A 56,649-nucleotide genomic window follows, 5' to 3' on the forward strand; every position below is an offset into this window, starting at 1 on the left:
GCGAATGCACCCTGCAAGCCTTGAAAGTCGCCCTGGAAAAGGCCGGCAGCTCGATGGACCGGGTGATGCACCTGACCATTTATCTGACCGACATGGCCGACCGCGCCGCCTTCAATGAAGTCTACAAACGCTTCTTCGCCAAGCCCTGGCCCGTGCGCGCGGCTGTTGGCGTCGCCGCCCTGGCGGTCGACGGCATGCGTGTGGAAGTCACCGCGATGGCCGCTCAAGCCTGAAGTGATGCCGGTCAGGCATTTCACGGCTACAATGCGCGCCTCAACCGTGACAAGCCTGACTAAAAAAACTATGTCCTTGCCCAAGCATCACCTGGAATTGCTCAGCCCTGCCCGCGATGTCGCCATCGCGCGCGAGGCTATCCTGCATGGCGCCGACGCCATCTACATTGGTGGCCCGAGCTTCGGCGCCCGCCATAACGCCTGCAACGAGGTGAGCGATATCGCTCAACTGGTGGAATTCGCCCGCCGTTACCACGCGCGCGTGTTCACCACCATCAACACCATCTTGCATGACAACGAACTCGAACCTGCGCGCAAGCTGATCCATCAGCTCTACGACGCCGGTGTCGACGCGTTGATCGTGCAGGACCTGGGCGTGATGGAGCTGGATATCCCGCCTATCGAGCTGCACGCCAGTACCCAGACCGACATCCGCACCCTGGGCCGCGCCAAGTTTCTCGACCAGGCCGGTTTCTCGCAGCTGGTATTGGCCCGTGAGCTGAACCTGCAGGAAATCCGCGCCATCGCCGACGAAACCGATGCCGCCATCGAGTTCTTCATCCACGGCGCCCTGTGCGTGGCGTTCTCCGGGCAGTGCAATATCTCCCACGCGCAGAATGGCCGCAGCGCCAACCGTGGCGATTGCTCCCAGGCCTGCCGCCTGCCGTACACCTTGAAAGATGACCAGGGCCGCGTCGTGGCCTTTGAAAAGCACCTGCTGTCGATGAAAGACAACAACCAGAGCGCCAACCTGCGCGCCCTGGTCGAGGCCGGCGTGCGCTCGTTCAAGATCGAAGGCCGCTACAAGGACATGGGCTATGTGAAGAACATCACCGCCTACTACCGCCAGCGCCTCGACGAGATTCTTGAAGACCGTCCGGACCTGGCCCGCGCCTCCAGCGGCCGTACCGCGCACTTCTTCCTGCCCGACCCGGAAAAAACCTTCCACCGGGGCAGCACCGATTACTTTGTCAGCGACCGCAAGATCGACATCGGCGCCTTCGACACCCCAACCTTCACCGGCCTGCCGGTGGGTGTGGTGGAAAAAGCCGGCAAGCGCGACCTGCAGGTGGTGACCCATGAGCCGCTGTCCAACGGCGACGGCCTCAATGTGCTGGTCAAGCGTGAAGTGGTGGGTTTTCGCGCGAACATCGCCGAGCCCAAGGGCGAGTTCGAGGAAGACGGTGAGAAGCGCTACCGTTATCGGGTCGAGCCGAACGAAATGCCGGCCGGCCTGCATCAACTGCGCCCGAACCATCCGCTGAACCGCAACCTGGACCACAACTGGCAGCAGGCCTTGCTCAAGACCTCGGCTGAACGCCGGATCGGCCTGTCATGGGTGGCGCGCCTGCGTGAAGAGCAATTGCACGTCACCGCGACCAGCGAAGAAGGCATCAGCGCCAGCGTCACCCTGCCCGGCCCGTTCGGTGTGGCCAACAAGCCGGAACAGGCGCTGGACACCCTGCGCGATCTGCTCGGCCAACTCGGGACCACCGAATACCACGCGACCAACATCGCGCTGGATGCACCGCAGGCATTCTTCATCCCCAACTCGCAGCTCAAGGCGTTGCGCCGCGAAGTGATCGAGGCCCTGACCGCTGCTCGCGTCGCGGCACACCCGCGCGGCGGGCGCAAGGCCGAAACCACGCCGCCGCCGGTGTACCCGGAAGCGCACCTGTCGTTCTTGGCCAACGTCTACAACCAGAAGGCCCGCGACTTCTATCATCGCCACGGCGTGAAGTTGATCGATGCCGCCTTCGAAGCCCATGAAGAAACCGGCGAAGTGCCGGTGATGATCACCAAGCACTGCCTGCGTTTCTCGTTCAACCTGTGCCCTAAACAGGCCAAGGGTGTGACGGGCGTGAAAACCAAGGTTGCGCCGATGCAACTGATCCATGGCGATGAAGTGCTGACCCTGAAGTTCGACTGCAAACCCTGCGAGATGCACGTGGTGGGCAAGATCAAGGGGCATATCCTCGGCCTGCCGCAACCGGGCAGTGGCGTGGCGCATTTCGACCCCGAAAACCTCATCTACCAGGGCACGCACTGACGCTGCGGGAGCGGGGCCACCACCAGCCCCGCTGCAACCCTGCCGCCGCCAGCAGAATCGCCGCCACACCCAACCATTGCAGCCAGCCGAGGCGATGCCCGAAGGCGATCCAGTCCACCAGGATCGCCGCAATCGGGTAGATGAACGACAACGCGCCGGTGATGGCCGTGGGCAATTTCTGGATCGCGCCGTACAGCAGCACATACATCAACCCGGTATGTACCACCCCGAGCGTGATCAAGGCCGACCAGGCGTTGGTCGATGCCGGCAGGCTGTTCCAGGGCACCAGCGGCGCCAGGAGTACCGCGCCGGTGGTGACCTGAATCAACGCCATCAAATGCGGCGGCACTTCTTTCAAGCGCTTGATAATCAGTGCGGCAATCGCATACAAAAAGGCCGCGCCCAAGGCCAGGGCGATCCCGGCGAGATAGTCGCCACCACCCGACGTTTGCTCGCCATGGGCCGTGACAATCGCCAGCATCCCCAGGAACGCCACGCTCAACCAGGCCAGCTTCTGCACGGTGATCTTTTCACCCAGAAACAGCGCCGCCAACAGCACCAACATGAACGGCTGCACGTTGTACACCGCCGTGCTGATAGCGATCGACGCGTGGGAATAGGACTCGAACAACAGCAACCAGTTACCGACGATGGCCACGCCGCTGAGCATCGCCAGGCCGAGTTTCGCCCAACTGAGCAGGTCGCGCCGCAGGTAGCCCAGCAGCGCGCACACCAGCAGCAGGGCCAGCCCGCCGATCACGCAGCGCCAGAACACCACTTCGATCACTGACACGCCCGACACCAATACAAACCAGCCGATGGTGCCGGAGATCAGCATGGCGGCGACCATTTCCCACGAACCGCGACGGATAGATGTGTCCACGATGGAGGCTCCTCAAATGAGGCTCAATTATGGCAATCTGCTTGGCAGCCGCTCCAGCGACTAAAAAAGGCAAAACCTCGTATTCACCTTTACTAATTAGGCGTACCCCATGATCGACACCATCGACCAGCAACTGATCGCCGCCTTGATGGACGACTCGCGGCTGTCCCTCAAGGCTTTGGCCGGCATCACCGGGTTGTCCTCGCCGAGTGTCGGCGAACGCCTGCGCCGCCTCGAGGAACGCGGCGTGCTCACCCACTACACCGTCGACATCGACCCCAGACACTTCGGTTACCTGCTGCAAGCCATCGTGCGTATCCGCCCGTTGCCGGGCAAATTGCAGGAGGTGGAACGCCAGATCCAGGCGATCCCCGAGTTCACCGAGTGCGACAAGGTCACCGGCGATGACTGCTTTATCGCACGCTTGCACGTGCGCACCATGGACCACCTCGACACCCTCCTCGACCGGCTGAACGCGTATGCCGAAACCAACACCGCGATCGTCAAGAAAACCCCGGTCAAGCGACGGCTGCCGCCGCTTGAGGATTAGTGACCAGGCGTCATCAACGCAGTGACCGGATCGCTATTCTGTCAACATTGGCCGATCTTTATGCTGGGCTCCACTCATTGGAACCACAGGTATAAAGCTCATGTACGTCATTACCGGAATCACAGGCAAAGTCGGCGGCGCCCTCGCGCATCACCTCATCAAAGCGGGCCAACCGGTACGCGCAGTGATGCGTGACGCGGGCAAGGCGACCTACTGGGCGGACCTGGGCTGCGAGATAGCATTGGCGCGAATGGAAGATGCCCAGGCCCTGACCGAGGCCTTCCGGGGCGCGACGGGGGTGTTCATCCTACCGCCTTCGGATTTCGACCCGCTGCCGGACTTCCCCGCAGCGCGCGCGGTGATTGCCGCCGTCAGCCAGGCACTCCAGGCAGCGGCCCCGAAGAAAGTGCTGTGCCTGTCCACCATCGGCGCCCAGGCCAGCGAACTCAACCTGCTGACCCAGCGCACCCTGATGGAACAGGCGCTGAGCGCCCTGGACCTGCCGGTGACCTTCCTGCGCCCGGCCTGGTTCATGGAGAATGCGCTTTACGATGTGATTGCCGCCCGGGAAACCGGCGTCATCCACAGCTTCCTGCAACCCCTGGAGAAGGCCGTGCCGATGATCGCCACCGCCGACATCGGCGCCCTGGCGGCACAGTTGCTGCAGCAGGACTGGGCTGGCCGCCGCGTGGTCGAACTGGAAGGCCAATGGGTCAGCCCCAACGACATCGCCCGCAGCCTGACGCAGATCCTCGGCCGTGACGTACGCGCCGAAGTGGTCGAGCGCGACACCTGGGAAGCATTGCTGCGCGCCCAAGGCGCACAAAACCCAACACCGCGCATGCGCATGGTCGATGGGTTCAACGAAGGCTGGATCTGCTTCGAGCACGATCAGGTGCTCAAGGGCAGCACCTCACTGGACAGTGTGCTGCGCAAGTTGGCTGGCTGAATAGGTTTGTTGTGGTTACAACACTTTATGTGGCTAGCAGGTTTGTTGGGGTGAGCAAACTCTATGTGGCATAGGCCTTTTGTGGTGAGCAGGCTCTTTGTGGTGAACAAACTCTCTGTAGCAACCAGGCTTGTTGTGGAGAGTGGGACCTACATGGTGAGCAGGCTCTCTGTGGTGAGCAGGCTTGCCCTGCGTTGGGCTGCGCAGCAGCCCCAATACAGTCACCACATATTTCCAGAAAGACTCAATCGTCTGGCCAAGGGGCCGCTTCGCGCCCCAACGCAGGGCAAGCCTGCTCACCACAAAGTTTTTGCTCACCACAAGGTTCTGCTGACCACAAAAGGCCTGCTCACCACATGAAACCTACCCACCACAGAAGGCCTGCTCATCCCAACAACCCTGTCTGTCACATGAAGCCTGCTCGTCACCTGAAATCAACTTGCTACAACAAGACCATTTGCCACGATGAAACAGGCCGACACGGATCTCCCCATGCGTACTCCACCTCCGCTGCTAACGTGAAAGTCTCTCATCCCTGCAAGGAGCAACGGATTGTTTCGTCAGCCGAATTCTCACCTTTTACGCCGGGGCCGATACTCGGAAACCGGGCGCGCTTACCTGGTCACCGCCGTGGTCCATCCACGCTTCCCCTTGTTCAGCGACTTTCACCTGGGCCGATTGCTGGTCGCTGAACTCAAAAGAGCCCACGACAGCGGCATGGTCAATTCGTGGGCATGGGTGATCATGCCGGATCATTTCCATTGGTTGTTCGACCTCAACGACGCGACGCTGGCGGATGTCATGCGCCAGACCAAGTCACGCAGCACATTGAGCGTGAACCGGGCGCGGCGCAGCCGGGAAAGGTTCTGGCAGCGTGGCTACCACGACCGCGCGGTTCGGGTGGAGGAAGACCTTCGCAAGATGGCTCGCTACATCATTGCCAATCCACTGCGGGCGGGTCTGGTCGAGCGTGTTGGCGATTACCCGTTGTGGGATGCGGCTTGGCTGTGACCCTGGCCCCTGGGCAAAGAAAGTGTGTTGGGGGTGAACAGCTTTGTTGGGGGGAGCACTCTTTATGGGGGGAGCGGGCTTATGTGGCGAACAGCCCTTTTATGGGGTGAGCAGGCTTTATTTGGTGAACAGCCCTTTTATGCGGTGAACAGGTTTCCTGTGGTGAGCAGGATCTATGTGGTGAGCAGGCTTGCCCTGCGTTGGGCTGCGCAGCAGCCCCATAGGGTTATCCAGACACCCCGGGGCGCTTGGACCAGGGGCCGCTTCGCGCCCCAACGCAGGGCAAGCCTGCTCACCACAAGAAACCTGCAAGCTATAAAGCCTGCTCACCCCATCAATCCCGCCCCCCCCTCAGTCATGCAAACCCCTCGCCGCCGCAAGCAAGCCCTTAAACTTGGCATAGCGAGCCTGCAGCACCAGTTGCTGCGCCGGATCAGGTTGATACCGGGCCTTGACTGGCAGGCCCACCGCCAGCTGGGCGCCCTGCCCGATGGCCATGAACCCCAGCTTCGCCGCACCAATACAGGCGCTCAGCTCGCTGCCGTGCAGGGTGTAGATTTCCCGCTGGAGGATATTTGCCAGCAACTGCGCCCAATACACGCTGCGGGCGCCGCCGCCCACCAGGGCGCAGGACGTCACGTCGGCGCCGGTCGACTGCACCGCGCGCAACGCGTCGAGCAGGCCGAAACCGACGCCTTCCATCACCGCATACCCGAGCATCGCCGGGGTGCACTCATGGCCAAGGTTCATAAAACCACCGCGCAACAACGGATCGTTATGCGGGGTACGCTCGCCGGCGAGGTACGGCAGAAACAATGGCGTATCCAGCGTTACCGGTTGGCCGATCGGCAACTGCGCCTGCACCTGGTCCAGCAGTGTCTGTTCATCGGCCAGGCCCACCAGCCGCGTGACCCAGCGCAAACAACTGGCACCGGCGAGCATGGCGCCCATGGTGTACCAGCGGTTCGGCAGCGCGTGACAGAAGCTGTGCACCGCACTCGCCGGGTTGCCGGCGGCGTGGTCAGTGATCGCGACAATGGCCGCGCTGGTGCCGAGGGTGATGAAGCCATCCCCCGCATTGATCGCGCCGATACCGACGGCCGCCACCGGGTTGTCACCGCCACCGCCGGCAATCACCACGTCGGGCGCCAGGCCCAAGCCGGCGGCGACCAGACGACCACTCGGCGCGCCGCCTTCGATCAACCGCGGCATCTGCGCGGGCGTCAGGCCCGTGGCGCGCAGCATCGGCTCGAACCACTCACGCTTGGCCACCTCCAGCCACAGAGTGCCGGCGGCGTCTGACATCTCGCTGACGCGCTCGCCAGTCAGGCGCAAGCGCAGGTAGTCCTTGGGCGACAGCACACAATCAATCGCCTGGAACACCTCGGGTTCGTGCCGTTGCAGCCACAGCAATTTGGGTGCGGTGAGCCCGGCCATGGGCAAGCTGCCGGTGGCGTCGGCAAACGCCATGCCGAGGTGTTCGGCCTCGGCCACGGCGCGCGAGTCATCCCAGAGGATCGCCGGGTACAACACGCGGTCGTCATCCCCCAGCAACACGGCGCCATGCATCTGCCCCGACAGGCCGATACACGCCACGCGGGCATACGCTGGGTGGCGGCGCAATTGCTCCAGCACTTGCAGGCACGCCTGCCACCAGTCTTCAGGGGCTTGTTCGGACCAGCCACTGTGGCGCCGCGACACGCTCAAACGCACCCCGGCATGGGCCAGCACGGCGCCGCTTGCATCCATCAGGATGGCTTTGAGTTCCGAGGTGCCGAGGTCGATGCCGAGGGAAACAGGGGTGTTCATACGCGGGTATTCCAGTCAGAGACAGCCACATGAATTACGCAGTTGCAGGCTCGGCGCCAGGCGCACCGTTTCCGGTGGTGCCTGGGGTGAAGCCATGCGTTGCAGCAGCCGGTGCACCGCGCGCGCCCCCAGCTCCTGGACCGGCTGGGCGATCAGGGTCAGGCGCGGCACAAAAAAATCCGCCCAGTCAAAATCATCGAAGCCCACCAGGGCCATCTGCCCCGGCACCTCGACCTGCGCGTCACGCAGCGCGTGCATGGCGCCGAGGGTCATCAGGTTATTGCCGGCCATGATTGCGGTAGGCGGCACCGGCAAGGCCAGTAGTTGCGCAGTCGCCACGCGGGCCGGTTCACTGTTGGAGCCGCCGTTGACCAGCAGCTGCGGATCGAAATCCACACCCGCCGCCTGCAACGCCGCACGGTAGCCGGCGACGCGTTCATCGGTGGTCCCCAGGCCCGCCCGCCCGGCGATGAAGCCGATGCGCCGGTGCCCATGTTCGATCAAATGCGTGATCAGCGCCTGGGTGGACAACGTGTTCTCGACCCCGACCTGGTCAAACTGCGGGCTCATCATTCGGTCCACCAGCACGGTCGGCACCTCATTGGCCTGCAGGTAGTGGAGCGCCAACGAGCCGGTCGACGGGGCCAGCAAAATCCCGTCGACGCGCCGGTGATGCAGCGCCGTGACCACCCGCAGCTCCTGCTCCGGGTCATCATGGGTGTCGACGAACAGCATCATGTAGCCGTGCCGGGCACACTCGGTTTCAATCGCGTGCACGGTCTCGCTGAAGTAATGGTTGGACAGCGCCGAAATCGCCACGCCAATCGTGCTGGTACTCGAACGGGCCAGCGAGCGCGCCAGGGTGTTGGGGATATACCCCAGCTCCTGGATCGCACGCTGCACCGCCTGCACCGTTGCCGGGCTGACTTTGCGTGTGCCGTTCAATACGTGGGACACGGTCGACGACGACACCCCGGCCCTGCTTGCCACGTCATCCATGGTGACCACGACGCTGTTCCTCTCAATGAATCAATGTTTGCTCGACCAGCCGCTGTACGTGCCGACGTTGTCACGGGTGATCAGTTTTGGCGTGAGCAGGGTAACCGCTTCGGCCGGGGCTTTGTCGTTGAGCAGGTCATTGCCGACATTCACCGCCGTCTGCGCCATGGCCCATGGGTCCTGGCTGGCGGAGGCCTGGATCTGCGAGTCGGTCTTCAGCGCGTTCTCGATATCCGGCGCGCCGTCCACCGAGGTAATGATGATACCGCTGCGCTTGAGCTGCTTGGCCGCCAGATCGCTGCCGATGGCTTGCGGGTCGTTGATCGCGAACAGGCCGTCGATCTTCGGGAAGCGCGTCAGGTAACCCTGCATCGCGTTCAGCCCGCCTTCGCGTGAACCTTTGCCGTCCTGGTCGTCGGACAGCACCTTGATGTCCGGGGCCTTGGCCAGCGCGGCCTTGCAGCCTTTGACGCGGTCGGTCACGGCGGTCACTTGCGGGCCGTTCTGGATAATCACGTTGCCCTTGCCCGCGAGCTTGTCCACCAGGTATTGGCAGGCCAGTTTGCCGGCTTCGACGTTGTCGGTTTGCACCGTGGCGTTGACGCCCTTGGCGTCCACATCCACCGCCACCACGACGATGCCGGCATCCCGCGCTTTCTTGATCGCCGAGGCCATGGCCGACGGGTCGACGGCATTGATGAGGATCAGGTCGACCTTGGACGAGATGAAGTTGTCGATCTGCGAGAACTGCTTGCTCAAGTCATAGTCGGCCGACACCGAAGTGACCTTCACATTCGGGTTCAGCTCCTTGGCCCGGGCGCTGGCGCCATCGGCCAGGGTCACGAAATACGGGTTGCCCAGCGAGCCCATGCTGATGCCCAGGGCCTTGAGTTCGCGGGCTTCGACGGCTTGGGACATCAGCGCAGCCAAGGCCATGACGGGAAAGATGCGTTTAAGGTTCATGCGGGTCTCTCTTGTGATTGTTATGGGGGTGAACTCAGGTCCGTGCACCGGACTGGCGATAGCGATCCAGCGCGACCGCGCCGATGATCACGATGCCCTTGATGATGTATTGCCAGATATCCGACACCCCCAGCAGCACCAGGCCGTTGGTGAGGACCGCAATGATCAGCGCGCCGATCAAGGTGCCGCCGATAGTGCCGACGCCACCGGTAAAGCTGGTGCCACCGAGGATCACTGCGGCAATCGCGTCCAGCTCATAGGATTGTCCGAGTTGCAGGCCGTTGGCGGCGAACAGGCGCGAAGCACTCATCACCGCGCCCAGCCCGGCCAGCGCGCCGGACATGGCGTAGACGAACAGCAGCACTTTCCACACCTTGATCCCGGAAAGCCGTGCGGCTTCGGGGTTGCCGCCGACCGAATAGATCTGCACGCCCATCACCGTGCGGCGCAGGATGAACCACGACAGCGCCACCACCGCCACCGCAATGACCACCAGCCAGGGCACGCCGAGGATCGAGTCATTGCCGATAAACGCAAACGGCAGATCGGGGTTGAATACGGTCTTGTCGTCGGCCAACAACCGCGCCAGGCCGCGCATCGCGGTGAGCGCGCCGAGGGTGACGATAAACGGCGGCAGGCGCATGAAGGCGATCAAGCCACCGTTGACCAGGCCCAGCAACAGGCCAAAACCGATGCCCGCGGCGATCCCGAACATGCCGAACTGCGGCGACATCGACGCCTGCAGCGCCACCACGGCCGAGGCCGCGAGGATCGCGCCTACCGACAGGTCGATACCTGCGGTCAGAATCACAAACGTCATGCCCGCCGCCAACACCACGTTGACCGACGCCTGCTGGGTGATGATCGACAGGTTCTGCACGGTCAGGAAGTTCTCGCTGGCCAGGGCAAAGCCCACCAGCAGCAGGATCAGCACCGGCAGCATGCCCACCGTGCGCATCAGTTCGCGGGCGCGCTCGGCCTTGCCGGGTGTTGCAATCATTGAATCAGCCATGGGCAACCACCTGATCGCCACCGGTGGCGAGGTCAATAATACGTTCCTGGGAAATGACGTGGCCGGAGGCCCCGCCGACTTCGGCCACCAACTGGCCTTCGCGCATGATCAGCACGCGGTCGCAGGTGCCGATGATTTCCGGCAGCTCGCTGGAAATCACCACGATGCCCACGCCCGCTTGCGCGAGTTGGTTGATGATGCGGTAGATCTCGGACTTGGAGCCGATGTCCACGCCTCGGGTGGGCTCATCGAGAATCAGCACGTGCGGCTTGACCTCCAGCAGCCGCGCCAGCAAGACCTTCTGCTGGTTGCCGCCGGACAGCGCGCCGACATTGACCTTGCCCGATGCCACGCGAATCGACAGTGACTGGATCGCAGCCTTCGCGCGTTGCGCGGCGTGGCCACGGTCCAGCACGCCCCCGGCATGCGCGTCCGGCACGCAGGCGCAGACGTTGATGTTGTCGGCCACGCTCATGTCCAGAAACAGCCCCTGGGCCTTGCGGTCTTCGGTGAGGTAGACCACGCCGGCGCGAATCGCGTCCGCCGGGTTGCGCAACTGGGTGATGGTCTTGCCGACCACTTCGAGGGTGCCGGAGGTGCGCGGGTCGGCGGCGAAGATCAGCCGCGCCAGCTCGGTGCGCCCTGCCCCGACCAGCCCGGCGATGCCCAGCACTTCGCCGGCGTGCAGGTCGAAACTGCAATGGCGCACACGCTTGCCATCGGCCATGTCGCGTACGCGCATCACCACGTTGCCTGGGTTGTACGCCGCGTGCTCCTTCTTGTAGAAACCGGAGAGGTCGCGGCCGACCATCATCTTCACCAGGATTTCGGCCGACAGCGCATCGCGGGTCAGTTCGCCGATGTACTGGCCATCCCGCATTACCGAGACGCGGTCCGACAGCTCGTAGATTTCAGCCATGCGGTGGCTGATATAGATGATCGCCAGGCCCTGGCTGCGCAGTTGCTTGATCAGCGCGAACAACCGGTCGGTCTCGCGGGATGACAGTGGCGTGGTCGGTTCGTCCATCACCAGGATCCTGGCGTGGGCGTGCAGCGCGCGGGCGATTTCCACCAGCTGGCGCTCGGCAATCGACAGGCTGCTGACCGGGGTGGCCGGCGTGAACTCGGCGCCCAGGCGTTGCAACACTTCGCTGCAACCGGCCTGCATGCCCTTGCGGTCGATGGTCCAGCCACGCCGCAATTCGCGGCCCAGGTAGATGTTCTCGGCCACGCTCAGGTTCGGGCACAGGCTCAGTTCCTGATAGATCACGGCGATGCCGAGGGCTTTGGCGGTGGCGGGTGTGAAGGTGGCGACAGGCTGGCCGGCGATGCGGATTTCGCCGCCGGGGTCGGCCTGGTAAGCGCCGGAAAGGATTTTCATCAACGTCGATTTGCCGGCGCCGTTCTCCCCCATCAAGGCGTGGATTTCGCCGGGGTAGACTTTCAGGCCGACATTCTTGAGCACGCGCAGACCGTTGAAGGTCTTGCTGATGCCCTGCATCTCAAGCAAGGGTTCAAGGCTCATGAATGAGCTCCTGCGTTTATTATTTTTGTAGTCGAGTGCTGCCGACTCTATGTCAGATACATTTGCTTACGCAAGCGCTTGCGTCGGTCATTTATCGGCTGGTGAAACGTTTAATCATGGCGATCTGCCAGAAACGCCCTGCTCCGTGCAATTGAGGGTGAATGTTTCACGCGGGGTGGTTGTCGCGTCAGTCCGGGAAAGCCCGGCCTGATCGGCGCGATGGGAGGCTGCTTGATCGAGAGCGGCTAAGGGAGGGGTTTGGCTGAGGGAAAACGTGGGCTAGCCGGCTGCTGACAGTTGGTCGCGCAGGCAGTCGATCAAGCCTTGATGAGTGGCGCTCAAGCGTTCCACACCACTGACCAGCGCCAGTTCCGAGGGCGGCACTGGCGGTAGTTCGGTGCAGATGCGGTGAGTCGGCAGCACCGCGCTCCTGGGCAGGATGCTCAGGCCCAATCCCGAGGTTACGGCGGCTTGAATCCCGGTCAGGCTGTGGCTACCGAACGCCACGCGCCAGCTGCGCCGGGCCTTGTCCAGCGTACGAATGGCCCGCTGACGATAGATACAGCCCTGGGGGAACAATGCCAGGGGCAGCGTTTCGACCTGCAGGTCCTGGCCGTGTCCGCAGACCCACACCAAGGGCTCCGGCCAACTGGCGTGACACTCGCCGCTGCCGGCTTCGCGCTTGACCAGAGCGATGTCGATTTCTCCGTTCTCCAACTGACGGCGCAGATCGGTGCTCATGCCGCTGACTGTTTCCAGCCGCGCTTCCAGGCGCGCGCGCACAAAGCCGGAGAGCATCGAGGCCATGCGCGTGGCGTCGAAATCCTCCGGCACGCCCAGGCGCACCGGTACCAGGCGGGCCTCGGTGTTCAACGCATCGCGGGCTTCACGGGACAGGTTCAACAGGCGTCGCGCGTACTGGGTGAGCAATTCGCCGTGCTCGGTGGCACTGACCTGCTGGCCGGAGCGATCACGCACCAGCAACACCTGGCCGACGCTGTCTTCGAGCTTGCGAATCTGTTGGCTGACCGTGGATTGGGTGCGATGCACACGCTCGGCGGCGCGCGTGAAGCTGCCCTCGTCCACCACGCAGACCAAGGTATGCAGCAATTCGAGATCCAACATGCGGGCGCCCCTCATATCGACAATTCAACTGAGCTGGAGAGGTTAATTTAATTTCCCACTGACTGCCAGGTTTCCTAAGCTGACCCGGTCACTCACTCTTTTCGACAGGTGCCCCATGCCACTTGAACATTCCCCGCGCCCGCTCTGGCTGACCTTTGACTGCTACGGCACGCTGATCCAGTGGGACGAAGGCCTGCGCGCCGCCATTGAGCGCATCCTTGCGGAAAAAGGCGCGCATTCGGTCGACCCCGACACGCTGCTCAGCGTGTATGACCGCCACGAACATACCCTGGAACAAACCCCGCCGCATCGCAGCTTCCGCACCCTGGCGGGCTTGAGCCTGCAGCTGGCCTTCAAGGAACTGGGCCTGCCCGCCAATGACAGCGACAGCGCTTTGCTCACCGACAGCATCAGTGCCATGCCACCGTTCCCGGAAGTGCCGGGCACGCTCCAGCAGCTCAAGGCGCTGGGCTACAAGCTGTGTATCGTCTCCAACACGGACGACGATGTGATTGCCGGCAACGTCGCGCAACTGGGCGGCCACATCGACCGCGTCATCACCGCCCAACAGGCCGGCGCCTACAAGCCCAATCGGCGCTTGTTCGACTACGCGCACGAGCAGCTCGGCGTCAGCCTCGACCAAGTGGTGCATATCTGTGCCAGCCCGCACCTGGATCACGCCGCCGCACGGGACATCGGCTTTCGTTGTGTCTGGATCGACCGTGGCACCGGCCGCCAGTTGCTGGCCGACTACACGCCTGACGCCATCCTGCCGACCCTCGACGGCGTGCCCGGGCTGTTCAAGTCCCTGGGGTGGTGAGTCATGGCACATACCTTTACGCCCTCCTCCCTGGGCCCGCGCGCCGGGCGCTTGAACCTCGACAGCGTGGCTGCCATCGACGCGCGGGTGGAGTTGGCCGCGTGCCTGCAACTGGCGGCGCTGCACGGTATGGAGGAAGGTATCTGCAATCACTTTTCAGCGACGGTTCCGGGGCATGACGAGCTGTTCTTCGTCAACCCGTTCGGCTATGCCTTCGAAGAGATCACCGCGTCCCATCTGCTGGTGTGCGATTTCGCCGGCAATGTGATCGATGGCGAGGGCACGCCGGAAGCGACGGCCTTCTACATCCATGCGCAATTGCACCAGCAGCAGCCGCGCATCAAGGCCGCGTTCCACACGCACATGCCCAATGCCACTGCATTGTGCCTGTTGCAAGGCCCGCCGCTGTTGTGGCTGGGGCAGACCGCGCTGAAGTTCTACGGACGCACGGCGGTCGACGCGGACTACAACGGCCTGGCCCTGGACCACCGCGAGGGTCAACGCATCGCGGCGGCGCTGGGCGATGCCGATATCCTGTTCCTGAAAAACCACGGGGTGATGGTGGTCGCGCCGACGATCGCCGAAGCCTGGGATGACATCTACTACCTGGAGCGTGCCGCCGAAGTACAGCTCAAGGCCATGGCCAGTGGTCAACCGCTGAAGCCGATTGACCCCCAGGTGGCGCAGATGGCGTATGCGCAGATGCGCGAGGGCGATCCGGCGAGCGCGCGGGCGCACCTGGACAGTGCCATGCGCCGCCTGAAACGGCGCGTCTCGCACTTCGATCTCTGATCGCTTACGGGTCCAGCACGCCACCGCTGTAGCTGTCGGACAAGTGCGTGCCGGTGAACTTGGCCACCACCGAGCCCTGGGCGACCAGGCGCTCACGGTGGCCGGTGACCATGCGTCCGCGCTGCGCCGCGTGCAGGGGCACTTCGGAGCCAGGGTCGCCGGGACGCCCGATGATCCGGGCGAAGCGCTCGCCCGCTTCGACCCAATCGCCGAGGTGTCTTTCGAACACCAGCACACCGGTACGTGGCGCGAGGATCGTCTCCATGCAGCCCATGTCCACCACCTCGCCCTGCCATTCGCCGATGGTCGCGACCGCATCGATCACGCCGCTGATGCACAGCCAGTTCCATAAGGCGTCGGCGTCCTGGCGCGCCAAGGCATCGCTGACATCGGCCTGCCCGCGCAACTCGAGGGTGGCGGCCAACTGCGGCGCGGCGTGGTTGATGATGGTTTCTTCGAAAGAGCCGTCGCCACCGTCATCCCAAATGATCACCACGTCCACCTGCAACGCCGCCGCCAGCGCCAGGCCCTGTTCCGGCCAGAAGCTGCGGTGGATATAGAGGTACGGCAAGGCTTCATCGTCGGTGTGCAGGTCCAGCACCAGGTCGGCGTCGGCGGCCAGTTGCACCAGGCTTTTCTGCCACTGCGCGAGGTTGCTGGCCGGGCGCTGCATGGCCAGCGAATGGTCGAAGGCGCGGTTGAAGTTCTGCCCGGTGGCCTCATGAAAACGCCCGAGTAATTTGCCCTGGCGAAACTGGCCGATGCCGAACGGGTTGGCCTGCGGCACCACGGTCACGCAGCCCCTGAGAAGGCCTTGGTCCTGACACGCCTGCAAGCGCGGCAGCAACTGGTGCAGCACCAGCATCCCGGCGATTTCGTCGGCGTGCACGCCGGCCTGCAAATGCACCCGGGGGCCACTGCCGTCGCCGTCAAAGCGCCAGGCGCCGATGTGCAGCAGGTTGCCGGCATCACCGGGCACCTGCCACGAAAGGTCTTTTGCCATGCCTTGCCCTCCTCTGATCAATTAACCGCTAGAGATTGAACACATGTTCAACTAACCTGAGCCTTCTGGTCTTTCCTCAAGGGCATTGCCGTGACCACACCCCCTGCAAAACTGCGCCGTGCCGACCCTGACGAACGCCGCGACCTGCTGATTGCCGCCACCCTCACCTGCCTTGCCCGCGACGGCCACGCCGGGATTTCGGTGCGCCGGATTGCCGCCGAGGCCGGCGTGTCGGTGGGCTTGCTCAACCACCACTTCGGCAGCATCGACGCGCTGATCGCCGAGACCTACCACAAGCTGGCCAATGAGTTGACCAGCGCGCTGTGGGCACAGGTCGAACGGGTCGAAGGCGCCGCCGCGCGCCTGGATGCGTTCCTCAGCGCGTCGTTTTCGCCACGGGTCATGGACCCCGACCTGCTCGGCGTGTGGGTGGTGTTCTGGAGCCTGATCCGTCACTCGCCCCACGTGAACCAGTCCCACGAAAACAGCTACCGCGCCTACCTCGGACTGATCCAGCAACTGCTCGACGACCTGGCCCGCAGCGAGCAACTGGTGATCCACGACAGCCACCTCGCCGCCATCGGCCTATCGGCGATGCTCGATGGACTCTGGCTCGAGGGGTGCCTCAACCCCGGCACCTTCAGCCCCGCCAACGGGCTGCACATCTGCCGCTGCTGGGTACAGGGGTTGCGTCACGGAGCATTCGGCGCCGACCACGTCCTGTGACACCGGGTGCCGTGCACTGAGCATGGCCAGGGTGCCGCTGACGGCGATCAACACTGCGCCGATGATCAGCGAGATATCCATCGAGGTGCCCCAGATCAGGCTCGACAACAGGAACGCCCAGATCAGCCCGGTATATTCGAACGGTGCGAGCAGCGTCGCGGTCGCGCGGCGGAAGCTGGCAAACAGCAGGAACTGGCCGATACCGCCGACCAGCCCCGCCGCCAACATGCCCAGCCACGACGGCAACGGCGCGGGCGTGTGGGTCCAAGGCAAGGTCACGGCCATGCACACTACAAACACCACATTGGTAATCAGCATCTGCTCCAGCACCGAGGTGGTCGGGTCGACCTGGCGCAGCTGGATATAGGTAAACGCCCAGCACAGCGCGGCCGCCAGGGTCAGCGCGATCGGCAACGGGTCGAGCATGTTGCTCGGACGACAGGCAATCACCACGCCGACAAAGCCGATCAGCAGCGAGATCCACTGGCCACGGCTGGCGCGCTCCTTGAGGATCAACGCCGCGAGCAACGTGACCATGATCGGCGCGGAGAAATACAACGTGGTCATTTCCGCCAGGGTCAGGTCCTTGGCGGCGGTGTAATACAGCAGCCAGGCAAGCAACGACAACAGCCCGCGGATGATCAGCAGCCGGCGGCTCACCGAAGTCCACGCCCGGCGCAACAAACCCATGCGCCCGGCGACCACGCACGCCGCGACCACCACCAGGCTGCGCCAGAACAGAATGGTGAACACCGAATAATCGGCCACCAGCCATTTGATCACCGCGTCCTGCAGCGCCAGGAACGCATAGGCCAGTGAGCACAGGGCAATCCCCTGCAGCGAGCGATCCGGGTTCATCCGACTGACCTGCGCAGCGGCGTGCCACGGCGTTCGGCGATGGCATAGACGCCTTCGATGAGGAAGGTCAGGCACAGGTAAACCCCGGCCACCAACAGCAACGGCTGATAGATCTGCAAGGTCTGCGCACGCACCACGTTGGCCGCGCCGAGCAGATCGACCACGGCGATGGTCGAGGCCAGCGCGGTGGACTTGAGCAGCATCACCGTTTCCCCAGCCAGGGTCGGCAGCAACAGGCGCATCGCGCGTGGCAGGCGCACCCGCAGCAGGGCCTGGCGTGGGGTCATGCCGAAGGCCGAGGCGGCTTCCATCTCGCCCTTGGGCACCGCCAGCAGGCCGCCGCGAATCACCTCACCCACATAGGCCCCCACCGACAGCACCAAGGCGAACACGATGTACCAATAGCCGTCGCGCAAGAACGGCCAGAGAAAGCTGCCCCGGATCATCGGGAACTGCGCGAACAGGCTGCCCAGCCCGTAGTAGAAAATGTAGATCTGGATCAGCAGCGGCGTGCCGCGCAACACACTGGTGTAGGCCAATGCGGCACGTGCCAGCCATTTGCGCCGCGACAGGCGGGCCAACGCCACCCCCACCGCCAGGGTAAAGCCCAGCAGCGCTGAAATGACCAGCAGCGACAAGGTGGTCTGCAAGCCCTTGGCGATCAGTGCGGCGTAATAACTTATCCATTCAGGCATGGGCGGCTCACTCGACAACCGGCATCCAGCGACGAATACGTCGCTCCAGGCGCCCGGACAGGTAGTTGGAAGCCAGCGTCACCAGGTAATACAAGGCGGCGGCCGCGAGGTAGAACAACAGGTACTGCCGGGTCGAACCGGCTGCCTGCTTGGCGGTGTAGAGCAATTCGTTGGTGCCGACCACGCTGATCAAGGCGCTGTCCTTGATCAGGTTGATCCACAGGTTGGACATGCCGGCCAAGGCGTACGGCGCCATGATCGGCAAGGTCACTCGGCGAAACAGGCCAAACCCGCTCAAGCCAAAGGCCCGCGCCGCTTCGATCTGGCCATGGGGAATCGCCAGGATCGCCGCGCGAAAGATCTCCGACGCGTAGGCGCCCTGCACCAGCCCCAGCACCAGGATTGCCACCAGCGGACCGCTAATGTTCACCTGCGCAAACCCCAGCCACAGCATCAGCGCGTTCAGGCCCATGGACCCGGCGTAATACAGCAACAGGATCAGCAGCAGTTCCGGCACGGCACGAAACAGTGTGGTGTAGCCGCGCATCAGCAAGGCAATCGGCCGGGGTGCACTGAGCTTGGCGCAGGCCACCACCAGGCCGATCAACAGCCCTACCGCAAACGCGCCGGCGGAGATCTGCAGGGTCATCCACAAGCCCTTGAGCAGTGCATTGCCCCAGCCTTGATCGCTGAAGCTCAGGAGATCGAACATCGGCTTACTCCACGTTTAACGAGGGTTGTGTGATTGCCCTGGGGTGATGTGTGCTTGTGGCATGGGGGCTTGTCCTGTGGCTAGGTTTTTCTTGTGGTGAGAGGGCTTATCCATTGGCTTTGGTTTTCTTGTGGATTGAGAGCTTAGCCAGAGGCTTTGGTTTTTCCTGTGGAGTGAGAGCTTATCCAGTGGCATTGGTTTTTCCTGTGGAGTGAGGGCTTATCCAGAGGCCTTGGTTTTCCTGTGGAGGGAGAACTTATCCAGTGGCCTTGGTTTTCCTGTGGTGAGGGGGCTTGTCCCCCGTTGGGCTGCGTAGCGGCCCCAAGAAAAGCGGGAGCGCTGCGCACTCCAACGGGGGGCAAGCCCCCTCACCACAAAAGCCCCCTCAACACCAAAACCACAAAAGCGCCCTCACCTCCGACTTCTCCAAACCTATTGCGCATACGGGCTCTCACACACCTTGCTGACATATGCCGGCGTGTCGGTGCGTTTGCATGGGCTGACCGACAGGCCGAAGTAATGCTGGGACAGGTCGTCATAGTCCTTGCTCACCAGCAGTTCGCCGATGGCCTTGTCCAGGCGCGCCTTGAGTTCGGTGTCTTCCTTGCGCAGCCCCGCGCCGACGCCCCGGCCGATGATCGGGTCGTACGGCACACTGGCGATATGCGCCAGGCCGCTGGCTTCCGGGGTCTTGACCATCATGGCGATGGCAGTGTCGTCGGCCATCATGTAGTCGATGCGCCCGGCGATCAGGTCGGCGTTGGCCGATTCCTGGGTGTCGTAGTACTTGAGGTCAGCGATATTTTCGTAGTACTTCTTCAGGTAATTGGCGCTGACCGTGGAGATCTGCACGCCGATCAACTTGCCCTTGAGGCCCGCTGGGGAAATCTCCACTTCACTGCCCTTGGGCCCCGCCACGCCCAGCAACGAGTCGTAGTAGGCGCGGCTGAAGGCGATCTGTTTTTCGCGCTCGTCAGTGACCGACATCGACGAGAAAATCACGTCGATCTTCTTCGCCAGCAGCGACGGGATAATCCCATCCCACGCCACTTCCTTGATCTGACACTCGGCTTTCATGCCCTCGCACAGCTTGTGGATCAGGTCCACTTCAAAGCCGGACCACTGGCCGTTGCCGCCTTTCACCGTGAACGGCGGATAAGGTTCGGCCGCAACGGCAAACACGATAGGTTTCTCGGCCGCCAGCGTAAAACCTGCGGCCAACATCAATACTGCTCCGCCCAACCAGCTTGCCATGGGTTTGAATGTCATGATTTGCCCCGTCTTTTTATGGAGTTAGCGAGTTTGATGCGCGTTGACGAACTGTCGGCAACGTTCACTGCGTGGATCGATGAACACCGAGTCCGGCGAGCCGGTTTCCTCGATCATGCCTTGGTGCAGAAAAGCCACTTTGGAAGACACATCCCGGGCGAAGGCCATCTCGTGGGTGACCAGGATCATGGTGCGGCCTTCTTCGGCCAGGGAGCGGATCACCCGCAGCACTTCACCCACCAGTTCCGGATCGAGGGCCGAGGTGGGTTCGTCGAACAGCATGACTTTGGGACGCATGGCCAGCGCGCGGGCGATTGCCACCCGCTGTTGCTGGCCACCGGAAAGGAACGCCGGGTACTCGTTGCGCTTGGCGGCCAGGCCGACGCGGTCGAGCAAGGCTTCGGCGCGCTCGATGGCTTCGGCGCGGCTTTCGCGCAGCACCTGGGTGGGCGCCTCGATAAGGTTTTCCAGCACCGTGCGGTGGGGCCACAGGTTGAAGTTCTGGAACACCATGCCCAGGGTCGAGCGGATGCGCACCAGTTGCCTGGCGTCCGCCACCAGCGGCGCGCCGGGGCGGCCGTAGTTCAACTTGATGCTTTCGCCATCCACGTGAATGCTGCCCTGGTCCGGCACCTCGAGCATATTGATGCAGCGCAGCAAGGTGCTTTTGCCCGAACCACTGGCGCCAATCAGCGAAATCACGTCGCCTTCGTGGGCCGTGAGGGAAATGCCCTTGAGCACTTCGATATTGCCGAAGCGCTTATGCAGGTCGATCACTTCGATCATCTTCTTCGCCTGTACCGGCGGCGCCACTTCGACAATGGGCGCCGGCGCGGTACGCGGCTCACCCGCGAGCCGCGTGACAAACGCGGCGATGCGCCGGCAGGCGTCGGCGAGGCGCTCTTCACTCAAGGTAAAGGACAACCGCACGAACCCCTGGGCCGGCTCGCCGAATGCCGCCGCGTCCAGCACCGACACACCCGCTTCACGCAACAGCCGCCAGGCAAAGTCCAGCGAGCCCAGGCCGGTGCCGCGCACATCCACCAGCACAAACATGCCCGCCTGCGGCGCCCGCACCTGGATGCCGGGGCAAGCACTCAGGCCACTCACCACCAGGTCGCGACGGCGCCGGTAAATCTCGCGCATGCCCGCAGTGACCTCATTGTGGGCGAGCACCGCCGCCGTGGCGGCTTCCATCACAAACCCCGGCAGCCCGTAGAGCATGCTCAGCACCAGGGTTTCGGCGTGCACGATCAACGCGGGCGCGGCCACCAGCCAGCCAATGCGCCAGCCGGTCATGGCGTGGGACTTCGACAGACTGCCGATCACCACGCAGCGCTCGGCCATGCCCGGCAGTGCGGCCAGACTGTGGTATTCGCCATCGAATACGAGGCTTTCGTAGACTTCATCCACCACCACCCACAGGTCATGGGCGATGGCCAACGCGGCGATGGCCTGCAGCTCCTCGGCATTGAGGACCACGCCGGTGGGGTTGTTCGGGTTGGAGAAGAAGATCGCGCGGGTGCGCGGCGTGATGGCGGCGGCAAGCAGTTGCGCGTCGAGGCGAAAGCCGGAGGCCGGCGAGCACGGCACGCGCACCAGCGTCGCACCGCTGGCCTTGAGGGTGGCTTCGTAGGTGACGTACATCGGATCGAGCACCAGCACTTCATCGCCGGCCTGCAACAGGCACAGCGAAGCGACGAACAAGGCATTCTGCGCACCGGCCACGGTGATCACGTTTTCCGCGTTCAAGGGCCGCGCCAGGGTCTGGCTGTAGCGCGCGGCAATCGCCTCGCGTAGTGCCGGGCGGCCAGGGATTTCGGTGTAGTGAGTGTCGCCCTCGCGCAGGGCGTCGACGGCGGCGTCGGTGATGAAGGCTGGCGTGGCGAAATCCGGGTCGCCCACGCTGAGGATGATGATGTCTTCGCCCTGGCTGGCGGCTTGGAAGGCGGCGTGGTGAATGTCCCAGGCCGCTACACCCTGGCCCGCAATTCGCTCAACAAAAGGGGAAAACCGCATGCCAGAGCCTCTCGTTCAAGAAGAAACAGCGCGAACCCGTCTGTGTGCAAACGGGTGGATGCGGTCAACATAGTTGAAACTGAACAGTCGTTCAATGGATAGATTCAGGGCGATGTCGTTTATCGTGCGAACAGGTCGCGAATGCCAATCCTGCACCGAGCAAGGCTCGGAGTCTGGCCGCCGACATCGCTGGCGCAGGGCTACAACGGCGCGCCGAGCGGGTCTTTTATCGTGCTGGCGAGGATACCGTCGATATTCGTCAGGTCTTCAGGGGTCAGTTGCCAGCCAAACGCTTCTTCAAAGCCGCGCAATTGCTCGGGGCGCCGGGCTCCCCACAACGCGATGGTCGGGCCTTGGTCGAGCACCCAACGCAAGGCCAGGGCCAGCACCGATTTGCCGTGGCGCTCGCGCGCATAGATACCCAGCGCGGCCACCGTTTCCAGGTATTGCTCGAAACGCGGCGCCTTGAATGTCGGGTCGAGCGTGCGCACAGCGTCCCCGGCGAAAGGCGGCTGCGCATACAGGTTGCCGCTGAGCAAGCCGCGGCACAGCGGCCCGTACGCCAGCACCACCAGGCCATGCTGCCTGGCGTACGGCAGGATAGCGCTGTCGATGCTGCGTTCGAACCGGTTGTACGGCGGTTGCACGGTGGCCGCCGCAGTGTGCTGGCTGAAACTATCCCTGTGCGTGGAGGCATAGTTGCTCACCCCGACGGCGAGGATCTTGCCCTCGCGGCGCAGACGCTCCAACTCATCGGCGGTTTCTTCCTGGGCCACCGGCGAGTCGGGCCAGTGGATCTGGTACAGATCGATGTAGTCGGTGTCCAGGCGCACCAGCGAGTCTTCGAGCGCTTTGCGTATGCGCCGGGCCGTGGCGTTGCGCCCTGGCGGGCCGTCGTCCCAATGCAGCCCGGCCTGGGTCGCGATCACGGCGCTGTGGCGCACGCCGCGCAGGGCCTTGCCGATCATCTGTTCGGATAAACCAAAGCCATACACCGGCGCGGTGTCGATCAGGTTGATTCCGAGTGCCAACGCATGCCGAAGGGTTCGGGTCGCCTGTTCGTTGTCGGCGCCGCCCCACAGGTGCCCGCCCATCGACCAGGTGCCGAGGGCTATTCGCGAGACCGGTGTATCGATACCGGCGATGCGGATGGTCTCAACGTACATGAAATAAAACCCCTGACCGTCAACATGCTTAGAAAAGCAATTACTCTAGGTCATCCCAGGTTGAATAGGGCTCAACGCCGCATTCAACCAAAGCCCCACTAAAGAGACTTGAAATGGCTGCCTTCAACCGTTCCGAATTGGCCGATCTCAACGTGTTCATGGCAATCATCCGCCGCCGCAGCTTTCGCCATGCCGCGCATGAACTCGGCGTGACCACCTCCGCGCTGAGCCACACCATGCGCAACCTGGAAACCCGCCTGGGCGTGAAGCTGTTGTACCGCACCAGCCGCGCCGTGGAACCCACCGACGCCGGCACCCTGCTGGCGGAAAAACTCAGCGTGGGGTTCGCCACGATCCAGGACGGCCTCGACACCCTGGAGCTGTACCGCGAAGCGCCCATCGGCCGGCTGCGCCTCAACGTGCCACGCGATGCCGCGGTATTGCTGCTGGCGCCGATTCTCGGGGACTTCTGCGCCGCCTACCCGCAGCTGCGCCTGGACCTGATCGTGCAGGACCAGATGATCGACATCGTCGCCGAGGGCTACGACGCCGGCATCCGCTACGGCGCCACCGTGCCCCAGGACATGGTCGCCGTGCCGCTGACGGGCGCGTTGCGCTGGATCACCGTCGCTTCCCCCGCCTACCTCGCCCGGCGTGGCACGCCACAGCAACCCAAGGACCTGCTACAGCACGCGTGCATCCGCATGTACCTGGGCGACAAGACGCCCTACAAATGGGAGTTGGGCAATGGCCCGCGCCAGCAGCGCATCGACGTGCCAGGCCATTTCAGCGCGGCTGATACCGAAACCATCGTGCATGCCGCCCTACAAGGCGTCGGCATTGCCTACTGCCTGGCCAACCGCGTGCAACAGGAACTGGCGGACGGCCGCCTGGTGGACGTCATGCCCGACTGGGCCTGCGTGGGCGAGCCGCTGTGCATGTACTACCCGAGCCGCCGGCAATCGCAGCCGGGACTGCGCCAATTGATGGACATGATCCGCCTGAAAACCATCGGTTCGCAGTTGATGGAATCACATTGAACCTGCGCCGGGCCGTCACTCTCAAACCTGGATAGACCACGGCCCGGTAACTGCTCGATGACTTTTATTCTATGGATGGCCGTCCTCGGCGCCGTATTGCTCACCCTCGCCCTCACCTCCTCTTACCTGCGCTGGATGCCGGTGACCGCCTCCGCCGTGTGCCTGCTGCTGGGCGTCGGCATCGGCCCGCTGGGGGTGGACCTGTTGCACCTGGATATCCAGCACTCTGCACGCTGGATGGAGCACCTCACCGAGGTCGCGGTGCTGTTTTCGCTGTTTGTCAGCGGCCTCAAGCTGCGCCTGCCGCTGCGCCATCGCACCTGGCGGATTGCGTTCGGCATGGCCGGCCCGGTGATGCTGTTGAGCATCCTCGGCATCTGCCTGGCCTTGCACTACCTGTTTGAACTGTCGTGGGGGGTGTCGCTGCTGGTGGGGGCGATCCTCGCGCCGACCGACCCGGTGCTGGCGGGCCTGGTGCAGGTCAATAATGCCCAGGACTACGACGCGCTGCGTTTCGGCCTGTCCGGCGAGGCCGGGCTCAACGACGGCACGGCGTTCCCGTTCGTGATTTTCGCCCTGGTGTTCATGCAGCACGGCGGCTTCGACGGTGACTGGCTGGGCGGCTGGGTGCTGAAAAACCTGCTGTGGGCGGTGCCGGCCGGGCTGTTGATCGGCTATTGGATGGGGCGCGGCATTGGCCGCGTAACGCTGTGGCTGCGCATCACCAACAGCGACAGCACGTTGTCGCCGAATGACTACCTCACTCTTGCCCTCATCGCCCTGGCCTATGTGGCGGCCGAGGCCGTTGGCGGTTACGGCTTCCTGTCGGTGTTCGCCGCCGGATTGGGGTTGCGCCAGGCCGAATTCCGCTCAACCGGCCATTCACAGACGCCGTCGGAACACCTGGCATTGCCGGTGGTGGGGCACCTGGAAGTGGAGCCGGAACGCGCACTGCAAGGCGACACCAGCGGGCTGGAGGATAGCCAGATCGCCGCCGGCGTGATGATGGGCGACATGCTCTCGTTCGGCAGCCTGGTGGAGCGTTCGATGGAGGTGTTCCTGGTGACGGTGCTGGGGATTGTGCTGATCAGCCATTGGGATTGGCGCGCACTGCCGTTGGCGGCGTTGCTGTTCTGTGTGATTCGCCCGCTGAGCGTCTTCGCCATCCCGTGGGGCAGCCTGATCGATCGCCAGCAACGCGGCTTGATGGGCTGGTTTGGGATCCGTGGGATCGGCAGCATTTACTACCTGTTCTACGCGCTCAACCATGGCTTGATCGGGACCAGCAGCGCGGTGGCGGTGAACCTGACGCTGTCAGTGATCGCCTTGAGCATCGTCGTTCATGGCCTCAGTACCCAGCCGATGCTGGCGTGGTATGAACGACGTGCCAAGGGCAAGGCTCAGTCCTGATTTTCGGTGTTGCCGACATCGGCGGCTTCATCCAGGTCATTGAGCGGCACTTCTGCATCATCCATCAACGAACCCGGGTCTTCATTGCCGGGGTCGTTGAGTTCTTCTTCCAGTTCTTTGGACATGACCGTCTCCTCTAACCACCTTGGGTGTCGATATCGGCATCGGTTTCAGGCTTGACCTCGGGCTCAGGCTTGAAGTCTGGACTGTAGTCGTTTTCCTTGGCCTTGGGATCACTGGCAGGCTTCGGATCTTTGGGCGCATCGGCCGCCGTACCTGGCGCCGGCTCGCCGCCGTCGATCGCCGGGTCGTTGCGGTTGCTGGTTTGCGGATCGTTGTCTGTGCTCATGGGTCACCTCGTTTAAAAAACGCAGACTGCGTAAAGATAAGGTCCCGCGCGGGTAGCCGAAGTTCAACTTGCTTAAGAGCCAGGATTGTCCACCTGGATGTAAAACGCGTACGCCCCCAGCAACACCCAGAACACCATGAACAACCACGGGGCGCGCATCGAGAACAGCAGCGACTTGCGATAGCCCTTGTGGGACGACTCCATCTCGGAAAACAGCGGCGACTCGTCATAGGCCATGCCCATCACCGGTTCGCTGCGCAGCAATTCGCTCTGCTTGTAGTGCCAATGGTCGATGATTTCGTAAGCGGCGCGAATGCCTGGCCAGGCGTTGAGGGAACTGAGGATCCCCAGCGCGGCCAGGAATACCGGCACGACCACGGTGAACAACTTGCCCCATTCCGGATTGAGGTTGCCCATGCCGGAGACGAACGCAATCACCAGGAACGACTGCGCGGTGAGGTAGGCGTCGGTGCGGTTGGCGAGAATGGTGGTTTCGTACTGGATTTCGCGCCGGTAGAAGTCCAGGCGATCCTTGGGCGAACCGAAGATCTTGGCGTTGTGTTCGCTGTGATCGGTCAGGTTCGATTCCGGGGTGTCGGGTGAGATGATTCTGGGCACGTCCGTGCTCCGTGCTGGGGTGAGACCTGTTAGAAGAATCGGCAGGGGGCGAAGTTCAAGTTTGTTCATGCACCAGCGTGGTGCGCACCCTGCCCCTTTGTGGCCGGCCATCCCAGCCAGGACAAGCAATCTTCCTGCTGTGAGCAGGCTTGCCATCGTCAGCGGCTACCCGCCACCCGGTAAATACTCCGCGTATACCCAATCCGGCACAGGCATTGCTTTATCCATTCATCTGCCCGGATACAGGAGCATTCGTTACCCCCCGACCCAGAGCCGACCCCATAAGAAAGTAAGGACCAGGCCCAGTGGCACCGTCAGCCACGGGCTCATAAAAAAATGCGTTTTTTAAAGCGGCAGTGCCACCCCATGCGTCCCTCGGCACTGACAAGGTACTGGAATGGCTCGATCTTTCTTTGATGAAATGAATGACGCAAACGGCGTGTGCCGTGCGCATTATCAGGATTTCTCCCGCTGGCTGGCCAACACGCCACCGGAACTGCTGGCCCAGCGCCGTCGCGAAGCCGATTTGCTGTTCCACCGCGCGGGGATCACCTTCACCCTCTACGGCGACGAACAAGACACCGAGCGCCTGATCCCCTTCGACATCATCCCGCGCAGCATCCCCGCCAGTGAGTGGAGCGTGATCGAGCGCGGCTGTATCCAGCGCGTCAATGCGCTGAACATGTTCCTCGCCGATATTTACCACGACCAGCGCATCATCAAGGCCGGGATCATTCCGGCAGACCAGGTGCTGGGCAACGAGGGGTATCAGAAGGCCATGGTCGGCCTCGACCTGCACCGTGATATCTATTCGCACATCTCCGGCGTCGACCTGGTGCGCGACGGCGACGGCACGTACTACGTGCTCGAAGACAACTTGCGCACGCCCAGTGGCGTGAGCTACATGCTCGAAGACCGCAAGATGATGATGCGGCTGTTTCCCGAGGTGTTCGCCAAGCAGCGCATCGCGCCGGTGGACCACTACCCCAACCTGTTGCTCAAGACCCTGAAAAGCTCCAGCCGCCTGGACAACCCCAATGTGGTGGTGCTGACGCCGGGCCGCTTCAACAGCGCGTTTTTCGAACACGCGTTCCTGGCCCGGGAAATGGGCGTGGAACTGGTGGAAGGCGCCGATCTGTTCGTGCATGACCTCAAGGTGTTCATGCGCACCACCGACGGCCCCAAGGCCGTGGACGTGATCTACCGCCGTATCGACGACGCGTTCCTCGACCCGCAGGCGTTCAACCCCGAATCGATGCTCGGCGTGCCCGCCCTGGTGGCGGCCTATTGCGCCGGCAACGTGGTGCTGGCCAACGCCATCGGCACCGGCGTGGCGGACGACAAGTCGATCTACCCTTACGTGCCGGAAATGATCCGTTTCTACCTGGATGAAGAGCCGGTGCTGCAAAACGTGCCAACCTTCCAGTGCCGCAAGCCCGACGAGTTGTCCCACGTACTCGCACACCTGCCGGAACTGGTGGTCAAGGAAACCCAAGGCTCCGGCGGCTACGGCATGCTGGTCGGCCCGGCGTCCAGCGCGGCTGAAATCGAGGATTTCCGCCAGCGCATCAAGGCGCGTCCACATGCTTATATCGCCCAACCGACCCTGAGCCTGTCCACCTGCCCGACCTTTGTCGAAAACGGCATCGCGCCGCGGCACATCGACCTGCGGCCCTTCGTGCTATCCGGCAAGGAAACCCGCCTAGTGCCCGGCGGCCTCACGCGGGTGGCCCTGCGTGAAGGCTCGTTGATCGTCAACTCGTCGCAAGGCGGTGGAACCAAGGACACCTGGGTGGTGGAGGGCTGAGTATGTTGAGTAGAACCGCCGCAGATCTGTACTGGATGTCGCGTTACCTGGAGCGCGCCGAGAACCTCGCGCGCATGCTCGAAGTCAGTTACTCGTTGTCGTTGATGCCCCAGGCCGGACGCAGCGATGGCCTGGATGAACTGGCGATGTCGTTGCTCAGCAGCGGCACCCTCGACAGTTACCTGGAGCGCCACGAGCAACTGGACGCCGAGCGCATGTTGCATTTCTTCGCGCTCGACGAAGAAAACCCCGCCAGCATCTACAACTGCCTGCGCGCGGCCAGGGGCAATGCCCATGCGGTACGCGGGCGCATCACCGCCGACATGTGGGAAAACCTCAACGCCACCTGGCTGGAAATGCGCAGCATCGCCGCCGGCGGCCTGGCGCGACATGGCATCAGCCACTTCTGTGATTGGGTCAAGCAGCGTTCGCACCTGTTCCGGGGCGCCACGTCCGGGACCATCATGCGCAATGACGCCTACCGGTTCATTCGCCTGGGCACCTTCGTCGAGCGCGCGGACAACACCCTGCGCCTGCTGGATGCGCGTTATGAAATGTTCGGCGAGGAATCAGAGGAAGTCAGCGACCTCTCGGCCCGTGGTTACTACCAGTGGAGCGCCCTGCTCCGCGCGCTGTCATCGTTCGAGGCGTATACCGAGCTGTACCCGAATGCCTTGAACGCGCGCTCGGTGTCGGAGTTGCTGCTGTTGCGCAGTGACGTGCCGCGCTCGCTACATGCGTGTATCGAGGAATTGAGCCATATCCTCGCCGACCTGCCCGGCAGTTACGGGCGCACGGCGCAGCGCCTGGCGGCGGAGTTCGAAGCGCGGCTGCGGTACACCGGGATCGATGAGATTCTCGAAGATGGGCTGCACAGCCGGTTGACCGAGTTTATCGACACCGTGCGTGAATTGGCGCGGGCGATCCATAGCTCGTATCTGGAAGTGGTGTAGCCACGCAGCAGATCAACAGATGGGAGCGGGCTTGCCTGCGAAAGCGGTATGCCCGTCACAGTGGTACTGACGGGTCCAGCGCATTCGCGGGCAAGCCCGCTCCCCCAGAGGATTACTGATTTTTGACCAGCACCGGCTCGGCGCGGTACTGGTCGGGGAACAGCTTTTTGAGCTGTGCGACTTTCGGCAGGTCATTGATCACGATGTAGGGATAGGACGGGTTCTCGGTGAGGAAGTCCTGGTGGTAGGACTCTGCGGGGTAAAACGCCTTGCCCATCTCGATTTTAGTCACGATAGGTTTATCGAACGACTTGGCCGCGTCCAACTGGGCGATGTAGGCCTGGGCAACTTTTTGCTGCTCGGCATTCTGCGCAAAGATCGCCGAGCGGTACTGGGTGCCGGAATCCGGGCCCTGGCGATTGAGTTCGGTGGGGTTGTGGGCCACCGAGAAGTAGATCTGCAGCAGCTTGCCGTAGCTGACTTTGCCAGGGTCGTACGTCACTGATACCGATTCGGCGTGGCCGGTGTCGCCGCCGCTGACCGACTCGTATTGGGCCGTGTTCGCCGCGCCGCCGTCATAACCGGAGACGGCGTTTTTCACCCCTTGCACATGCTGGAACACCCCTTGAACGCCCCAGAAGCAACCGCCGGCGAACACGGCGGTTTGCAGGTTGCCGGGTTCGGCGGGCAGGTCCAGCGCCGGTGGCGCGATGGCGACGGCGTCTTCGGTGGCACCGAAGGAAAAGGCCGAGCTTTGGCCCACGAACGCGGCAAAAGCCAGGGCGGGCAGGATCTTGAGCAGTTTCATCACAGTCACTCCAGTGCAACTGAATCAACGGGGTCAACCGGTGGGAGCGGGCTTGCTCGCGAATACGCTGTGTCAGCTAACGCATTCGATGACGGTTTCAGCGCATTCGCGAGCAAGCCCGCTCCCACATTGACGGGGTTATCCAGTCAAAAAATCAGTTAGCCGAAGGTGAAGGCGTAGGCCGACACGTGCGGGTCGAGAAATTCGATGGTGAACGTGCGGTCCTTGACGGCGCCGGGTTGGCGCACCAGTTGGTACAGGCGTTGTTCGGTGACGGTGCCGCTGCCATCCGGGGCGACGTCGGTGCCGTGGGCATCGCCAGGTGCCTGGCCGTCAATGCTGACCTTGAAGCGCACCGGCTTGCTATCGGCGCCCGGGCCGAGCACCAGGTGCAGGTCGCGGGCATGGAAGCGGTAGACAATCCGCCCATTCGCCTGGTCGAGGGTGGCTTGCTGGCCGCCGACATTCCAGTGGCCTTCCAGGGTCCAGTTGTTCAGGGCCAGGTTGCCGGCCGCCGGATAGTTCGCCACCTGGTTGGTGGCCAGGGTGCCGGTGGTGACAAAGTTTTCGGCGCGCTGGAAGCCCAGGTAGGTTTCCGGCGACTGCACCTCGTTCATGTCCGGCGCCTGTTGCACGCCCTTGGCGTCTGCCTCAATCAGGCCACTGGCGACGTTCTGTGCGCCGGCCTCACGCAGCAACTGCTGGATCACCCGCTCCGACTCGGCATAGTCGCCTTCGCCAAAATGGTGATAGCGAATCTGGCCCTTGGCATCGGCGAAGTAATGCGCCGGCCAGTACTGGTTGTTGAAGGCGCGCCAGACCTTGTAGTTGTTGTCGATGGCCACCGGGTAGGTGATGCCCAGGTCCTTCATCGCCTGGGTGACGTTGTTCACGTCGCGCTCAAACGCAAACTCCGGCGCATGCACGCCAATCACCACCAGGCCCTGGTCGTGGTACTTCTCGGCCCAGGCTTTGACATACGGCAGGCTGCGCAGGCAGTTGATGCAGGAGTAGGTCCAGAAATCCACCAGCACCACCTTGCCCTTGAGCCCTTCGGCGGTCAGCGGTGGACTGTTGAGCCACTGCACGGCGCCGTCCAGCGAAGGCAGCGCACCTTCGATCGGCAACGTGTCGCTGTGGTTGGCGGCGGCCATCATTGCGCCCCCAGCCATCATCGCCCCGCCCTTCTGCTCAGGCTTGGCGCTCAGCGTGTTCACCAGGCTTTGCTCCAGGCCACCGGTGGACGCGGTCGACAGCCGCGCCAGCACGCCGGTGTCGAGTCCCAGTGCGATGGCCGCGACGCCGGCCAGCATCAATGCACCCAGGCCACGGCGCAGCCATTCACCGGCACCGAGCGAGCGCTTCATGAAGCCGAAGACTTTCCCGCCGACCAGCAGCGCCAAGGCCAGGGAGGTGGCAGCACCGGCGGCGTAGGCCAGCAAGAGCAAGGTAGTACCGATGCTGGCGCCCTGCAGCGCGGCGCCGGTCAGTACCAACCCGAGGATTGGCCCGGCGCAGGGTGCCCAGAGCAGGCCGGTGGCCACGCCGATCAGGAACGAGGCGCCCGGACGCGGCCTGGCATCGGCCCCGGCGGCTTCCGACAGGCGACTGCCGGCCGCCACCAACGGACGCGTCAGGCGCTCGGACAGTTGCGGCAACAGGAGCGTGAGTCCGAACAGGGCCACGCACAGCAACGCGAGCCAGCGCCCGTACTGATTGACTTGCACCACCCAGCCGCCGCCCACCGCCGCCAGCGAGGCGACCAGGGCAAACGTCACCGCCATCCCCGCTAACAGCGGCAAGCCACTGCGCAAAAACGGCTGCCCGGTGCGAGCGAAGACAAAAGGCAGAACAGGCAGGATGCACGGGCTGACGATTGTCAGCACGCCGCCCAGATACGCGAGAACCAGAAGCCACATGGGATCTTCCCTTAGACAGATAAGTAAACATCGGCTTAAGCCGCAGTGAACGTCATGGCGGCACCATTCATGCAATAGCGCAAGCCGGTGGGGGGCGGGCCGTCATCGAACACGTGCCCCTGATGGCCGCCACACCGGCGGCAGTGAATTTCCTTGCGCACCACGCCGTAGGAGGTGTCGGTGTGGCTGGCCACGGCGTTGTCGAGCGGTTGCCAGAAACTCGGCCAGCCGGTGTGGCTGTTGAACTTGGTTGCCGAGGAGAAGAGTGGCAGCGCACAACCGGCACAGGCGAAGGTGCCCGCACGGTGCTCGTCGTTGAGGGCGCTGGTGTAGGGGCGTTCGGTGCCCTCCTCGCGCAGGACGTTGTATTGCTCGGCGGTCAGCAGGCTGCGCCATTCGGCGTCGGTGTGGTTGACCTCGAACGTCTCGGCGGCCTCCGCTGCGGTGACCAGGTTGATCTGTCTCAACAGGCCTCCGGCCAGGACGGCGACACCCAGGCCGCCACCGGCCAGCAGAATTTGTCGACGTGAATACATGCTGTTCTCCTCGATCCATACCGTCCATTGGGCGACGATTACCCTTTGGTGCGCGGGCTTGTGTGGTAGCCAGGTTTCTGTGGTGGGCAGGTTTCTCTTGTAGGCAGGTCTCTGTGGTAAGTGGACTCTGTGGTAAGGGGGCTTCTGTGGCGAGCGGGCTTCTGTGGTGAGCGGGCTTGCCCCGCGTTGGGCTGCGCAGCGGCCCCAAAAAAACGGGAGCGCTACGCACTCCAACGCGGGGCAAGCCCGCTCGCCACAACCACTGCCACTGCCAGAATCACTGCCACAACCACAATCCCTGCCACTGCCAAAACCAGAACCACCACAACCCACGCTCTTTCGATAGGCGGATGTTGGAGGATTTACGGTCGCGGAATCCTCACGCAGAGTTAAACAATTCGTGATAACTACACTGTTGCAAAAGCCGCACAATGCGCGAACGACAAGCGAAGGTTTCTCTTACATGGATCAGCCCAAACGTGTCCTGGTGGTCGAGGACGATGCGCATATTGCCGACCTGATCTGCCTGCACCTGCGCGATGAGCAGTTCGAGGTGGTGCACAGCGCCGACGGCGACGAAGGCCTGCGCCTGCTTGAGCAAGGCGGTTGGGATGCATTGATACTCGACCTGATGCTGCCCGGCGTCGACGGCCTGGAAATCTGCCGGCGCGCCCGCGCCATGACGCGCTACACGCCGATCATCATCACCAGCGCGCGCTCCAGCGAACTGCACCGCATCCTCGGCCTGGAGCTGGGCGCGGATGACTACCTGGCCAAGCCGTTTTCGATGCCGGAGCTGGTCGCGCGGGTCAAGGCACTGTTGCGCCGGGTCGATGCAATGGCGCGCAACCTGAAGATGGACGCCGGCAGCCTCGACCTCGGCCAGTTGTTTATCAACCCGCTGACCCGTGATGCGACGCTGCAAGGCCAGCGCCTGGACCTCACCCCACGGGAATTCGACCTGCTGTATTTCTTCGCGCGCCAGCCCGGCAAGGTGTTCTCGCGCATGGACCTGCTCAACGCCGTGTGGGGCTACAGCCACGAAGGTTATGAACACACGGTGAATACCCATATCAACCGCCTGCGCGCCAAGGTCGAGGCCGACCCGGCCAACCCCGCGCGCATCCTCACGGTGTGGGGCCGTGGCTACAAGTTCGCCGAGAGCCCGCCATGAAGCTGACCCTGACCCAGCGCCTGTCGGTGGTGTTCGCCGTGCTTCTGGTGATCTGCAGTGGCACCTCGGCCTGGCTGCAAGTGCGCTCCAACCGCATGCACGAGCTGGAAGTGGTGCAAGGCCTGTCCCGTGACCTGGCCGCACATATCGCCCGTGACACGCAGTTGATGGACGCCGATGGCCTCAAGCCCGACGCCGTGCGCAACCTGTTCAGCCAGTTGATGCTGGTCAACCCGAGTGTCGAGGTGTACCTGCTCGACATCGACGGCCGTGTGGTCGGCAATGCCGCACCCAGCGGCCACCTGCTGCGCGACCAGGTTGACCTGGCACCGATCCGGCGCTTCCTCAGCGGCGCCATGCTGCCGATCCTTGGCGATGACCCGCGCAGCGTCGATGGGCGCAAGGTGTTCAGCGCCGCGCCGCTCAAGGCCAACGGCCAGCAAACCGGCTTCCTGTACGTGGTGCTGCTCGGCGAAGCCCATGATGTGTACGACGCCAAGGACGCCACGGGCATGGCGCTGAAGATCGCGCTGTGGTCCATCGGCCTGGTGGCCCTGTTGTGCCTGCTGGCGGGGCTCATCGCCTTCGCATGGATCACCCGGCCGTTGCGCCAGCTCACCGACAAGGTCGGTCAGTTCGATATCAACGGCGCGCCGAAAACCCAGGCGTCGGCCACCCCGGAACTCGACAGTGGCGACGAAATCGCCGTGCTCGACCACGCTTTCGTGCAGATGGAAAACCGCCTGGGCGAACAGTGGCGGGCCATCACCCATCAGGACCAGGAACGCCGGGAAATGGTCGCCAACATCTCCCATGACCTGCGCACGCCGCTGGCGTCCCTGCATGGCTACCTGGAAACCCTGACCCTCAAGGATGCCAGCCTGAGCCCCGAAGAGCGCCGGCGCTACCTCGGCATTGCCCTGGACCAGAGTCGCAAGGTCGGTGGCCTGGCCCAGTCGCTGCTGGAGTTGGTGCGCCTGGAACACGGCTTTGTGCAGCCAGTGATCGAAGGTTTCTCCCTGCCGGACCTGGTGCAGGACATCTTCCAGAAATTCGAACTCACCGCCGAGGCGCGCGCCATCACCCTGACTGCCACCCTGCCCCCGCAGGTGCCTACCGTGCTGGCGGACCTGGGCCTGATCGAACGCGTGCTCACCAACCTGCTGGACAATGCCTTGCGCCATACACCGGTGAATGGCGAAGTCGAGGTGATCCTGTCGCCGGCCGCCGATGGCGTGGCGGTGACCGTCAGCGACAGTGGCCCGGGGATCGACGCCGAACTGCGTGAAGGCTTGTTCCTGCGTGCCTTCACCATCGGCGGCGCGCGGCGCGACGGTGGCCTGGGCCTGCGCATCGTGCACCGCATCCTGCAATTGCACGGGCGCAGCATTCGTCTGGTCGACCGCCCAGGGCACGGCGCGACCTTTACGTTTTCCCTAGAAACCCGAGCATCAACGCGTTGACCCGCTGAGCTTGCTCGTTCTGGATCCAGTGACCGCAATTGGCCAGGACCTGCTGCTCGAGGTTCGGCACCGACTCCGGCATGCGCTTGAGGGTGTGGGCTTCAAACACGCCGACGGGGTCGCGGTCGCCGATCAGGAACAGCGTCGGTTGCAGCACCTGCCGGCCGGCCAGGAACTCGCTGCGTTGCCAGTTGCGCTCAAAGTTGCGATACCAGTTCAGCGGGCCACGAAAGCCATGCTCGGCGAAGGTCTGCACGTAGACGTCCAGGTCTTCTCGTGAACACCACGCCGGTAGCGGACCAGGGGGCTGCGCACCGTCGAACAAGCTTGAGTCGGCGGACCGTTTCTGCAAAAACAAGTCTTCATCCTGCATGAACAAACGCAGCGTACGTTCGATATCCGCGTCCAGTTCCTGCTCGGCGACGCCGGGTTGCTGGAAGTACACGATGTAATTGAAGCGGTCGGCGTACAGCTCACGCAGGATTTCGATCACCGGCCGCCGCGCACGCCCGGCAAACGGCACCGACAACGTGATCAAGTGCGTAATGCGCTCGGGTTCGAGCAGCGCCAGGTGCCAGGCCACCACGGCGCCCCAGTCATGGCCGACCATCACCACCTGTGCATGGCCGAAGTGATCCATGGCCTGCTGGATATCGGCGCACAGCGTCAGCACGTCATAATCGGCAATCTCGGGCGGCGAACTCGATTGGCCGTAACCGCGCATTTGCGGGACAAACACCCGGAACCCAGCCGCCGCCAGCGCGGGGATCTGTTCGCGCCAGGAATGCCAGCACTCGGGAAAACCGTGGAGCAGCCAGATCGGCCGGCCCTGCTCCGGGCCGGCGATGTACACACTCAACTCAATCCCGTTGACCTGGATCCTGTCCTGCTCGATAGCGTTCATCACTGGCCTCCTTGTGTAGGTTTCACTCGGCGCTTCAGCGCGACACAGGCGCGTGGAGTGGCGCCCAGGCAGAGTGATAGAGCCACAGGATTTGCACCAGCATCATTTGCGCCAAATGCGCGGTCATCAACGCCGCCCCAGCTGTGGGCAGGAAAATTCCCAGGCGCGGCGCCCCCGCATGGCCAGCCGGTCAGGTTACCGTCGCCGGCGCCCACCAGCGCGGCAACAACTGGCGCACACGCGCTTCGCCGAAGCGGTCATCGATCAGCATCACCACGCCGCGGTCATGCTGGCTGCGGATCACCCGGCCCGCGGCCTGCACGACTTTTTGAATGCCGGGGTACAGATAGGTGTAGTCGTAGCCGGCGCCGAAAATTGCGCCCATGCGCGTTTTCATGTGCTCATTGACCGGGTTCAATTGCGGCAAGCCCAGGGTGGCGATAAACGCGCCGATCAAGCGGGCGCCGGGCAAATCGATGCCCTCGCCGAATGCGCCGCCGAGCACGGCGAAACCGATGCCCTGGCTGTGCTCGGTGAACTGGTCGAGAAAGGCCTGGCGCTCGGCTTCGGCCATGCCGCGTGACTGCTGCCAGAGCGCAATATGCGGGTGTCGCTCGGCCAGCCGCTGTGCAACCTGCTGCAGGTAATCGAAGCTGGAGAAAAACGCCAGGTAGTTGCCCGGTTGCTCTGCGAACTGCTGGGCGATCAGTCCGACGATGGGTTCCAGCGAGGCGTCGCGGTGCACAAACCGGGTCGAGATGGCATCGACGATGCGCACACGCAGCTGCTCGGCCTTGAACGGTGATTCGACGTCGATCCAGGCGGTGTCCGTCGGCAGGCCGAGCAAGTCGGCGTAGAAGTGGCGCGGGCTCAATGTCGCGGAAAACAGCACGCTGCTGCGCGCCGCCGTCAACCGGGGTCGGATGAATTCGGCCGGTACCACATTGCGCAGGCACAGGGTTGAACTGCTGCGCTTGCCACTGAACTGGCGCTTGCTGATATCGAAAATGAAGTGCTCGTTGAACAGCTCGGCGACCTTGGCAAATTGCAGCGCTTCGAAGTAGAAGGCTTGCAGGTCACCCGCCAGCGCCTCGGGATGATCATTGAAATAGTCGCCCATGGCACTGGCGCACAGGCTCAGGGCCTGCAGGAGTTTTTCCGGGCGGGCGGCATAGGCCTGGTACGGCGCAAGTTGGTCCTTGTGCAGCGCATTCCATTCACGGTTCAGGCGCTGCAGCGGCTTTTTCAGGGGCTCGGGGGCGATGTCGCGCAGGGTCTTGAGGCTGTATTGGTCGAGGCTCGCGCTGTACATCGAACGGGCACGCTCCACCAGGTTGTGGGCTTCATCCACCAGCACCGCCGCTCGCCATTGGTTGAGTTGGGCGAGGCCGAACAGCATGGCGCCAAAGTCGAAATAGTAGTTGTAGTCGGCGACGACCAGGTCGGCCCAGCGCGCCATCTCCTGGCTCAGGTAGTACGGGCATACCTCATGGGCCAGGGCCACCTCGCGCAAGTTGCGCTGGTTCAGCAGGCGCACCTTGGATGCGGCAGTACGCGCGGCAGGCAGTCGATCATAGAAACCCTTGGCCAGCGGGCAGGAATCACCATGGCAGGCTTTGTCCAGGTGTTCGCAGGCCTTGTCGCGCGCCACCAGCTCCAACACGCGCAATTGCAGGTCGGGGCTGCTGTCGAACAGCACCTGGGAGGCGTCGAGCGCGAGTTTGCGCCCCGGAGTCTTGGCGGTCAGGAAAAACACCTTGTCCAGCTGCTGCGGTGCCAGCGCCTTGAGCAGTGGGAAGACCGTGCCGATGGTCTTGCCGATCCCCGTGGGGGCCTGGGCCATCAGGCAGCGGCCGGTGCTGACCGCCTTGTATACCGATTCGGCAAGGGTGCGCTGGCCGGCGCGGAAGTCGGCATGCGGAAAGGCCAGGCTTTGCGCGGCCAGGTTGCGCGCGTCGCGGTGCTGCATTTCCTGCTCGGCCCAGCCGAGGAACAGTGCGCATTGCCGGTTGAAAAACGGCTCCAGCTCGGCGGCCTGGAAGCGCTGGTTGAGCAGGGTTTCGCCCTCGCCGACGATGTCGAAATACACCAGCGCCAGGTCGATCTCGGTGAGGCCGAGCTTCTGGCACATCAGCCAGCCATACACCTTGACCTGGGCCCAATGCAGCTGCCGATGGTTGGCGGGCTGGGCGTCGAGATCACCGCGATAGGTCTTGACCTCTTCCAGGCGATTGGCGTCCGGGTCATAGCCGTCCGCCCTGCCCCGTACCCTGAGCTGCTGGTACTCGCCCTCCAGGGCCACTTCGTTCTGATAGTGCGCGCTGCGCCGCGAGGCCACGGTGCGATGGCCGACAATGCCTTCCTGGGCGCTGGGCGATGGGGTAAACCGCAGGTCGAGGTCGCCCACCTTGGCGGTGAACTCACACAGTGCGCGCACGGCCACGGTATAGCTCAAGCGGCGTGCTCCGCCCAGCGCACATAGCAGACGGTGACCGGCATCTGGTATTCACCGCAGAACTCCAGCCAACGCAACTGGTTGTCCTGCAGGCGGTCGCCGGGGCCCTTGACCTCGATCATGCGGTAGGTCTTTTGCGCCGGCCAGAACTGGATGAGGTCCGGCATCCCGGTACGGTTGGCGCGGATATCCAGCAACAGCCGCTCGAACCAGTAGCGCAGGTGCTCGGCCGGTAAACAGGCCAATGCCTGCTCCAGCAACTCTTCACTGAGCAGGTTCCAGAACACGAAGGGTGACTGGATTCCCCATTTTTGACTAAAGCGCTGGCGGATGGTGGTCTTGTAGCCTTCATCCTGCAGTTGCGCAAAACACGCAGCGAACAATGCCGCGCGGCGCGGGTGGAAGTCTTCGCTGTGCAGGTCGGCCGGGCCGCGCTGGAACGGGTGGAAAAACGAACCCGGCAGCGGCGCGAAGATCGCGTCCCAGCACAACAGGCCGAACAATGAATTGATCAGCCCGTTCTCGACGTAGTGCACCGGCGCATCGGGCTCGCTCAGGTGCGCCTGCACGCAGTACTCCACCGACATCAACGGCTCGGGCAGCGCGAGGGCCAGGTCCAGGCGCGTGACAGGCCGTGGCTTGGCCTTGGGCAACGGCGGCGCGCCGAGCTTGCGCCGCAGGCGTGGCAATACGCGCAACAGGTGCTGCTGCTCGGCGGCGCTTTCCGGCGCCTGTTGCGCGGCACTCGCCAGGGCCATGGCCTGGGCGTAGTCCTCCTGGCGTTCCAATACGCGAATCAGCCGCGCGCGGGCGCCCGGATAGGTACAGCCCCGGTAGATCTGCTGCGCCAGGTCCAGTTCGGCGCTGCGCTCGCAATACTGGCCGATCTGGAACAGCAGCTTGGCCCGGCGTTTTTCCAGCCACGGGTTGTCGGTGTGCAGCGTCGCCACTTGCGCCAGCACCTGCGCCAATGCTTCGCCGGCCTCAAAGGCTTGCTGGCATTGGTGCAGGAACAGGAACCCGTGCACGTCGTCGCGGCTGCGCAAGCCCCGGGACTCGGCGCAGAATTCGACTTTTTCGTAGGTATAGATGCCCAAGTCGGCCAGCACGAATTCGGACCAGTCCTGGTGCAGGTTGCCGAAGAACATCAGGCGCAGGCGGTCGCACAACTCCATGACGGTGAGGCTGTACAGGCGGTCGGCAAGGTCGGGGCACCAGTCGGCAAAACTGCGTGCCTCGCTGAACTGGGCGGCCAGGCCCTCCAGCCAATCGGCTTTCTTGCCCCTGGGCTGCTCGATCCAGGGCTTGAAGGCGCCCAACAGTTCGCTTTTTTGCAGCAAGGCGAACAGCTCCTCGAAGGCCAGCAGGCATTGCGCATCCACCCAGCCGAGTTCCAGCAACGGCTCGGCGGCGGCATGCGGACAACCGACCTCCAGGTAATTGAGCTTGCCTGCTCGAAAATGCACACCTTTGCGCATCACCATGCGCACCAGCAACGCCTGGGAGGCTTGCGGCAACCTGTCAAATTGCTGAATGAAATGCTGTTCGTCAGTATCCAGCAGGTCGGCATAGCGTTGCTCCAGCCATTGCAGGACCTGGCGGAAGTTATGCAGGTAATAGAGCGGGTCTTCGAGGGGATTGGCCATGGCGCGCTTTGATCAAATACTGTTTATGCATACAGAGTGCCGGCGCAAAAGCCTGGTGGCAATCGCTAATAGATAAATGGCGCAGGCAACTTTTTGTATAAAAGTGATCAGATGGGTGAGTCGATGGCGTAACATTTGTGGCCCACGCCCCTGGCGTGGTTTTTTCAGGGTTAAAGGTAAGGGTTATGAACATGAAGAATTTGGGTCTGCCACTGGTTGCACTCACTTTTCTGCTAGTGGCCGGTTGCGCGACGCAAACCGTAGTGACGCTGCAAAATGGCACGCAGTATTTGACCAAGGACACCCCCAAGACCAAGACCGCCGACGGTTTCTACGAATTCACCGACATTGCCGGCAAGCACATCCGGGTCAAGGCCGATGACGTCGCCACGGTGCGCAAGGAAGACTGAGATGAAAAAGCCCCGCAATGCGGGGCTTTTTGTTGGGACCGATCAATACCGGTAGTACGGATGGTAGTAATACGGGCGATAGTAAGGATGGTAATAGTAGGAGTGGTAGTACGGGCGGTAGCAGCATGGGCCCGGATAGGCCGGGTACACCGCACACCCACTCAACCCCAACACCACGGCACACAGCAACAATCGAAGTCGGGACATGCTCAAACCCTCGTACGGCAACAGGCGATACACCTCGCAGGTAACCGTTAAACGCATGGACCGCCGATAATCCGTCGCGCCCTCCTCAACTGATCAGCACACCCTCGCTCCACAGGCCGCCCAGCCCGACCCCGACCAGGGTCACCGAGTCGGCGCCAAAACTCAGTACCGTATCGGCACCCACGGCCTTCGCGTGGTCGCGCAGGTCGGTGCTGCCGTCGGCGCCCTGGAACACCAGCTTGTCGGTCGGCTGGTAGCCGATAATCCGATCCTGGCCAAAATGCCCGCTGAACAAAAAGGTGTTGTGCCCGCTGTTGTCGCGGATCGTGTCATTGCCCTTGCCGCCTTCGATGAAGTCCGCGCCCTTGCCGCCCTGGATCAGGTCATTACCGTCGCTGCCGATGATGAAGGTATTGCCTGTGTGCGGCTCGGCATTGCGGTTGAGGTCCTGGACCCAGGTGTTGGCGCGCGCCGGGTCGGACAGGTTGGCGACGATAATCGTCGAGTCACGGGTCATCTGCTCGTAGAACCCCGATTCCAGCACACGCGTCATGCCGTCGCCGTAGGCGCTGGGCAAATGCGATACCCAGGTCGACAGGTTGGCGATGGAAAACGGCAGCACATTCCACAACGTCGAGGCGTAGTGGTCGTTGAAGCTGACGATGTTGTCGGTGGTCGACTCGTGGGGCTTGTCATGCACGCCGAGGGACGACAGGTTGAAGGCGGAGCCGTCCAGCGCACGGAACACCGGGTCGTTTTCGTAGCCGATATTCAGGACCTTATCGCCGGCGCTCTGGGTGGGCGAGGCGTAGGCCAGGTAGTTGGCGTCCTTGTAGAAACCCGCCCATTTGCTGGTGCTCAGGTCGGCCATGCTGTTGACCGCCAGGCCGCCCAGGCTGTGGCCGCTGACCAGCACATCCTTGCCACTCAGGCCATGGGCGCCGGCATAGTCGGCCACCGTCTTGAGCAAGCCGCCAAACGCTTCGCCGGCATAGTTTTTCGCATAGTCCTTGGGGCCGAGTGCGGCGAGCAGGTCGCTGACCAGATCGCCGATGGAGTCGGTAATCAGGCTTTCCCGAGGGCCCGAGGTGCCACGAAAACCGATGCCGATTTCAAGCAGTTTGCCGGCGTCATCGTACTTGCCCAGCACTTCGGCCTGGGCCGTGGTGTAGCCGGTCTTCTCGCCAAAAAAAGTGCCTCGCGCATCCACCTTGCCGCCGTAGCCCAGTGCGCTGGCGCTGATTGGCGTCCAACCGGCTGCGTGCACCGCGTCCAGGGCGGCCTTTTCCGAGTCGGGGTTCCAGGGAATGCCGGGGATCACTCCCTGGGAGTCTGTGCTGCCGAGCAACGCCCCGACCAGTGTGGCCGGCAGGCCGAGCCCCAGGCCATGTTGCTGATAGCCGACCGCGAAGCCGTTATCCAGGTTGTGATAGGTATACAACGTGATTGCGGTGGCATCGGCGAACAAGGTTTTGCTGGCTTCGGTGCCGAGGTTCTTGTAGTCAAATACACCCATGGTCTTGTCTCTCTTGTTGTTGGAATTGGCCGTAGATTGTGTGTGTGGTTTTATTGGGGCTGCTGCGCAGCCCAACGCGGGGCAAGCCCGCTCGCCACAGGGGGTCGGCTTGCCTCAAGAGGTTTGTCTGCAGCGGGAGGCTCGGCCCTTTTGGTGCCGAAGGCTTCGTCTACCTTGGCCAGGTCGGTGTCGCGCAAATTGCCGGCGTAGTAATGCAGCTTGGTCCAGGCCATCAAGTAGTCGTACCGCGCCTGGGCCAGGTCTCGGCGTGTGCTGTACAGCTGCTGCTCGGCATTCAACGCATCAAGATTGACCCGCTCACCGCCAAGGATGCTTTGCCGGGTCGACACCACCAACGCTTCGGCCGACGTCAGCGCCTTCTGGTACGCGCGCAACTTGCTCACCCCGGACAAGCACGCGCTGAACTGGCGACGCAGCTCGATCAAGGTCTCGCGTGTCTTGCCTTCCAACTCGTACTCGGCCTGCTCCATGGCGCGGCTGGCCTGGCGAGTGGACGCCGAGACCCCGCCACCGGCATACAGCGGCAGGCTGACTTCGACGCCGATGGTGTTGGTGTCATAGCGCTGGTTGTAGGTGTTGCCGCTGTCCGACTCCTGCTGGCGCGAACTCGCATAGGCGGTGACTTTCGGCAGGTGCCCGGCGCGGTTGCGCTCCACTTCGTAGCGCGCCACTTCTAGGGCCTGGCGCTGGGACGCCAGCGTGGGATTATTGCTGATCGCCAGCTCGTGCCAGGTGTCGTAGTTGGCCGGGCTCAAGCTGAAGGCGGCGAAACCAGGACTCAGCGGCGCCAGGTCGTCGATGTTGACGCTCTGTACTCCGATCAACGCCCCCAGCTCGCGCAGCGCGGCGTCCTGTTCGTCCAGCGCCTCGATCTCCTCGGCCGTGGCCAGCTCATACCGCGACTCGGCTTCGAGAATATCGGTGCGAGTGCCCTCGCCCTGCTCGAACAGGTGCCGGTTCTGCTGGAACTGCTGTTCGAAGGCCTTCTTCTTGGCGCGGGCGATGTCGATCTGGTCCTGGGCAAACAGCGCCTGGGTGTAATAGGTCAGCACCCGCACCAGCAGCGCCTGGCTCTTGTCGCGAAAGCTTTCATCGGCGAACAACGCCTGGGCCACGCCTTTGCGGTAGTTGGCGTAGGCCTCGTAGTCGAACAGCGGCTGCTGCAGGCTGAAGGTCGAGCCGTAACTGTTGTAGTTGCGGTCGTCGTGATAATTGCCGCCGCGCCCGTCAGGCAAGGTGGCCTGGGAATTGTTGCGGCCCTTGTTGTAGTTGTAGGACAGCTTGGGCAGCAGCCCGGCGCGGCCGATGGTGCGGTTCTCCAGGCCGGCGTCGCGTTCCTTGATGGCGCCGAGAAACACCGGATCGTTGCGCAGCGCCTGCTCGTAGACGTCGAACGGGCCCATGGCGGCGTGAGCGCTGGCGCAGCTGAATAACACGGCAATAAGCAGCGATCTCATGCTCATTCCTCGGTCAGCGCGGAGCCGGCGCGGTCCAGCAGCGGCTTGAACAGGTAATTGAGCAGCGAGCGCTCGCCAGTGCGCACGAACATCTCGGCCGGCATGCCCGGCTTGATCACCAGGCCCTGCAGTTTTTGCTCGGCCGCGTCGCTGAGCGTGGTGCGCAGCACGTAATACGGCGCACCGGTTTTTTCATCGAGCATCTGGTCGGCGGAGATCAGGCTGACCTCCCCCGGCACTCGTGGTGTCCGGCTCTGGTTGAAGGCGGTGAACAGGATGTCGACCGGCAGGTGCGTGCCGACCTTGTCCACCAGGTGCACCGGCAAATGCCCCTCGACTTCCAGGCGCGTGCCCTGGGGCACGATTTCCAACAGGGTTTCACCGGCGCGCACCACGGCGCCTTCGGTGTGCACGCCGAGGTTGACGGCAATACCGTCGGCCGGCGCGTTGATTTCACTGTGTTGCAAGTCGAACCCGGCCGAGGTGAGTTGCTGTTCCAACGTGAGGCTGCGCAGTTGAGCGTCGGCCAATTGGCTGCGCACTTCCTTTTGATATTCCTCGCTGTGCTGCTGCAGTTTCAGGCGCGACTCGAGAATGCCCTGCTCGACACGGCCGCTTTCACCGGTGTTCTGCGCCAGGTCCTGCTGCACCTGGGACAGTTGGCGCTGGTACTCCATCAGGCGGTTGCGCGGGATGTAGCCATTGTCGGCCAGCGGCTGCAGGTTGCTCAGTTGATCACGCAGGGATTGGGCCTGGGCGGTCAGGTCGCCGCGGGCCCGGCGCATGCCGCCGAGTTGCGCGGTGGCGCCGTCGATGTTCGCGCGGATCCCCGCCTGTTCACGGGCAAAGGCTTCGCGGCGGCTGCTGAACAGTTGGCGCTGGCCTTCCAGCACCAGGGCCAGGGCCGGATCGGGGTTGCTGCTCAGCTCGGCGGGAAAGCGGATGCTGGAACGGTTGTCGCGCTCGCTCTGCCAACGCGCCACGCTGGCCCAGGCCAGGCGGTACTGGGCTTGCAGCGACTGCACATCAGCCTGGTTCTGGGTCTGGTCGAGGCGAAACAGCGGCTGGCCTTGTTTAACCGTTTCGCCCTCGCGCACCAGGATCCGGCTGACGACGCCCGGGCTGAAGGTTTGCACCGCTTTGCGCTTGCCCGAGACCACGACGGTGCCCTGCACCGGAATGCCCTGGTCCAGCGGCGCCAGGCTGGCCCAGAGGAAAAATCCACCGGCGCCGACCACGGTCAGCAACCAGCCCATGCGCACGAAGAACCGCGCGTCACGTTGTTCAAAAGTGAGACTGCTCATGCGCCTGGATTCCTTCCCGCTTGATACTGACGACTGAAACTCACACCGGGCCTTTCCTTCGGTGCTTCCGGCTGGCCGGACAATGCGCGCAACACCTCCTGGCTCGGGCCGAAGGCCTGCAGGCGGCCTTCGTTGAGCACCAGCAATTTGTCGGCCTGGGCCAATGCCGAAGAGCGATGGGTGACCAGTACCACGCTGCTGCCTTGGGCTTTCATCTGCACAATGGCGCTGGCCAGGGCCGCTTCGCCGACGGTGTCGAGGTTGGAGTTGGGCTCATCCAGCACGATCAGGCGCGGCCCGCCATACAGGGCGCGGGCCAGGGCCACCCGCTGCTTCTGCCCGCCAGAGAGGCCGCCGCCGTTGTCGCCGAGCAGCGTGTCGTAGCCGTGCGGCAGGAGCAGAATCAGCTCATGTACGCCGGCCTGTTGCGCAGCCTGCACGACCAAGGCCGGATCGGCCTGGCGAAAACGCGCGATGTTGTCGGCGATGCTGCCGCTGAACAATTCGATGTCCTGGGGCAGATAGCCAATGTGCGGGCCGAGGTCTTCGCGGTCCCAGCGATGGATGTCGGCGCCATCCAGGCGCACGGTGCCGCCCAGGGTTGGCCACACCCCCACCAGCACGCGGGCCAGGGTGGATTTGCCGGAACCGGAAGCGCCGAGCACGCCGAGGACTTCGCCGGCGCCCAGGGTGAAGCTGACCTGATGCAGGGTCGGCGTGCGCCGTCCGGGTGGCCCCGCGCTGACCTGCTCGAAGCTCACCTGGCCGTGGGGCGCGGGGAGTTTCATCGGCTCGCTGTCGGGAGGGAATTCACGCAGCAGATCGTCCAGGCGCTGGTAGGCCAACTTGGCCGAACTCCACTGTTTCCACACCGCGATCAACTGGTCGATGGGGCTCAGTACGCGGCCCATCAGGATGGAGCCTGCGATCATCATCCCGGCAGTCATATCGCCCTTGATCACCAGCAATGCGCCCAGGCCCAACACCAGTGATTGCAGGCACAGGCGCAGGGATTTGCTCAAGGACGTGATCACCGAACCGGTGTCGCTGGCGGTGTTCTGCAACCCCAGAAATTGCGAATGCACGGCAAACCAGCGTTTGCGCAGTGCACCGAGCATGCCCATGGCCTGGATGGTCTCGGCGTTGTGCAAATGGCTGGTGGCCAGTTGGCTGGATTGCTGGGAATAGGCGCCCGCCTCGCCCAAGGGCTTTTTAGTCAGGTATTCGTTGAGGCACGCCAGGCCGATCAGCAGCACCGCACCCGCCGTGGCCAGGACGCCGAGCCACACGTTGAAGAGGAAAATCACCAGCAGGTAGAGGGGAAACCATGGCGCATCGAAAAACGCGAACAGCGCCGGGCCGGTGATGAACTGGCGCAACAGGGTCAAGTCGCCCAGCGCCTGGCCGGCATGCCCCTGGCCGCGGTGCAGATTGCGTTCAAAAGCGGCCTTGTACACGCGCAAGTTGAAACGGCGTTCCAACTGGCTGCCAATACGGATCACGATAAAACTGCGGATAACTTCCAGTGTGCCAATAAACGCAAAGAACCCCACGACCATCAGCGTCAACATGACCAGGGTGGTTTCATTCTGCGAGGACAGCACGCGGTCATACACTTGCAGCATGTAAATCGACGGCACCAGCATCAACAGGTTAATCAGCGCGGTAAAACAGCCGACACTGATCAGGATGCTCTTGTATTCACCCAGCGCCTTGAATAAAGGCACCACGGCAATTGGCTTGGCCATAGTGGTTTATCTTCCTTGAACCAAACGACACGCAATAGTTGCCCGCACCCCCGATCAGGAGCGGCCAACTAATAAACTTGGGTTATAGCGTTATAACGGCAACTAAGGCACGCGGTGTAATACCACCATGGCACCGGACGCCGTGCGCCCCTGGTATTCGCCTTCTTTCTGGCGATTCAAATGGGTTATCCCGCTGCCTTCGGCGTTCATCAGCCAGATGCCGTCGGGGGTCGGCGACCAGGTACGGGGTGTGTCCCCCAGCCATTGCGCCACGCACGCCACGTCGCCGCCCAGGGCGTTGGCCTGTTCCAGCAGGTCGAGGGCGCAGACCTGATCCGCCTGGTGCAACTGCCAGTGCCCGGCCAGTTGGGCGCTGCTGGGTAATACAAGACTGCTCGCCATTGCGTGGGCTCCTGCCGACACGACTATCACCTGCACAGCGCAGGCGATCGATTGATAAAAACCTTTCATTGAGCGGCTCCATCCTCAAAGCGCGGCGCCGAAGCGCCGCGCTCGTGCATCACGCCACGATGTCGCTGACGGCCGCCTGACCCACGGTGGTGACGAGGAAATCCGCCACGCCGTGACCGGAGAAGTCGACCGCCAGGGTCCCCAGGTTGGTGCCTGCCGCGTAGGTCAGTACAGCATCGCCGGCATGCCCGGTGAAGGCATTGACGAAGGTCAGGCCCGCGCCTTTGGTGATGCCGCTGAGGTCGATCTTGTCCGAACCCGAGGTAAAGTCAAAGATCTTGTCAGCCGCACCCGGCTTGGAGTCGGAGCTGGAGCCGAACACAAACGTGTCATTGCCCGCGCCGCCCCAGAGTTGGTCGGCACCGCCACCGCCGTAGATGATGTCGTTGCCGGCGCCACCCTTGATCACGTTGGCCGCGTTATTGCCGATGATCAGGTCGTTGCCGGCACCGCCGAACGCGTTCTCGATGGTCACGCCCTTGGCGATGGACACGTTGCCCACCAGGCCGCCGACATCGGAGAACGACGCCTCATTGAGGTTGATCTTCTGGTTCTGGGTAAAACCGGAGAAGTCCAGGGTATCGTTGCCGCCCCCGTCCCACACCGAGAACACCAGCTTGTCGGCATTCGAGGTGGCGCTGTAGAAATCACGCCCGGTGTTGGAGTTGAAGCCGTAGGTGGTGTCGCCGGCGCGGGTGTTGTAATTGGCACCGTAGAGCTTCTGGATCGCCGCAATGTCGTCCAGCAACGGGCCCGACGCATAGGCCTCGACCCCGCCTTTGCTGAAGTTCTGGTTGGTGTTGCTCTCGCTCCAGTAACTCATGACGCTGTAGCCGCGCGTGTCCTGTCCATAGGTCGCGTCGTTGTAGGTCGGGTTGCCATTCCCGGCGTTGTAGTCGCCAGGGTGAGCCAGGCCCAGGGTGTGGCCGATTTCGTGGGTCAGGGTCTGTCGGCCGTAGTTGTTGAGGTCCGGCGTCTTGTTGGGCGTGTAGCTGCTGTTGGTCAGGTACCACGAGGTGCCGTCGTAGCCCGCGCCGGTGCCGGGCAGGTAGGCGAAGGCCGCCGCGCCGTCCTGGCCGCCGCTGTAGTTGCCGAAGGTCATGTGGGTATCGCCGCCGGTGGCCTTCTCAGTGAAGGTCACGTTGGCCACGTCCGACCAGGATTGCATCGCCAGCACGGCCTGGTCTTTCTGCTGGGCGTTGAACTGGCTGAAACCCGAGATCCCGTGTTTGTTCAGGGTGCTCGAGGAAGCCGAGGTGAGGAAGGTGTAGGTCAGGTCGATCTTGCCGTTACCGTTCACGTCCCGGTATGCAGCGCCGTCGCGCAGCAGCTGGGTGGCTGCCTGATCGACGGAATAGGACGGTTTGCCATTGACCGTGAGGTTGCCGCCACGGTCATACAAATGGCTGAAGCTATCGATTTGCGAATACGCCGTGCTGACTTGCGCCGCCGACACAATAGCCTGCTCTTTTACTTTTGACATAAACGTACTTCCTTGTTTGCAAATGCATCAGTTTTGATCGATAGGAACCCCGCGGGCGAGATCGTCCTATCACTCGCCTCTTTTGAAGGCGTAAGAAAACTGACACAACTTGAAATCTTTCGTCCACTTGTATTTCTTTGGCAAAACAGTGGCACGCCAGCAACTTTCAGAAGTTCAAGGCCGTATTTATTGGGCCGGCGAGTTTTTGTCGGACAAAAGACAGCGCCCGTTATTTAAATATTAAATAGCAGTAAAGCCGCCCAACTTGGGCGGCCTGCTTAATTAATGGATCCAATATATTGGCAGGGTGTCATTCACAACACTAAATAGCCATTACCTTAACGTATTAATCCTGTGTGTCCCGTATTACCGGGGCAGACGCCAGCCGGTCTTGCTGAGTGCTTCCAACAGTGTATCGGCGCCCAGTCCAGGCACTTTCACGCCGGCGTCGGTCAACATGTCCTCCCCGGCCAGGATCGCATTGATGATGGCTTCCTCCACCGCCTCGGCGGCCGCGCTGAACAGCGGCGAAATATGATCGTTGTTGACCATCTGCAGTGCGCTGCTCAGCGGCAGGTCCTTGCGCGCGTAATCGGCGGGCGGCAAATCGTGGTTGCCGGTGGCGAACGCCAGGAACAGATCGCCGCTGGAATCCTCGGTACCGCCGCCGGTGCGCGCGATGCCGATGGATGCGCGTTGCGCCAGGCGCTGGCACTGATGGGGCAGCAAGGGTGCGTCCGTGGCGATGATCACGACGATCGAGCCCATCCCCGGCGTGCCGCGCTCGGCAAACGGCGAGGGGATATCCAGCAACTGACGCCCCACCGGGTAGCCGTCGACGCGCAATTCCTGGCGTTTACCATGGTTGGCCTGCACTAGCACGCCGACGGTCCAGCCACCCTGCTCCGCGGGCAAGCAGCGCGAGGCGCTGCCGATGCCGCCCTTGAATTCATGGCAGATCATCCCCGTACCACCGCCGACGGCACCCTCCTGCACCGGGCCACCGGCGGCGTTATCCAGCGCCTCGCGCACATGCGCAGGCTTTACGTGCTGGCCCCAGATGTCATTGAGCAGGCCATCGTAGGTTTCCATCACCACCGGCATGCACCAGTACACCGCCGGGTCCGCCAGGCGCTCGCGCTCCAGGGCGATCAGGGTGTCGCGCACAATGCCGATGCTGTGGGTGTTGGTGATGGCCAGCGGCGTGGTCAACAGGCCCGCCTCGCTGATCCATTCCAGGCCGGTGGCATCGCCATTGCCATTGAGCACGTGGTACCCGGCGAAGCACGGTTGCTGGCGCGCCTCCCCGACCCGTGGCTGCACCACGGTCACCCCGGTGCGCACCTGCTTGCCATCAATGCGCGTGTTGAGCGTACTGTGGCCGACCCGCACCCCGGGAACATCGGTGATGGCATTCAATTCGCCGGGGACGCCCAGCCCCAAAGTGATGCCTAGTTGACGTGCACGCATAACCACTCCTTACAATTTCTGGAACGCCGGACTCGACCGGCCACTGATGCAATACAGAATCACCGACAAGGCCAGCAAGCCGATGATGATCATGATGTCGCGCACCGAGGCTGCCACCAGCAAGGTCACCAACAGGTACCCGGCGCCCAGCACGGCCACCAGCGCCGGCAGCGGCCACAGCGGCATGCGATAAGGGTGCTCGCGGTCGCGCAGCAGTACGCGGCTCATCAGCGCGCTCAACGCCACCACCAGGTACACCAGCATGATCAGCAGCACGCTGAACGAGGTGAGATCGGCCAGGTTGGAGCTGAAGCTCAGCAGCGCCGACGGGATCGCCAGGAACAGCGTGGCCAGCCAAGGCGAATCCCAGCGCGGATGGATGCGGGTGAACAGCTTATTGATGGTAGGCGTCCACAGCGCATCCCGCCCGCTGCTGAACACCACGCGACCGATCTGGATCACGATGGCGACGATGGCGTTGAACACCGACAGGAAGATCCCCGCGCTGACCAGTCGCGACAGGGTGTCGTTGCCATGGCTGGTCAGCAGATAGCCGATCGGGTCCGGACTGCTGATCATCGCGCTCAGCGACGGCGCGCCGATCAACAGCGCGGTAATCGGCACCAGCTCGATCACGACCACCAGCCCCAGGGACCACAACACCGCCTTGTGCACGCCCTTGCCGCCACACTTCATGTCTTCGGCGAGCAACACCGCCGGGCCATAGCCGTTGTAGGAAAACAGACCAATGCCCACCGCGCCGATCACCAAGGCCCAGGGCGCCAGGTGCAACACGCCGTTTTCGACGATCTGCGGTTGGAACAGCACACTGGCGGGCTGCACCGGGTTGCCAAAGCCGATTACCACGATCACCAGCAACGCCGCGACTTCCAACAGCAGGCACGTGCCGGTGATCCAGGCATTGAGCTTGATATTGAGGATGCCCAGCGCGTAACTGCACACCACGATCACCAGCGCGACGGTCTGTGCGTCGAAATGCGTGCCCAGCGCGTTGTTCAGGTAGGTCGCGGCGCCCGTGGCCAATACCGGCGGGATAAACAGCAGCATCACCAGCACCGTCAGAAACGTCGCATAGCCGGCCATCCCCCCAAACACCCGCTTGGCATACACATATTCACCGCCCGCACTGTTGTGGGCGCGGCCCAGTTCGGCGTAGCAAAAGGCGAACATCAGCGCCAGCAGCCCGGCCATCACAAACGCCAGGAACACCCCGCTGCCGGCCTGTTGAATGGCAAAGGGCGCAATCACGAAGACGGAACTGGCGGGCGTCACCGCGGACACGGTGATGGCCACCACATCGAAGACACTCAGGGTCGGTTTCAGCACGCCATCGGGCGTGGGTGAAGTGCTCATATCGTTATCCTCTGTCGTTGTTCTTGGTGTGAGGCAGAAACGAAAAGTCTGAATATCGCGGGATATGTTTCCCACTGGATAATGGCGAAGGTAAACGCTGGGTTTATGTCAGCCAATTCCCCTATTGGCGTACTCCCCTTGACGGCACCCGACAAAAGCCGAACCCTTGGCCGATCTTTTGCTGGCGGGAGCCTGTTACATGAGCCTGTTCCGGGAAGTCGGCATGCACGCAGGCCTGGGCCGCACCGTCGCGCACATCGGCACCGAGCGTTTCTGGAAACAGCTGGTGCTGTTGCTGCACCAGTGTTTGCCGTTCGATAACGCCCTGGCGATTTACTATCCCGTGGAGGGCGCCCCCCAGGCCCTGGAAGAATACGACGCCCAGCCCAGCAGCAAGCCGGCGTCGATGCTGGTGTACCTCAATGGCTTGTACTTGCTCGACCCGTTCTTCCAGGCTTGCCGCGAAGGCTACGCCAGCGGCGTGTACCGCCTGGAAGAAGTGGCGCCGGACCATTTTCGCCAGAGTGAATACTTCCTCAATTACTTCCACGACAACGTGCTGGAAGACGAGGTGCAATTCATCCTGCAACTGCCTGGGGCGGGCACGTTGTCGTTGTCGCTGGGAATGCAAAGGCGCTTCAGCGCCGATGAGACCGGGCTGATGACCACCTTGGCGGCGTGGGTGTTGCCATTGATGCAGCAGCACTGGCAGCAGAGCACCCAGCGCGCGCCGGCCATGGACAGCCAGATCCGCGATGCACTGAGCCAGTTCGGCTGCGGCGTGCTGTCGGACCGCGAACTGGAAATCGCCCGCCTGGTGCTGCGCGGGTTCTCCTCCAAGGCCATGGCCGAGCGGTTGAACATCTCGCCGGACACGGTGAAGGTGCACCGTCGGCATCTGTACGCGAAGCTGGATATTTCGTCACAGCCGGAGCTGTTTTCGTTGTTTATCCAGTCGTTGGGGCATGATCTGGAAAATCCCTGAGCCAGGGGCTCAGGGATGAATGGGCGGGGTGTTGTTTAAGGTGGGGTCGTTGTCGAGAGTGGCCCTATTGCAGAAGGTGGCCTTTCCTTTCTTTTGTGGTGAGCGGGCTTGTCCCGCGTTGGGCTGCGAAGCAGCCCCAAAACCAGCCTCAGAGGAGTACCTGATACACCGCATGCTCACTGAATGGGGCTGCTGCGCAGCCCAACGCGGGACAAGCCCGCTCGCCACAGTAAAAAACCCGCTCGCCACAACAACCCGGTTCACCACAGCAAATGGTTCACCCCACCAAACAGGCTTGCCGCAGTAGCCACTCCCCCCCAATCTTCAGCGCCCGGTACGAATGGTGTTCCACACCCGCGTCCGAATCCGGTCGATGTTCAGCGGCATGGCTTCCAGCGCGAACAGCTTGCCCATCATCTCGGGGCTCGGGTAGACCTTGGTGTCGGCCTTGATCGCCGGGTCCACCAGGCTGTCGGCGGCCTGGTTGCCGTTGGCGTAGTGCACGTAGTTGGTGATGCTGGCCATCACTTCCGGGCGCAACAGGTAGTTCATGAACGCATAGCCGGCTTTTTCGTCGGGTGCATCGGCGGGCATGGCGACCATGTCGAACCAGATGGCGGCGCCTTCCTTGGGAATGTTGTAGCCGATGTTCACGCCGTTCTTGGCTTCCTTGGCGCGGCTTTCGGCTTGCAGGATGTCGCCGGAGAAACCGACGGCCACGCAGATATCGCCATTGGCCAGGTCAGCGGTGTATTTCGAGGAGTGGAAGTACGCCACGTAAGGCCGCACTTTCATCAGCAGGTCTTCGGCTTTCTTGTAGTCTTCGGCCTTCTTGCTGTGGTGCGGCAAGCCCAGGTAATTCAGCGCGGCGGGCAACAATTCCGGGCCGTTATCGAGGATCGCCACTCCGCACTTCTGCAACTTGGCCATGTTCTCGGGCTTGAAGATCAAGTCCCAGGAATCCACTGGTGCGTTATCGCCCAGTACCGCCTTGACCTTGTCGATGTTGTAGCCGATGCCGGTACTGCCCCACAGGTACGGGAAGCCGTGGGCATTGCCCGGGTCGTTGTTTTCCAGGGCCTTGAGCAGCACCGGGTTGAGGTTCTTCCAGTTCGGCAACTGGTTCTTGTCGAGCTTCTTCAGCGCGCCGCCCTGGATCTGGCGGGCCATGAAGTGGTTGGACGGAAACACCACGTCGTAGCCGGATTTACCGGTCATCAACTTGCCATCCAGGGTTTCGTTGCTGTCGTAGACGTCGTAGGTAAAACCGATGCCGGTTTCTTTCTGGAAGTTCTTGGTGGTGTCCGGCGCGATGTAGTCCGACCAGTTGTAGATTTTCACCGTCTCGGCGGCCTGGCTGATAGAGGCCACCAACATCAAGGGCAACAGGGCAATGGCTTTCATGGTTCGATTTCCTGGCGGTTTTAGGGCTGTTTTTATGGCAGGCGATCAAGGATCAAAGCGTTACAGAATCAATACGTAGGTCTTGCGCACGGTTTCCTGGATATCCCAGATACCGGTGCTGTTGGCTGGCAACATCAGTGCGTCGCCGGCTTCTATGTGAATGATTTCTCCGTGGTCCGGGGTGAAGGTGCAGCGGCCCTGGATAAAGTGGCAAAACTCCTGGGATTTGATCTGCCGACGCCAGCGGCCTGGGGTGCACGCCCAGATGCCGGTTTCGACGCCGTCGTTGCGCTCCACGCTCAGGGTCGAGGCCACGGCGATGGGCTCGCCCAACGGCACGGCCACCGGTGAGGCGTCGGGCAAGTAGGCATTCAGCGTGTCTTTGAATTGAGTGATGCTCATGGGTTTTCCCGTGTGAGTGAAACGACTTAGTGCATGAAACCTTCCATGAACTCGGCCATGCCGGTCGCCAGCTTGCGGCGCCAGGGCGCGGTGTTGGGGTTGGCCAACACTTGGTCTTCATGGACAAAACTGCGAATGATCGCGTTGTACCCCAGCCAGCGGCAGGGTTCCGGTTCCCAGGCCTTGAGCGCGTCCAGGCCGCGCTCGCGGATCACCCAGGGTTGCTGGACCAGCGGCGTGTCGCGGCCCAGGATCAAGTCGGCCAAGGTGCGGCCGCCCAGGTTCGTCGCACCGACGCCCTCCCCGCCATAGCCGCCGGACAGCGCGATGCCGGTCTTGTGATCACAGAGCATGTGCGGGCGAAACCGACGCGACATGCCGAGGTTGCCGCCCCAGGAGTGTGTGATCCGCACGTTCTTGAGCTGTGGGAAGAGTTCGCCGAACAGGTAGCGACGCAGCTCGACCTCGCTGTCGGTCAAATCGAAGTTGTGCCGCAACTTGCCGGCGAACTGATAACCGCCACGGGCGCCGAACACCAGGCGGTTGTCCGCCGAACGCTGGCCATAAGTGACCTGGCGGCTGCTCTCACCAAATGCCTGGCCATGGTTCAGGCCGATTTGATCCCAGGTGCTGGCAGGCAGCGGCTCGGTGGCAACGATCAGGCTCTGTACCGGCAATTGGTACTGGCCCAGAGGCGGCAACGTCGTGGCATACCCCTCGACAGCCGGCACCACCCAGGCGGCGCGCACACTGGCCTTGGCGGTGCGCAGGCTGCCGGACTGCCAGTGGGTGACCGGGCTGTTTTCGTAGATCGCGACGCCCATGCCCTCCACTACCCGCGCAAGGCCGCGCACCAGCTTGGCCGGGTTGATCGTGGCGACATGCGGTGCATAAATACCGCCATAGGGTTTGGCGATGCGAATCTGCTCGGCCAATTGCTGCGGGCCGAGCCAGCGATAGTCGGCCTCCGTCAGGCCCTGGGCATGCAATTTATCCAGGTAGCGGCGCAGGCTGCCTTCCTGCTCGGGGTAGCGCGCGGCACAGTACAACGCGCCGCCCTTGCGGTAGTCGCAGTCGATGCCTTCATGGGCCAGCACCTGCGCCACTTCGTCGGGAATGGCGTGCAACAGGTCAAACGAGGCGCGCCGTTGTTCGGGCGCCAGGCCTGCCAGCAGGCGGTCTTCACCCAGCAGGTTGCCCATCAGCCAGCCGCCATTGCGGCCGGAGGCACCGAAGCCGGCGGTTTGCGCCTCGATGATCGCGATTTTCAGTTCAGGCGCCTGGCGTTTCAGGTAATAGGCGGTCCACAGGCCGGTGTAACCGGCGCCGATAATGGCGACATTGACGTCCAGGTCATGCTCAAGGGAGGGCCGCGCGGTCAGCGGGTCGTCCAGCTGGTCCATCCATAAACTGATATTGCGCCATGCCGGCATGCCAAGCTCCCCTACCTCGTTTCGATAGACTGGATCCTAGAGCGCGGCGTTATTGGCTGTCTTGCGCGCGTGCACGCAGGGAAATTTGTTTGACGTAGGCCTTGGGCGATTGGCCGGTGTGCTGGCGAAACGCGCTGTAGAACGCCGACAGCGAATTGAAACCGGCCGCAAACGCCAGGTCATCGACCTTGATCGGCGGCACCGCGCTGTCCAGAGCTGCGAGCAAATGCTGGAGCCGCGCCTGGTTGACGTAGCGGTAGAAGCTTTGCCCCAGCACCTGGTTCAGCAGGTAGGAAATCTGATTGCGGCTGTAGCCACACTCCTTGGCAACCCGCTGCAGGTCCAGCTCCGGGTCCAGGTAGGGTTGCTTGCGCTCGAAGTATTGCTGCAGGTCATTGGCCATGTGCCCCAATTGCTGGGGCGACAGGCCCAGGCGGCTGACCGTGGGTCGCGTCGCCTGCGTCGGCTGTTCATGCACCAGCGACGCGTATTCATTGACCCGCCAGATCAACCCGTCCCGCACCGTGATGGCCTCGCTGGTACGAAACGACACCAGCCCCTGGCTGCCCCGCAGCGTGATGCGGTACTGGATAAACGCGGTGTCGCCATCGGCGCGAATGCGATCGGAGTGTTCAATCGCCTCGTCCGCTTCGCGGGGCATGCTGGCCTGCAGGTACTCACGCAACTCGGCATAGCCGACCACGCGGTTCTGG

At 62.9% G+C, this 56,649-nt stretch carries 50 protein-coding genes and 2 pseudogenes (2 of these 52 running past the window's edge); 16 read left to right on the plus strand and 36 right to left on the minus strand.

Annotated features, from left to right (window positions below):
* Positions 1–233 carry the 3' portion of a RidA family protein gene (locus C9990_RS15780; RefSeq protein ID WP_065905223.1) on the plus strand. The gene continues 148 nt to the left of window position 1, outside the view, so the window shows 233 of its 381 coding nt (coding positions 149–381); its start codon lies beyond the left edge, outside the window; its stop codon occupies positions 231–233.
* A gap of 70 nt (positions 234–303) precedes the next feature.
* A complete protein-coding gene (locus C9990_RS15785) occupies positions 304–2,283 on the plus strand; it encodes a U32 family peptidase (protein ID WP_106803880.1) in 1,980 nt (659 codons plus the stop codon).
* Here the strand turns inward: C9990_RS15785 and C9990_RS15790 are convergent.
* Entirely contained in the window at positions 2,261–3,166 is a 906-nt protein-coding gene (locus tag C9990_RS15790) for a DMT family transporter (protein WP_106803881.1), read from the minus strand. The genes C9990_RS15785 and C9990_RS15790 overlap by 23 nt on opposite strands.
* A gap of 109 nt (positions 3,167–3,275) precedes the next feature.
* Here C9990_RS15790 and C9990_RS15795 point away from each other — a divergent pair, with 109 nt between their 5' ends.
* The 3 genes from C9990_RS15795 (at position 3,276) to C9990_RS15805 (ending at position 5,676) form a co-directional block, all read left to right on the plus strand.
* Positions 3,276–3,716 (plus strand): Lrp/AsnC family transcriptional regulator, encoded by a 441-nt coding sequence (locus C9990_RS15795; RefSeq protein WP_106803882.1) that lies wholly within the window; start codon positions 3,276–3,278, stop codon positions 3,714–3,716.
* A gap of 100 nt (positions 3,717–3,816) precedes the next feature.
* A complete protein-coding gene (locus C9990_RS15800; protein WP_106803883.1) occupies positions 3,817–4,665 on the plus strand; it encodes an NmrA family NAD(P)-binding protein in 849 nt (282 codons plus the stop codon).
* A 552-nt stretch (positions 4,666–5,217) separates the two neighbouring features.
* The gene (locus C9990_RS15805) at positions 5,218–5,676 is read left to right on the plus strand and encodes a transposase (protein WP_106803884.1); all 459 of its coding nucleotides are present in this window, start codon (positions 5,218–5,220) and stop codon (positions 5,674–5,676) included.
* Between the two features lie 351 nt (positions 5,677–6,027).
* Here C9990_RS15805 and xylB read toward each other — a convergent pair whose 3' ends face one another.
* The 6 genes from xylB to C9990_RS15835 form a co-directional block, all read right to left on the minus strand.
* Positions 6,028–7,485 (minus strand): xylulokinase, encoded by a 1,458-nt coding sequence (xylB, locus tag C9990_RS15810; RefSeq protein WP_106803885.1) that lies wholly within the window; start codon positions 7,483–7,485, stop codon positions 6,028–6,030.
* A gap of 15 nt (positions 7,486–7,500) precedes the next feature.
* Entirely contained in the window at positions 7,501–8,493 is a 993-nt protein-coding gene (locus C9990_RS15815; RefSeq protein WP_065905206.1) for a LacI family DNA-binding transcriptional regulator, read from the minus strand.
* A gap of 21 nt (positions 8,494–8,514) precedes the next feature.
* On the minus strand, positions 8,515–9,447 hold the full coding sequence (locus C9990_RS15820; protein WP_065905204.1) for an ABC transporter substrate-binding protein: 933 nt from the start codon (positions 9,445–9,447) through the stop codon (positions 8,515–8,517).
* 34 nt (positions 9,448–9,481) lie between these two features.
* Positions 9,482–10,459, minus strand: a complete 978-nt coding sequence (locus tag C9990_RS15825) for a ribose ABC transporter permease (RefSeq protein ID WP_065905202.1) — start codon at positions 10,457–10,459, stop codon at positions 9,482–9,484.
* Complete coding sequence (locus C9990_RS15830; RefSeq protein WP_106803886.1) at positions 10,452–11,984, minus strand: sugar ABC transporter ATP-binding protein; 1,533 nt, start codon at positions 11,982–11,984, stop codon at positions 10,452–10,454. The genes C9990_RS15825 and C9990_RS15830 overlap by 8 nt, the downstream gene beginning before the upstream one ends.
* A gap of 279 nt (positions 11,985–12,263) precedes the next feature.
* Entirely contained in the window at positions 12,264–13,109 is an 846-nt protein-coding gene (locus C9990_RS15835) for a LysR family transcriptional regulator (RefSeq protein ID WP_106803887.1), read from the minus strand.
* Between the two features lie 115 nt (positions 13,110–13,224).
* Between C9990_RS15835 and C9990_RS15840 the strand changes: the two genes are divergently transcribed.
* A complete protein-coding gene (locus C9990_RS15840) occupies positions 13,225–13,929 on the plus strand; it encodes a haloacid dehalogenase type II (protein WP_106803888.1) in 705 nt (234 codons plus the stop codon).
* A gap of 3 nt (positions 13,930–13,932) precedes the next feature.
* Positions 13,933–14,721, plus strand: a complete 789-nt coding sequence (locus tag C9990_RS15845; protein WP_106803889.1) for an aldolase — start codon at positions 13,933–13,935, stop codon at positions 14,719–14,721.
* 4 nt (positions 14,722–14,725) lie between these two features.
* Here the strand turns inward: C9990_RS15845 and C9990_RS15850 are convergent, their stop codons facing one another.
* Positions 14,726–15,724, minus strand: a complete 999-nt coding sequence (locus tag C9990_RS15850; protein WP_106803890.1) for a succinylglutamate desuccinylase/aspartoacylase family protein — start codon at positions 15,722–15,724, stop codon at positions 14,726–14,728.
* 201 nt (positions 15,725–15,925) lie between these two features.
* Between C9990_RS15850 and C9990_RS15855 the strand changes: the two are divergent.
* Positions 15,926–16,354: pseudogene (locus C9990_RS15855) on the plus strand (TetR family transcriptional regulator C-terminal domain-containing protein); the annotation flags it as partial.
* On the opposite strand, the gene C9990_RS32790 reads toward C9990_RS15855, so the two are convergent.
* The 6 genes from C9990_RS32790 to C9990_RS15885 all read right to left on the minus strand — a co-directional run bounded on the left by C9990_RS32790 (position 16,310) and on the right by C9990_RS15885 (position 23,169).
* Positions 16,310–17,308, minus strand: coding sequence for a DMT family transporter (locus tag C9990_RS32790; protein ID WP_106803891.1), 999 nt, complete (start codon positions 17,306–17,308; stop codon positions 16,310–16,312). The pseudogene C9990_RS15855 and the gene C9990_RS32790 sit on opposite strands and share 45 nt — an antisense overlap.
* Positions 17,305–18,003: an ABC transporter permease gene (locus C9990_RS15865; RefSeq protein WP_106803892.1), complete on the minus strand. Its 699-nt coding sequence runs from the start codon at positions 18,001–18,003 to the stop codon at positions 17,305–17,307. The genes C9990_RS32790 and C9990_RS15865 overlap by 4 nt, the downstream gene beginning before the upstream one ends.
* A gap of 7 nt (positions 18,004–18,010) precedes the next feature.
* Positions 18,011–18,715: an ABC transporter permease gene (locus C9990_RS15870; RefSeq protein ID WP_065905185.1), complete on the minus strand. Its 705-nt coding sequence runs from the start codon at positions 18,713–18,715 to the stop codon at positions 18,011–18,013.
* 432 nt (positions 18,716–19,147) lie between these two features.
* The gene (locus tag C9990_RS15875) at positions 19,148–19,969 is read right to left on the minus strand and encodes a transporter substrate-binding domain-containing protein (protein ID WP_371920701.1); all 822 of its coding nucleotides are present in this window, start codon (positions 19,967–19,969) and stop codon (positions 19,148–19,150) included.
* A gap of 39 nt (positions 19,970–20,008) precedes the next feature.
* Positions 20,009–22,003 carry an aminotransferase class I/II-fold pyridoxal phosphate-dependent enzyme gene (locus C9990_RS32930; RefSeq protein WP_106803893.1) on the minus strand — a complete coding sequence of 665 codons (1,995 nt, stop codon included), beginning with the start codon at positions 22,001–22,003 and terminating at the stop codon, positions 20,009–20,011.
* 200 nt (positions 22,004–22,203) lie between these two features.
* On the minus strand, positions 22,204–23,169 hold the full coding sequence (locus tag C9990_RS15885) for an aldo/keto reductase (protein ID WP_106803894.1): 966 nt from the start codon (positions 23,167–23,169) through the stop codon (positions 22,204–22,206).
* Positions 23,170–23,282: 113 nt separating this feature from the next.
* On the opposite strand from C9990_RS15885, the gene C9990_RS15890 reads away from it, so the two are divergent.
* Complete coding sequence (locus tag C9990_RS15890) at positions 23,283–24,209, plus strand: LysR family transcriptional regulator (protein WP_106803895.1); 927 nt, start codon at positions 23,283–23,285, stop codon at positions 24,207–24,209.
* 57 nt (positions 24,210–24,266) lie between these two features.
* Complete coding sequence (locus tag C9990_RS15895) at positions 24,267–25,619, plus strand: sodium:proton antiporter (protein WP_065905178.1); 1,353 nt, start codon at positions 24,267–24,269, stop codon at positions 25,617–25,619.
* On the opposite strand, the gene C9990_RS32805 is transcribed toward C9990_RS15895, so the two are convergent.
* From C9990_RS32805 to C9990_RS15905, 3 genes are all read right to left on the minus strand, one after another.
* On the minus strand, positions 25,610–25,744 hold the full coding sequence (locus C9990_RS32805; RefSeq protein WP_256595100.1) for a hypothetical protein: 135 nt from the start codon (positions 25,742–25,744) through the stop codon (positions 25,610–25,612). The genes C9990_RS15895 and C9990_RS32805 overlap by 10 nt on opposite strands.
* A gap of 11 nt (positions 25,745–25,755) precedes the next feature.
* Positions 25,756–25,968 (minus strand): hypothetical protein, encoded by a 213-nt coding sequence (locus C9990_RS15900; RefSeq protein ID WP_065905176.1) that lies wholly within the window; start codon positions 25,966–25,968, stop codon positions 25,756–25,758.
* 72 nt (positions 25,969–26,040) lie between these two features.
* Complete coding sequence (locus tag C9990_RS15905; RefSeq protein ID WP_065905174.1) at positions 26,041–26,586, minus strand: hypothetical protein; 546 nt, start codon at positions 26,584–26,586, stop codon at positions 26,041–26,043.
* Positions 26,587–26,983: 397 nt separating this feature from the next.
* Here C9990_RS15905 and C9990_RS15910 point away from each other — a divergent pair, with 397 nt between their 5' ends.
* Both C9990_RS15910 and C9990_RS15915 read left to right on the plus strand, forming a co-directional pair.
* Positions 26,984–28,393: a circularly permuted type 2 ATP-grasp protein gene (locus C9990_RS15910; protein ID WP_106803896.1), complete on the plus strand. Its 1,410-nt coding sequence runs from the start codon at positions 26,984–26,986 to the stop codon at positions 28,391–28,393.
* Between the two features lie 2 nt (positions 28,394–28,395).
* Complete coding sequence (locus tag C9990_RS15915; protein ID WP_065905170.1) at positions 28,396–29,346, plus strand: alpha-E domain-containing protein; 951 nt, start codon at positions 28,396–28,398, stop codon at positions 29,344–29,346.
* Positions 29,347–29,458: 112 nt separating this feature from the next.
* On the opposite strand, the gene msrA is transcribed toward C9990_RS15915, so the two are convergent.
* The 3 genes from msrA to msrB all read right to left on the minus strand — a co-directional run bounded on the left by msrA (position 29,459) and on the right by msrB (position 32,609).
* Positions 29,459–30,154, minus strand: a complete 696-nt coding sequence (msrA, locus tag C9990_RS15920; RefSeq protein WP_106803897.1) for a peptide-methionine (S)-S-oxide reductase MsrA — start codon at positions 30,152–30,154, stop codon at positions 29,459–29,461.
* A 158-nt stretch (positions 30,155–30,312) separates the two neighbouring features.
* On the minus strand, positions 30,313–32,073 hold the full coding sequence (locus tag C9990_RS15925; protein WP_106803898.1) for a cytochrome c biogenesis protein DipZ: 1,761 nt from the start codon (positions 32,071–32,073) through the stop codon (positions 30,313–30,315).
* A 35-nt stretch (positions 32,074–32,108) separates the two neighbouring features.
* A complete protein-coding gene (msrB, locus tag C9990_RS15930; RefSeq protein WP_106803899.1) occupies positions 32,109–32,609 on the minus strand; it encodes a peptide-methionine (R)-S-oxide reductase MsrB in 501 nt (166 codons plus the stop codon).
* Positions 32,610–33,072: 463 nt separating this feature from the next.
* On the opposite strand from msrB, the gene C9990_RS15940 reads away from it, so the two are divergent.
* Together C9990_RS15940 and C9990_RS15945 are read left to right on the plus strand one after the other, a co-directional pair.
* Positions 33,073–33,783 (plus strand): response regulator transcription factor, encoded by a 711-nt coding sequence (locus tag C9990_RS15940; RefSeq protein WP_065905138.1) that lies wholly within the window; start codon positions 33,073–33,075, stop codon positions 33,781–33,783.
* Positions 33,780–35,246 (plus strand): HAMP domain-containing sensor histidine kinase, encoded by a 1,467-nt coding sequence (locus C9990_RS15945; RefSeq protein ID WP_106803900.1) that lies wholly within the window; start codon positions 33,780–33,782, stop codon positions 35,244–35,246. The genes C9990_RS15940 and C9990_RS15945 overlap by 4 nt, the downstream gene beginning before the upstream one ends.
* Here the strand turns inward: C9990_RS15945 and C9990_RS15950 are convergent.
* The 3 genes from C9990_RS15950 to C9990_RS15960 all read right to left on the minus strand — a co-directional run bounded on the left by C9990_RS15950 (position 35,209) and on the right by C9990_RS15960 (position 40,251).
* Positions 35,209–36,150 (minus strand): alpha/beta fold hydrolase, encoded by a 942-nt coding sequence (locus C9990_RS15950; protein WP_106803901.1) that lies wholly within the window; start codon positions 36,148–36,150, stop codon positions 35,209–35,211. The genes C9990_RS15945 and C9990_RS15950 overlap by 38 nt on opposite strands.
* A 190-nt stretch (positions 36,151–36,340) precedes the next feature.
* Positions 36,341–38,605: an ATP-dependent DNA helicase gene (locus C9990_RS15955; protein WP_106803902.1), complete on the minus strand. Its 2,265-nt coding sequence runs from the start codon at positions 38,603–38,605 to the stop codon at positions 36,341–36,343.
* Positions 38,602–40,251 carry a VRR-NUC domain-containing protein gene (locus tag C9990_RS15960; protein WP_106803903.1) on the minus strand — a complete coding sequence of 550 codons (1,650 nt, stop codon included), beginning with the start codon at positions 40,249–40,251 and terminating at the stop codon, positions 38,602–38,604. The genes C9990_RS15955 and C9990_RS15960 overlap by 4 nt, the downstream gene beginning before the upstream one ends.
* Positions 40,252–40,436: 185 nt before the next feature.
* Here C9990_RS15960 and C9990_RS15965 point away from each other — a divergent pair, with 185 nt between their 5' ends.
* Positions 40,437–40,661, plus strand: coding sequence for a YgdI/YgdR family lipoprotein (locus C9990_RS15965; protein WP_065905126.1), 225 nt, complete (start codon positions 40,437–40,439; stop codon positions 40,659–40,661).
* A gap of 42 nt (positions 40,662–40,703) precedes the next feature.
* Here C9990_RS15965 and C9990_RS15970 read toward each other — a convergent pair whose 3' ends face one another.
* The 9 genes and pseudogenes from C9990_RS15970 to C9990_RS16010 form a co-directional block, all read right to left on the minus strand.
* On the minus strand, positions 40,704–40,925 hold the full coding sequence (locus C9990_RS15970; RefSeq protein ID WP_083221408.1) for a hypothetical protein: 222 nt from the start codon (positions 40,923–40,925) through the stop codon (positions 40,704–40,706).
* Positions 40,926–40,953: 28 nt separating this feature from the next.
* Entirely contained in the window at positions 40,954–42,384 is a 1,431-nt protein-coding gene (locus C9990_RS15975) for a lipase (protein ID WP_106803904.1), read from the minus strand.
* A gap of 155 nt (positions 42,385–42,539) precedes the next feature.
* Positions 42,540–43,862: pseudogene (locus C9990_RS15980) on the minus strand (TolC family outer membrane protein); the annotation flags it as partial.
* A gap of 2 nt (positions 43,863–43,864) precedes the next feature.
* Positions 43,865–45,166 (minus strand): HlyD family type I secretion periplasmic adaptor subunit, encoded by a 1,302-nt coding sequence (locus C9990_RS15985; protein WP_106803905.1) that lies wholly within the window; start codon positions 45,164–45,166, stop codon positions 43,865–43,867.
* Positions 45,163–46,914: a type I secretion system permease/ATPase gene (locus C9990_RS15990; RefSeq protein WP_106803906.1), complete on the minus strand. Its 1,752-nt coding sequence runs from the start codon at positions 46,912–46,914 to the stop codon at positions 45,163–45,165. Before C9990_RS15990 ends, C9990_RS15985 begins: the two co-directional genes overlap by 4 nt.
* Before the next feature lie 102 nt (positions 46,915–47,016).
* Entirely contained in the window at positions 47,017–47,385 is a 369-nt protein-coding gene (locus tag C9990_RS15995; protein WP_106803907.1) for a protease inhibitor Inh/omp19 family protein, read from the minus strand.
* 49 nt (positions 47,386–47,434) lie between these two features.
* The gene (locus C9990_RS16000) at positions 47,435–48,868 is read right to left on the minus strand and encodes a serralysin family metalloprotease (protein WP_106803908.1); all 1,434 of its coding nucleotides are present in this window, start codon (positions 48,866–48,868) and stop codon (positions 47,435–47,437) included.
* Between the two features lie 366 nt (positions 48,869–49,234).
* Positions 49,235–50,338, minus strand: coding sequence for a P1 family peptidase (locus C9990_RS16005; protein ID WP_106803909.1), 1,104 nt, complete (start codon positions 50,336–50,338; stop codon positions 49,235–49,237).
* A 9-nt stretch (positions 50,339–50,347) separates the two neighbouring features.
* Positions 50,348–51,712 (minus strand): APC family permease, encoded by a 1,365-nt coding sequence (locus C9990_RS16010; protein ID WP_106803910.1) that lies wholly within the window; start codon positions 51,710–51,712, stop codon positions 50,348–50,350.
* A 199-nt stretch (positions 51,713–51,911) separates the two neighbouring features.
* Here C9990_RS16010 and C9990_RS16015 point away from each other — a divergent pair, with 199 nt between their 5' ends.
* A complete protein-coding gene (locus C9990_RS16015; protein WP_106803911.1) occupies positions 51,912–52,697 on the plus strand; it encodes a helix-turn-helix transcriptional regulator in 786 nt (261 codons plus the stop codon).
* Between the two features lie 324 nt (positions 52,698–53,021).
* Here C9990_RS16015 and C9990_RS16020 read toward each other — a convergent pair whose 3' ends face one another.
* The 4 genes in view from C9990_RS16020 to C9990_RS16035 are tightly spaced (at most 60 nt apart) and all read right to left on the minus strand, a layout consistent with a single transcriptional unit that may run on beyond the window.
* A complete protein-coding gene (locus C9990_RS16020) occupies positions 53,022–54,101 on the minus strand; it encodes a polyamine ABC transporter substrate-binding protein (protein WP_106803912.1) in 1,080 nt (359 codons plus the stop codon).
* 60 nt (positions 54,102–54,161) lie between these two features.
* Complete coding sequence (locus C9990_RS16025; RefSeq protein ID WP_106803913.1) at positions 54,162–54,503, minus strand: cupin domain-containing protein; 342 nt, start codon at positions 54,501–54,503, stop codon at positions 54,162–54,164.
* A gap of 26 nt (positions 54,504–54,529) precedes the next feature.
* Positions 54,530–55,936, minus strand: a complete 1,407-nt coding sequence (locus C9990_RS16030) for an FAD-binding oxidoreductase (RefSeq protein ID WP_106803914.1) — start codon at positions 55,934–55,936, stop codon at positions 54,530–54,532.
* A gap of 49 nt (positions 55,937–55,985) precedes the next feature.
* Positions 55,986–56,649, minus strand: partial view of an AraC family transcriptional regulator gene (locus C9990_RS16035; RefSeq protein ID WP_106803915.1) — the 3' portion only. The gene runs 146 nt beyond the window's last position; 664 of the gene's 810 nt are visible here — the last part of the coding sequence; the start codon falls outside the window, past its right edge — the gene reads right to left on this strand; it ends in the stop codon at positions 55,986–55,988.

Source organism: Pseudomonas sp. S5D5 (genome assembly GCF_003013355.1).
Lineage (GTDB): Bacteria > Pseudomonadota > Gammaproteobacteria > Pseudomonadales > Pseudomonadaceae > Aquipseudomonas > Aquipseudomonas aylmerensis.

What these genes read in the sequence shown, in the direction of transcription:
- C9990_RS15995 (WP_106803907.1), bottom strand. Translation starts at nt 47,385, where the DNA reads ATGAAAGGTTTTTATCAATCGATCGCCTGCGCTGTGCAGGTGATAGTC.
- msrB (WP_106803899.1), bottom strand. Translation starts at nt 32,609, where the DNA reads ATGTATTCACGTCGACAAATTCTGCTGGCCGGTGGCGGCCTGGGTGTC.
- C9990_RS16025 (WP_106803913.1), bottom strand. Translation starts at nt 54,503, where the DNA reads ATGAGCATCACTCAATTCAAAGACACGCTGAATGCCTACTTGCCCGAC.
- C9990_RS15965 (WP_065905126.1), top strand. Translation starts at nt 40,437, where the DNA reads ATGAACATGAAGAATTTGGGTCTGCCACTGGTTGCACTCACTTTTCTG.
- C9990_RS16030 (WP_106803914.1), bottom strand. Translation starts at nt 55,936, where the DNA reads ATGCCGGCATGGCGCAATATCAGTTTATGGATGGACCAGCTGGACGAC.
- C9990_RS15985 (WP_106803905.1), bottom strand. Translation starts at nt 45,166, where the DNA reads ATGAGCAGTCTCACTTTTGAACAACGTGACGCGCGGTTCTTCGTGCGC.
- C9990_RS16005 (WP_106803909.1), bottom strand. Translation starts at nt 50,338, where the DNA reads ATGCGTGCACGTCAACTAGGCATCACTTTGGGGCTGGGCGTCCCCGGC.
- C9990_RS15820 (WP_065905204.1), bottom strand. Translation starts at nt 9,447, where the DNA reads ATGAACCTTAAACGCATCTTTCCCGTCATGGCCTTGGCTGCGCTGATG.
- C9990_RS32805 (WP_256595100.1), bottom strand. Translation starts at nt 25,744, where the DNA reads ATGTCCAAAGAACTGGAAGAAGAACTCAACGACCCCGGCAATGAAGAC.
- C9990_RS15915 (WP_065905170.1), top strand. Translation starts at nt 28,396, where the DNA reads ATGTTGAGTAGAACCGCCGCAGATCTGTACTGGATGTCGCGTTACCTG.
- C9990_RS15825 (WP_065905202.1), bottom strand. Translation starts at nt 10,459, where the DNA reads ATGGCTGATTCAATGATTGCAACACCCGGCAAGGCCGAGCGCGCCCGC.
- C9990_RS15800 (WP_106803883.1), top strand. Translation starts at nt 3,817, where the DNA reads ATGTACGTCATTACCGGAATCACAGGCAAAGTCGGCGGCGCCCTCGCG.
- C9990_RS15865 (WP_106803892.1), bottom strand. Translation starts at nt 18,003, where the DNA reads ATGCCTGAATGGATAAGTTATTACGCCGCACTGATCGCCAAGGGCTTG.
- C9990_RS15835 (WP_106803887.1), bottom strand. Translation starts at nt 13,109, where the DNA reads ATGTTGGATCTCGAATTGCTGCATACCTTGGTCTGCGTGGTGGACGAG.
- C9990_RS16015 (WP_106803911.1), top strand. Translation starts at nt 51,912, where the DNA reads ATGAGCCTGTTCCGGGAAGTCGGCATGCACGCAGGCCTGGGCCGCACC.
- C9990_RS15885 (WP_106803894.1), bottom strand. Translation starts at nt 23,169, where the DNA reads ATGTACGTTGAGACCATCCGCATCGCCGGTATCGATACACCGGTCTCG.
- C9990_RS15950 (WP_106803901.1), bottom strand. Translation starts at nt 36,150, where the DNA reads ATGAACGCTATCGAGCAGGACAGGATCCAGGTCAACGGGATTGAGTTG.
- C9990_RS15970 (WP_083221408.1), bottom strand. Translation starts at nt 40,925, where the DNA reads ATGCGTTTAACGGTTACCTGCGAGGTGTATCGCCTGTTGCCGTACGAG.
- C9990_RS15940 (WP_065905138.1), top strand. Translation starts at nt 33,073, where the DNA reads ATGGATCAGCCCAAACGTGTCCTGGTGGTCGAGGACGATGCGCATATT.
- msrA (WP_106803897.1), bottom strand. Translation starts at nt 30,154, where the DNA reads ATGAAACTGCTCAAGATCCTGCCCGCCCTGGCTTTTGCCGCGTTCGTG.
- C9990_RS16020 (WP_106803912.1), bottom strand. Translation starts at nt 54,101, where the DNA reads ATGAAAGCCATTGCCCTGTTGCCCTTGATGTTGGTGGCCTCTATCAGC.
- C9990_RS15840 (WP_106803888.1), top strand. Translation starts at nt 13,225, where the DNA reads ATGCCACTTGAACATTCCCCGCGCCCGCTCTGGCTGACCTTTGACTGC.
- C9990_RS15890 (WP_106803895.1), top strand. Translation starts at nt 23,283, where the DNA reads ATGGCTGCCTTCAACCGTTCCGAATTGGCCGATCTCAACGTGTTCATG.
- C9990_RS32790 (WP_106803891.1), bottom strand. Translation starts at nt 17,308, where the DNA reads ATGAACCCGGATCGCTCGCTGCAGGGGATTGCCCTGTGCTCACTGGCC.
- C9990_RS15990 (WP_106803906.1), bottom strand. Translation starts at nt 46,914, where the DNA reads ATGGCCAAGCCAATTGCCGTGGTGCCTTTATTCAAGGCGCTGGGTGAA.
- C9990_RS15830 (WP_106803886.1), bottom strand. Translation starts at nt 11,984, where the DNA reads ATGAGCCTTGAACCCTTGCTTGAGATGCAGGGCATCAGCAAGACCTTC.
- C9990_RS15875 (WP_371920701.1), bottom strand. Translation starts at nt 19,969, where the DNA reads ATGGCAAGCTGGTTGGGCGGAGCAGTATTGATGTTGGCCGCAGGTTTT.
- C9990_RS15945 (WP_106803900.1), top strand. Translation starts at nt 33,780, where the DNA reads ATGAAGCTGACCCTGACCCAGCGCCTGTCGGTGGTGTTCGCCGTGCTT.
- C9990_RS15960 (WP_106803903.1), bottom strand. Translation starts at nt 40,251, where the DNA reads ATGGCCAATCCCCTCGAAGACCCGCTCTATTACCTGCATAACTTCCGC.
- C9990_RS32930 (WP_106803893.1), bottom strand. Translation starts at nt 22,003, where the DNA reads ATGCGGTTTTCCCCTTTTGTTGAGCGAATTGCGGGCCAGGGTGTAGCG.
- C9990_RS15975 (WP_106803904.1), bottom strand. Translation starts at nt 42,384, where the DNA reads ATGGGTGTATTTGACTACAAGAACCTCGGCACCGAAGCCAGCAAAACC.
- C9990_RS15925 (WP_106803898.1), bottom strand. Translation starts at nt 32,073, where the DNA reads ATGTGGCTTCTGGTTCTCGCGTATCTGGGCGGCGTGCTGACAATCGTC.
- C9990_RS16010 (WP_106803910.1), bottom strand. Translation starts at nt 51,712, where the DNA reads ATGAGCACTTCACCCACGCCCGATGGCGTGCTGAAACCGACCCTGAGT.
- C9990_RS16000 (WP_106803908.1), bottom strand. Translation starts at nt 48,868, where the DNA reads ATGTCAAAAGTAAAAGAGCAGGCTATTGTGTCGGCGGCGCAAGTCAGC.
- C9990_RS15870 (WP_065905185.1), bottom strand. Translation starts at nt 18,715, where the DNA reads ATGTTCGATCTCCTGAGCTTCAGCGATCAAGGCTGGGGCAATGCACTG.
- C9990_RS15900 (WP_065905176.1), bottom strand. Translation starts at nt 25,968, where the DNA reads ATGAGCACAGACAACGATCCGCAAACCAGCAACCGCAACGACCCGGCG.
- C9990_RS15895 (WP_065905178.1), top strand. Translation starts at nt 24,267, where the DNA reads ATGACTTTTATTCTATGGATGGCCGTCCTCGGCGCCGTATTGCTCACC.
- C9990_RS15850 (WP_106803890.1), bottom strand. Translation starts at nt 15,724, where the DNA reads ATGGCAAAAGACCTTTCGTGGCAGGTGCCCGGTGATGCCGGCAACCTG.
- xylB (WP_106803885.1), bottom strand. Translation starts at nt 7,485, where the DNA reads ATGAACACCCCTGTTTCCCTCGGCATCGACCTCGGCACCTCGGAACTC.
- C9990_RS15910 (WP_106803896.1), top strand. Translation starts at nt 26,984, where the DNA reads ATGGCTCGATCTTTCTTTGATGAAATGAATGACGCAAACGGCGTGTGC.
- C9990_RS15795 (WP_106803882.1), top strand. Translation starts at nt 3,276, where the DNA reads ATGATCGACACCATCGACCAGCAACTGATCGCCGCCTTGATGGACGAC.
- C9990_RS15845 (WP_106803889.1), top strand. Translation starts at nt 13,933, where the DNA reads ATGGCACATACCTTTACGCCCTCCTCCCTGGGCCCGCGCGCCGGGCGC.
- C9990_RS15785 (WP_106803880.1), top strand. Translation starts at nt 304, where the DNA reads ATGTCCTTGCCCAAGCATCACCTGGAATTGCTCAGCCCTGCCCGCGAT.